The 45,664-nt window shown below is 62.9% G+C and carries 45 protein-coding genes and 3 pseudogenes; 23 read left to right on the top strand and 25 right to left on the bottom strand.

What is annotated here, in order from left to right; genetic code table 11:
- Positions 1-197 precede the first annotated feature (197 nt).
- Both NKJ23_RS30750 and NKJ23_RS30745 read right to left on the bottom strand, forming a co-directional pair.
- Positions 198-1,223, bottom strand: a pseudogene (locus tag NKJ23_RS30750) (ATP-dependent DNA ligase).
- A gap of 3 nt (positions 1,224-1,226) precedes the next feature.
- Positions 1,227-1,394 carry a hypothetical protein gene (locus NKJ23_RS30745; RefSeq protein ID WP_352684435.1) on the bottom strand — a complete coding sequence of 56 codons (168 nt, stop codon included), beginning with the start codon at positions 1,392-1,394 and terminating at the stop codon, positions 1,227-1,229.
- Between the two features lie 226 nt (positions 1,395-1,620).
- On the opposite strand from NKJ23_RS30745, the gene NKJ23_RS30740 reads away from it, so the two are divergent.
- On the top strand, positions 1,621-2,325 hold the full coding sequence (locus NKJ23_RS30740; protein WP_031194456.1) for an MgtC/SapB family protein: 705 nt from the start codon (positions 1,621-1,623) through the stop codon (positions 2,323-2,325).
- A gap of 103 nt (positions 2,326-2,428) precedes the next feature.
- A complete protein-coding gene (locus NKJ23_RS30735) occupies positions 2,429-3,691 on the top strand; it encodes a DUF763 domain-containing protein (RefSeq protein ID WP_352449581.1) in 1,263 nt (420 codons plus the stop codon).
- Between the two features lie 10 nt (positions 3,692-3,701).
- Here the strand turns inward: NKJ23_RS30735 and NKJ23_RS30730 are convergent, their stop codons facing one another.
- From NKJ23_RS30730 to NKJ23_RS30705, 6 genes are all read right to left on the bottom strand, one after another.
- Positions 3,702-4,145: a PPC domain-containing DNA-binding protein gene (locus NKJ23_RS30730; protein WP_023677099.1), complete on the bottom strand. Its 444-nt coding sequence runs from the start codon at positions 4,143-4,145 to the stop codon at positions 3,702-3,704.
- A gap of 16 nt (positions 4,146-4,161) precedes the next feature.
- Positions 4,162-4,320 carry a peptide ABC transporter permease gene (locus tag NKJ23_RS30725; RefSeq protein ID WP_352684433.1) on the bottom strand — a complete coding sequence of 53 codons (159 nt, stop codon included), beginning with the start codon at positions 4,318-4,320 and terminating at the stop codon, positions 4,162-4,164.
- A gap of 201 nt (positions 4,321-4,521) precedes the next feature.
- Positions 4,522-6,237 carry an HAD family hydrolase gene (locus NKJ23_RS30720; RefSeq protein WP_352684431.1) on the bottom strand — a complete coding sequence of 572 codons (1,716 nt, stop codon included), beginning with the start codon at positions 6,235-6,237 and terminating at the stop codon, positions 4,522-4,524.
- A 4-nt stretch (positions 6,238-6,241) separates the two neighbouring features.
- Positions 6,242-7,213 carry an SDR family oxidoreductase gene (locus NKJ23_RS30715; RefSeq protein WP_352684429.1) on the bottom strand — a complete coding sequence of 324 codons (972 nt, stop codon included), beginning with the start codon at positions 7,211-7,213 and terminating at the stop codon, positions 6,242-6,244.
- 62 nt (positions 7,214-7,275) lie between these two features.
- Entirely contained in the window at positions 7,276-8,373 is a 1,098-nt protein-coding gene (locus NKJ23_RS30710) for an FAD-dependent oxidoreductase (protein WP_352684427.1), read from the bottom strand.
- A 9-nt stretch (positions 8,374-8,382) separates the two neighbouring features.
- Positions 8,383-8,706 (bottom strand): hypothetical protein, encoded by a 324-nt coding sequence (locus NKJ23_RS30705; protein ID WP_352684425.1) that lies wholly within the window; start codon positions 8,704-8,706, stop codon positions 8,383-8,385.
- 203 nt (positions 8,707-8,909) lie between these two features.
- Here NKJ23_RS30705 and NKJ23_RS30700 point away from each other — a divergent pair, with 203 nt between their 5' ends.
- From NKJ23_RS30700 to NKJ23_RS30645, 12 genes are read left to right on the top strand one after another with little or no spacing between them, the layout of a single operon-like run.
- On the top strand, positions 8,910-9,566 hold the full coding sequence (locus tag NKJ23_RS30700; RefSeq protein ID WP_352684423.1) for a cytochrome c3 family protein: 657 nt from the start codon (positions 8,910-8,912) through the stop codon (positions 9,564-9,566).
- Complete coding sequence (locus tag NKJ23_RS30695; protein WP_352684421.1) at positions 9,550-12,537, top strand: TAT-variant-translocated molybdopterin oxidoreductase; 2,988 nt, start codon at positions 9,550-9,552, stop codon at positions 12,535-12,537. The genes NKJ23_RS30700 and NKJ23_RS30695 overlap by 17 nt, the downstream gene beginning before the upstream one ends.
- The gene (nrfD, locus tag NKJ23_RS30690; RefSeq protein ID WP_352684419.1) at positions 12,530-13,897 is read left to right on the top strand and encodes an NrfD/PsrC family molybdoenzyme membrane anchor subunit; all 1,368 of its coding nucleotides are present in this window, start codon (positions 12,530-12,532) and stop codon (positions 13,895-13,897) included. The genes NKJ23_RS30695 and nrfD overlap by 8 nt, the downstream gene beginning before the upstream one ends.
- Positions 13,894-14,421: a DUF3341 domain-containing protein gene (locus tag NKJ23_RS30685; RefSeq protein ID WP_352684417.1), complete on the top strand. Its 528-nt coding sequence runs from the start codon at positions 13,894-13,896 to the stop codon at positions 14,419-14,421. The genes nrfD and NKJ23_RS30685 overlap by 4 nt, the downstream gene beginning before the upstream one ends.
- 2 nt (positions 14,422-14,423) lie before the next feature.
- Positions 14,424-14,957: a c-type cytochrome gene (locus NKJ23_RS30680; protein WP_352684437.1), complete on the top strand. Its 534-nt coding sequence runs from the start codon at positions 14,424-14,426 to the stop codon at positions 14,955-14,957.
- On the top strand, positions 14,954-16,102 hold the full coding sequence (locus NKJ23_RS30675; protein ID WP_352684415.1) for a hypothetical protein: 1,149 nt from the start codon (positions 14,954-14,956) through the stop codon (positions 16,100-16,102). Before NKJ23_RS30680 ends, NKJ23_RS30675 begins: the two co-directional genes overlap by 4 nt.
- Entirely contained in the window at positions 16,095-16,547 is a 453-nt protein-coding gene (locus NKJ23_RS30670) for a hypothetical protein (RefSeq protein WP_352684414.1), read from the top strand. The genes NKJ23_RS30675 and NKJ23_RS30670 overlap by 8 nt, the downstream gene beginning before the upstream one ends.
- Positions 16,544-17,293 (top strand): SCO family protein, encoded by a 750-nt coding sequence (locus NKJ23_RS30665; protein ID WP_352684412.1) that lies wholly within the window; start codon positions 16,544-16,546, stop codon positions 17,291-17,293. The genes NKJ23_RS30670 and NKJ23_RS30665 overlap by 4 nt, the downstream gene beginning before the upstream one ends.
- Positions 17,290-18,261 carry a cytochrome c oxidase subunit II gene (coxB, locus tag NKJ23_RS30660; RefSeq protein ID WP_352684410.1) on the top strand — a complete coding sequence of 324 codons (972 nt, stop codon included), beginning with the start codon at positions 17,290-17,292 and terminating at the stop codon, positions 18,259-18,261. Before NKJ23_RS30665 ends, coxB begins: the two co-directional genes overlap by 4 nt.
- Entirely contained in the window at positions 18,258-19,895 is a 1,638-nt protein-coding gene (gene ctaD, locus NKJ23_RS30655; protein WP_352684408.1) for a cytochrome c oxidase subunit I, read from the top strand. Before coxB ends, ctaD begins: the two co-directional genes overlap by 4 nt.
- Positions 19,892-20,530, top strand: coding sequence for a cytochrome c oxidase subunit 3 (locus NKJ23_RS30650; protein WP_352684406.1), 639 nt, complete (start codon positions 19,892-19,894; stop codon positions 20,528-20,530). The genes ctaD and NKJ23_RS30650 overlap by 4 nt, the downstream gene beginning before the upstream one ends.
- A complete protein-coding gene (locus tag NKJ23_RS30645) occupies positions 20,527-20,781 on the top strand; it encodes a cytochrome C oxidase subunit IV family protein (RefSeq protein ID WP_023677081.1) in 255 nt (84 codons plus the stop codon). Before NKJ23_RS30650 ends, NKJ23_RS30645 begins: the two co-directional genes overlap by 4 nt.
- Before the next feature lie 47 nt (positions 20,782-20,828).
- Here the strand turns inward: NKJ23_RS30645 and NKJ23_RS30640 are convergent, their stop codons facing one another.
- The 4 genes from NKJ23_RS30640 to NKJ23_RS30625 all read right to left on the bottom strand — a co-directional run bounded on the left by NKJ23_RS30640 (position 20,829) and on the right by NKJ23_RS30625 (position 23,874).
- Positions 20,829-21,116 (bottom strand): hypothetical protein, encoded by a 288-nt coding sequence (locus NKJ23_RS30640; protein WP_352449563.1) that lies wholly within the window; start codon positions 21,114-21,116, stop codon positions 20,829-20,831.
- 212 nt (positions 21,117-21,328) lie between these two features.
- On the bottom strand, positions 21,329-21,511 hold the full coding sequence (locus NKJ23_RS30635; protein WP_352684404.1) for a hypothetical protein: 183 nt from the start codon (positions 21,509-21,511) through the stop codon (positions 21,329-21,331).
- Between the two features lie 84 nt (positions 21,512-21,595).
- Positions 21,596-22,996, bottom strand: coding sequence for a phospholipase D family protein (locus tag NKJ23_RS30630; RefSeq protein WP_352684402.1), 1,401 nt, complete (start codon positions 22,994-22,996; stop codon positions 21,596-21,598).
- Positions 22,997-23,058: 62 nt separating this feature from the next.
- On the bottom strand, positions 23,059-23,874 hold the full coding sequence (locus NKJ23_RS30625; protein WP_502901015.1) for an endonuclease/exonuclease/phosphatase family protein: 816 nt from the start codon (positions 23,872-23,874) through the stop codon (positions 23,059-23,061).
- 243 nt (positions 23,875-24,117) lie between these two features.
- Here NKJ23_RS30625 and NKJ23_RS30620 point away from each other — a divergent pair, with 243 nt between their 5' ends.
- On the top strand, positions 24,118-25,020 hold the full coding sequence (locus NKJ23_RS30620) for an alpha/beta fold hydrolase (RefSeq protein ID WP_352684399.1): 903 nt from the start codon (positions 24,118-24,120) through the stop codon (positions 25,018-25,020).
- 63 nt (positions 25,021-25,083) lie between these two features.
- Positions 25,084-25,494: a DUF427 domain-containing protein gene (locus NKJ23_RS30615; protein ID WP_502898877.1), complete on the top strand. Its 411-nt coding sequence runs from the start codon at positions 25,084-25,086 to the stop codon at positions 25,492-25,494.
- Positions 25,495-25,525: 31 nt separating this feature from the next.
- Here the strand turns inward: NKJ23_RS30615 and NKJ23_RS30610 are convergent.
- The 4 genes and pseudogenes from NKJ23_RS30610 to ku form a co-directional block, all read right to left on the bottom strand.
- A pseudogene (locus NKJ23_RS30610) lies at positions 25,526-25,943 on the bottom strand (HD domain-containing protein).
- A gap of 128 nt (positions 25,944-26,071) precedes the next feature.
- The gene (locus NKJ23_RS30605) at positions 26,072-26,443 is read right to left on the bottom strand and encodes an avidin/streptavidin family protein (protein WP_352684395.1); all 372 of its coding nucleotides are present in this window, start codon (positions 26,441-26,443) and stop codon (positions 26,072-26,074) included.
- Between the two features lie 75 nt (positions 26,444-26,518).
- Positions 26,519-27,919, bottom strand: a complete 1,401-nt coding sequence (locus tag NKJ23_RS30600; RefSeq protein WP_352684393.1) for a PAS domain-containing HWE histidine kinase family protein — start codon at positions 27,917-27,919, stop codon at positions 26,519-26,521.
- A 93-nt stretch (positions 27,920-28,012) separates the two neighbouring features.
- Positions 28,013-28,846 carry a non-homologous end joining protein Ku gene (gene ku, locus NKJ23_RS30595; protein WP_352684391.1) on the bottom strand — a complete coding sequence of 278 codons (834 nt, stop codon included), beginning with the start codon at positions 28,844-28,846 and terminating at the stop codon, positions 28,013-28,015.
- A gap of 119 nt (positions 28,847-28,965) precedes the next feature.
- Here ku and NKJ23_RS30590 point away from each other — a divergent pair, with 119 nt between their 5' ends.
- Positions 28,966-29,430, top strand: coding sequence for an NUDIX hydrolase (locus tag NKJ23_RS30590; RefSeq protein ID WP_352684389.1), 465 nt, complete (start codon positions 28,966-28,968; stop codon positions 29,428-29,430).
- A 54-nt stretch (positions 29,431-29,484) separates the two neighbouring features.
- Here the strand turns inward: NKJ23_RS30590 and NKJ23_RS30585 are convergent, their stop codons facing one another.
- Positions 29,485-30,087, bottom strand: coding sequence for an alpha-ketoglutarate-dependent dioxygenase AlkB (locus NKJ23_RS30585; RefSeq protein ID WP_352684387.1), 603 nt, complete (start codon positions 30,085-30,087; stop codon positions 29,485-29,487).
- 96 nt (positions 30,088-30,183) lie between these two features.
- Between NKJ23_RS30585 and NKJ23_RS30580 the strand changes: the two genes are divergently transcribed.
- Entirely contained in the window at positions 30,184-30,432 is a 249-nt protein-coding gene (locus NKJ23_RS30580) for a KTSC domain-containing protein (protein ID WP_352684385.1), read from the top strand.
- A 160-nt stretch (positions 30,433-30,592) separates the two neighbouring features.
- Positions 30,593-30,746: pseudogene (locus NKJ23_RS30575) on the top strand (histidine kinase); the annotation flags it as partial.
- Between the two features lie 37 nt (positions 30,747-30,783).
- On the opposite strand, the gene NKJ23_RS30570 reads toward NKJ23_RS30575, so the two are convergent.
- Entirely contained in the window at positions 30,784-32,004 is a 1,221-nt protein-coding gene (locus tag NKJ23_RS30570; protein WP_352684383.1) for an acetate/propionate family kinase, read from the bottom strand.
- Entirely contained in the window at positions 31,962-34,373 is a 2,412-nt protein-coding gene (locus NKJ23_RS30565; protein ID WP_352684381.1) for a phosphoketolase family protein, read from the bottom strand. Before NKJ23_RS30565 ends, NKJ23_RS30570 begins: the two co-directional genes overlap by 43 nt.
- Positions 34,374-34,675: 302 nt before the next feature.
- Between NKJ23_RS30565 and NKJ23_RS30560 the strand changes: the two genes are divergently transcribed.
- Both NKJ23_RS30560 and NKJ23_RS30555 read left to right on the top strand, forming a co-directional pair.
- The gene (locus tag NKJ23_RS30560) at positions 34,676-36,676 is read left to right on the top strand and encodes a protein-L-isoaspartate(D-aspartate) O-methyltransferase (protein ID WP_352684379.1); all 2,001 of its coding nucleotides are present in this window, start codon (positions 34,676-34,678) and stop codon (positions 36,674-36,676) included.
- A gap of 48 nt (positions 36,677-36,724) precedes the next feature.
- A complete protein-coding gene (locus tag NKJ23_RS30555) occupies positions 36,725-36,970 on the top strand; it encodes a hypothetical protein (protein WP_023720508.1) in 246 nt (81 codons plus the stop codon).
- A gap of 112 nt (positions 36,971-37,082) precedes the next feature.
- Here NKJ23_RS30555 and NKJ23_RS30550 read toward each other — a convergent pair whose 3' ends face one another.
- The 4 genes from NKJ23_RS30550 to NKJ23_RS30535 form a co-directional block, all read right to left on the bottom strand.
- Positions 37,083-37,574: a DUF1772 domain-containing protein gene (locus NKJ23_RS30550; protein ID WP_352684377.1), complete on the bottom strand. Its 492-nt coding sequence runs from the start codon at positions 37,572-37,574 to the stop codon at positions 37,083-37,085.
- Between the two features lie 99 nt (positions 37,575-37,673).
- On the bottom strand, positions 37,674-39,212 hold the full coding sequence (locus tag NKJ23_RS30545) for a SpoVR family protein (protein WP_352684375.1): 1,539 nt from the start codon (positions 39,210-39,212) through the stop codon (positions 37,674-37,676).
- Positions 39,212-40,534 carry a YeaH/YhbH family protein gene (locus NKJ23_RS30540; RefSeq protein ID WP_352571846.1) on the bottom strand — a complete coding sequence of 441 codons (1,323 nt, stop codon included), beginning with the start codon at positions 40,532-40,534 and terminating at the stop codon, positions 39,212-39,214. The genes NKJ23_RS30545 and NKJ23_RS30540 overlap by 1 nt, the downstream gene beginning before the upstream one ends.
- Positions 40,535-40,553: 19 nt before the next feature.
- Positions 40,554-42,503 (bottom strand): PrkA family serine protein kinase, encoded by a 1,950-nt coding sequence (locus tag NKJ23_RS30535; RefSeq protein WP_023677059.1) that lies wholly within the window; start codon positions 42,501-42,503, stop codon positions 40,554-40,556.
- A 271-nt stretch (positions 42,504-42,774) separates the two neighbouring features.
- Here NKJ23_RS30535 and NKJ23_RS30530 point away from each other — a divergent pair, with 271 nt between their 5' ends.
- Positions 42,775-42,936: a hypothetical protein gene (locus NKJ23_RS30530; RefSeq protein WP_023677058.1), complete on the top strand. Its 162-nt coding sequence runs from the start codon at positions 42,775-42,777 to the stop codon at positions 42,934-42,936.
- Positions 42,937-42,952: 16 nt separating this feature from the next.
- Here the strand turns inward: NKJ23_RS30530 and ocd are convergent, their stop codons facing one another.
- Positions 42,953-44,020: an ornithine cyclodeaminase gene (ocd, locus tag NKJ23_RS30525; RefSeq protein ID WP_023677057.1), complete on the bottom strand. Its 1,068-nt coding sequence runs from the start codon at positions 44,018-44,020 to the stop codon at positions 42,953-42,955.
- A gap of 3 nt (positions 44,021-44,023) precedes the next feature.
- Positions 44,024-44,944, bottom strand: a complete 921-nt coding sequence (gene rocF, locus NKJ23_RS30520; RefSeq protein ID WP_352588776.1) for an arginase — start codon at positions 44,942-44,944, stop codon at positions 44,024-44,026.
- 130 nt (positions 44,945-45,074) lie between these two features.
- Here rocF and NKJ23_RS30515 point away from each other — a divergent pair, with 130 nt between their 5' ends.
- Complete coding sequence (locus tag NKJ23_RS30515) at positions 45,075-45,512, top strand: Lrp/AsnC family transcriptional regulator (RefSeq protein WP_352588773.1); 438 nt, start codon at positions 45,075-45,077, stop codon at positions 45,510-45,512.
- Positions 45,513-45,664 lie beyond the last annotated feature (152 nt).

Here is a 45,664-nt window from a genome sequence, read left to right as displayed (position 1 = left end):
CTTATGAGGTGGGGCTGCGTCAGTTGTGTAAACTACACCTTCTCAACACCCCTCTTCACCTACCACACCCCCCCCCGCGCCTGGGCATTGGGTGGCGGGGCCTCGGCTAGTGCGGCGAACCAGCGAATTCTGCATTGGTTCCGTCGTCGTCGGCAGAACGGGGCAGCAAGAGCTTGAATCGGTGCCTCGGGACGGACTTACTCGATCTGCTCGAACGTGCATTGCCGGGGCTCCTTGTCCGGCCGCCAGCGCAACAGCTTGGTTCCGTGCCGGAACCGGTCGCCTGTCACATGGTCGAAACGAACCTCGACCACCAGTTCAGGCTTTATCGGCTCCCATTGTCCGCTGCGCTCCGTGCTCCAGCGGCTTGGCCCGCCGGGCGCCTTGCCGGTGAAACCCGGTTAGGCCCGCAGTTTTTCCAGCCGCCTGGTCAGCGCCGCCCGGTCGTCCTTGCCGATGGTCGAGGTGAACCCGACATGGTCCAGCCTGCCTTCGTTGTTGTAGAGGCCGAGCAGCAGGGATCCGACTTCGTTGCTGCCGGCGAGATAGCGAAAGCCGCCGACCACACAATCCGCAGTGCGCAGCCGCTTGACCTTGACCATGGCGCGCTCGCCGGGCCGGTATGGCCCGGCGATCAGTTTTGCAACGACACCGTCGGTCGAGCCATGGCCGGCGCCTTGCAGCCAGCGCTCGGCGGCAGCGGCGTCGTGCGTATATTTGGACAGGTGCAGTTCGGGCCGTGCCGCCGACGCGACAAAGGCCTCGATCGCCTGCCTCCTGGTGGTGAGAGGCTCTTCGATGATGATCCCGCCGCCGGGTTCGGCCAGCATGTCGAACAGGACCAGCATGGCAGGCGTCTCGAGGCTCAACTTGCGGATCCTGCTTTCGGCGGGATGGAGGCGCATTTGCAGGGCCTCGAATGAAGTCGATCCGTCGACCTCGATGATGATCTCGCCGTCGACCACAAACTGTCGCGACCTCACATCGCGCAGCACCGCGACCAGTTCGGGAAAATAGCGGCCAAGCGGCTTGCCCGATTTTGCACGCAGATCGACGGCATCGTCGCCCTTGAACACGAGGCAGCGAAACCCGTCCCATTTCGGTTCGTACTGCCAAAGCCCGTCGCCGCCAGGAATTGCGTCGGCGGCTTTGGCTTCCATCGGACGAAGGTCGAGCGGCAACGGAAATGCGGTCATGGCTGGTCCGCGCCGCCGCTGAGGCATTCGCTACCGCCGTCGGCCATTCCCCTGCGCCCCGCTTTCCCGCCTCGGCACCTTGCGGCCGGTTTGGTCGGGTGAAGACGACCGCGGATCGACCTCGTCGGACCCACCGATCTCCTTGGTGATGCGATAGGCCAGATAAGCGACGGCTCCGGCAAGCAGCAAGCGGACCATGACTGCAAATCCTTCGTTGGCGTGAACCCACCAACCCGCAGGCCGAAGGTTTTGTTCCGCCGCTGCCCATCGCCGGGGTGGATCGTCGGCGGCGCAACCAAAATCCAAGCGCATCGTTTGTTGCTTATCGACGAAAAGAATTTGCGATGAAGACGCTCTTGCCCTTGTTCGCTTTGACCCTGGCGCTATTCTTGGCCAGCAGCGCTTGGCCTGACGGGTGACCGCGATGCTCCTCGTTGTTCCGGTCTGGCAGGACATCGCGGCACGACTGCTTCTGACCGCGCTCGCCGGCCTGTTGATAGGCCTCAACCGCGAGGCGCGCGGGCACGCGGCGGGGCTACGCACCACCGTGCTGGTCGGATTGGCCGCCGCCATCACAATGATCCAGGCCAGTATTCTGCTCGAGACCGTTGGCAAGCACCCGGATTCGTTTGCATCGATGGACGTCTTGCGCTTTCCGCTGGGCGTGTTGACCGGCGTCGGCTTTATCGGCGGTGGCGCCATTCTTCGCCGCGGCAATCTTGTCAGCGGCGTCACCACGGCGGCCACGTTGTGGGTGATGACGGCGATCGGATTGGCTTTCGGTGGTGGCCAATACGGCTTGGGCGCGGCCGGCACGGCGCTGACGCTGGCCACCTTGCTGGTCCTGAAATGGGTGGACCTTCGAATGTCGCGCGAACACCATGCCCAGTTGGCACTGACGTGGAAGGCCGCGGCTCGACAGGAGCTCGATGCGCTCATCGGGCCGCTTGGCTACCAGGCACGCCTCGTCGCAATAGAGAGGCGCCCAGATCTCAAGGACCCTGTGTTCTCGTTCGAGATCAGTTGGAGGCGGCCGGACACTGGCGCACCGCCAATGGATCTGCTGGCATCGGTGGGCGAGCATTGCGAGATCCAGAAGTTTGATCTCCTCAGCGAACCTGCCCGCTAGCTGGCGGCTTGCAACGATCGCGGCCTGAATCAGGCCATAGCTTCTCCACACCCCTTTCGATACCTATCTGTCGAGGCAGGACTCAAGGAGCAAGCAAAAGACCGTGGCACAGCGATCGGGAAGTGCTGATCTTCCACTTCACGGCGGACGCGTGCCGAAATGGCTCGGCGACCGCATGACGCGGCTTGGCGCGGTCATGTGCGAGGCGATCATCCACCATTACGGCCGCGATGAGTTGCTGCGCCGGCTGGCGCATCCGTTCTGGTTCCAGTCCTTTGGCGCCGTAATGGGGATGGACTGGCACTCTTCCGGCATCACCACCAGCGTCGTCGGTGCCTTGAAGCGCGGCCTGTCGCCGCTTTCCGGCGAACTCGGCATCCACGTTTGCGGCGGCCGCGGCGCGCATTCGCGCAAGACCCCGCACGAGCTTGCCCTGATCGGCGAGCGTGTCGGCCTCGACGGGCAAGGCCTCGCGACTGCCAGCCGGCTTGTCGCCAAGGTGGACAGCGCCGCGGTCCAGGACGGTTTCGATCTCTATCTGCACGGCTTTATCGTCACCGACGACGGCAAGTGGGTGGTGGTGCAGCAGGGCATGAACGGCGACAGCAAGGTGGCGCGCCGCTATCACTGGCTGTCCGAAGGCCTGAAGAGCTTTGTCGACCAGCCGCATGCTGCCATCGAGGGCGCCAACCAGGGCGAGATCGTCAACCTGACCGACCGGCGCGCTGAAGCGTCGCGCCAGGGACAACTGGACCTTCTGCACGACCTTGGACCGGATCGCATCGTGAGGGAGCTTGCCGCTTTGGAGCGGGGTTCGGCGCCAGCGCCGGAGCCGGCACAAAAGCTGCTGCCGCATCTGGTGATGCCGGCGCACCACGATGTGCGCGAAAGCGATGTCGTCATGCGCCGCCTGCACGGCAACATCGCGGCGGCGGCCGAGCGCGGCCCGACAGATTTCGCCGGGCTTCTCCTCGTGCCCAATGTCGGCGCGCGCACGGTGCGGGCGCTGGCGCTGGTCGCCGAAGTCGTGCATGGCGCGCCGTGCCGTTTTTCCGATCCAGGCCGTTTCTCGCTGGCGCATGGCGGTAAGGACAGGCACCCGTTTCCCGTGCCGCTGAAGGTCTATGACGAGACGATCGGCGTGCTGAAGTCGGCTGTCCAGAAGGCCAGGCTCGGCCGTGACGAAGAGATCGGCGCGTTGCGGCGGCTGGACGACCAGTCGAGGCAGGTCGAGCGCTATGTCACCGGCCCAAGCCTGAAGGAAATCGTCGCCGGGGAGTTCGAGCAATCGCATCTGCTCGGCGGCCGCAGCGTCTTCGGTTGGGAGGTCGTACCCGAAACGGCCGCAGTCAAATCAACGAAGTGATCGGCTCGGATCAAGCCTCCAAGTCGATCAGGGCGACGCCGAGTTCGGGACGGTGCCTGCGGCGCAGATGGCCAGGCGTCTCCACCAATGTGACCTCGAGCGTCGGCCGCACGATGCCGTCCAGCAGATGACCGCCCCTCGTGGTGCCGTCACTCAATCCAAGGACTGCGTGGACGTGCAGGCTGGGCCTGCCGTCGTCGCCGATGGCAACATCGCCGATCGCGCTCAGCACTTCACACTGTTCCCGGACGGGGATTTTCCGGTAGGTCCTTTCTCCAGGGTCGAACCAGCCGACGGTTGCGCTTTCGAAAGCGCCGAGCGCGGTCAGCGACGCGCCGCCGACGCCACGGTCGACCGCAAATGACGTCAGCTGCGCAAACGCCTCTTCGCCGGGATCAAGCACAACGACGAACGTTCTCTGTCCGGCGCTTTCGGCAACAAGCTGTGATTTCATGATTTCGCTCCAGCCGTCAGGAATTCAAATCCACCACACCAGCAATGCCAGCAAGACGAGACCCACTAGGCCGGCGATGAAAATGATCCGGCGCCCGCGTCCGCAGGATGATCTCGCCCTGCCGCGCCTGTTCCGCTGAAAAGACAGGACCATCCTTGTCCCGGTCGTTGCTCATCCATCATCTCCTTTCGGGCAATTATTCAGCATTGAATAGATCTGGCGCCCGATAGAACACAATCTCGTTTGGCGGATGAGGTTCCACGATGGACCATCGACGGTTGGAACCGACTGGGACTCGGCCGTCTGCCGAGGCGGGACGGAGATCGACCACGAGGTGAACCCAGCCGGCTTGGGACCGGCTGGGCGCCGTTTGCATCTATTCCTTCGGCGCGGTCGCGGGCGCGGTATAGCGGCGGCGCACCGCGTCCAGGACGTGGTTGCGGCTCTCCTGCGCCGAAAGTGTGCCGTCTTTCTCCGCTTCGGCGGTTTCGCGCGCCAGTTCCTTGTCCCTGATCTGGTGGCGAAACCATTCGGAATAGTCGCCGGCGCGCAAATGATGTTCCCAGGTCCTGTCGTCGATGCCCTCGGCGATCTGGGCGAAAATCATCAGATTATGGGCGCGGAGGTTCATCGCATTGTCGGGGCCGCGGAAATAGAAGCTGCCCTTCTCGTCCAGCTGGCCCTCGGCATATTTGCGGCTGTGGCGCTTGAGCGACTGTCGCGGTTCGATCGGCTCGACCATGGCAGGTTTCTTGCGCGCCTGCGGCCGCCAGAACAGCACGCGCTCGTCTTTTGGAGAGTTCAGGTCCTTGTCCTTTGGCGGTTCGGTGCCGGTCTCGTGACAGAACGTCTTGATGACCTTTTTCGCCTTGGGGCCGAGTGCGATGACGGCGGTGACCAGCCGCAATGCCTCGGTTGAGATCGCGTCCGGATGAACCGTGATCAGGATCGTGCCCGGCAATTCCATGGCCAGCACCATTGGCGTGTCGTCGCGCCGCTTCGGCAAGAGGTGATGCGCCTCGTCGATGATCAGCCAGTGTGGTCGTGCCGTGCGGAAGCGAACGCCGCCAAGGCCCGGCAGCAGGTCGGCAAAGAAGTCCGGCCGCTCGTTGACGCGCAGCGCCAGGCCATTGACGACCAGATTGTTGTCCGGCTTCTCCAGGAGATCGAGCAACTGCGTCTTCGTCGGCGCGTTCGAGCCGTCGCCCAGCCGGACGGCGCCTTCGAGGCCGTCATAGTCGCCTTCCGGATCGAAGATGCAGAACTGGAACTTTCTCTCGACGAAGCGCTCCGTCAGTGCGGTCGCCAGGGTCGATTTGCCGATGCCGGAGCTGCCGGCGATCAGCACCGTATCGGTTGGCGACAGATACACCTCCTTGCCATCCTCCGAGCCAAGCAGAATGCCGTCGCGGTTCGACACAAGCTCGCGATCGCGCTCGACCACCTTGGCGATCAGTTCCTCGACGCCTTTTCCGCGCGCGCCGCGTGTCACGAGATCCGCCGTATCCTTGACTGCCGGCAGCGCGTTGTCGACGGCGACGCTGAAGCCGCAGGCGCGCAGGAAGGCGTGGTCGTTTTCGGCGTCGCCGACACCGACGACGTTGTGCGGCGACAATCTGAGGTCCTGAAGCGCGGCTGTCAGCCCGGTCGCCTTGTTGATGCCGCTGGGCAGGATCATCACCGCGCCCTTGTTGAAGATGATTTCCAGCTCCAGCCCCAATTTCTTGATGGCCTCGAGCGCGGTAGCCTGATGCGGTTCCCAGGTTGCGACGATCGAGCGTCCGACCGAAAGCGGTTTGACACCGCGTTTCCTGAGTTTGGCGATGAACTCGGGGGCGGGCGGCGGAGATATCGCCCGCTCCTCCTCGCTGGCCGGCGTGTAGACCAGTGCGCCGTTTTCCGCGACGACCTTGTCGAAGATCGCGACTTCGGGAAAGACGCGCTTGAGGTCGGGCAGCTCGCGCCCGGTGACGAGAATGAGTTTGCGGCCGCTCTTCTTGAAACGCTCGAGCGCCGCAAGCGTCTTTTCGGCGACGATCCCCTCATGCGCCAGCGTGCCGTCATAGTCCGTGGCCAGGGCGATGAAATACATGTCGTCAGTAACCGCCCACGATCGGCAATATCTCGCCGGTGATGTAGCTCGAGCAGTGCGGCGAGGCGAGGAACACATAGGCTGGCGCGATCTCTTCCGGTTGTGCCGGCCGTTTCATCGGCGTGTCCGCGCCAAACCGCGAAACGTCGCCAGCTTCCTTGTCCGACGGATTGAGCGGCGTCCAAACCGGGCCTGGCGCCACGGCGTTGACCCTTATGCCCTTCTCGACAAGGTTGCCCGAGAGCGCGCGGGTGAAGGCATGAATGCCGCCCTTGGTCATGGAGTAATCGACCAGTTGCTTCGAGCCCTCGATGCCGGTCACTGAACCGGTATTGATGATCGCCGAACCGGGTTTCATGTGCGGCACGGCCTCCTGCGCCATGTGGAAATAGCCGTAGAGGTTGGTCTTCAGCGTCGTGTCGAAATGCTCCTCGGTCAGCTCGCTGAAATCGCTGGAGTGGATCTGGAAAGCGGCGTTGTTGACCAGCACGTCGATCCGCCCAAACTCCTGCACGATCTCAGCCACCGCGTTGTGGCAGTGGTTGCGTTCGCTGACGTCGGCCTTGATCAGGATGCAGCGCCGGCCTTCCGCTTCGACGGCCCTTTTGGTATCTTTGGCGTCCCTATCCTCCGAGAGATAGACGATCGCCACATCGGCGCCTTCACGCGCATAGAGCACGGCCACCGCACGGCCGATGCCTGAATCGCCGCCGGTAATGACGGCCACTTTGCCGTCGAGCTTTTTCGATCCGATATAGTACGGCGCATCGTAAAGCGGCGCCGGCTCGATCGCCCATTCATGCCCCGGCTTCGGCTGGTGCTGCTCGGGGAAGGGCGGCTCGGGATATTTGCGGGCACCGGCCTGCATGGCGCCTTTTTGCCTGCCATTGGATTTGGACTTGTCCTTCTCGTCGATCCGGCGCTGGATGTGCCGTTGCTTGGCGGCCTCGCCGGCGATTTCCGATTTCATCTGCATGGTCATCTCCCTGGCTTGAAAACCAACAACGCGTGTCCGCCGAAAAGGTTTATGCGACCACGTCATTCCTTGAGCCTAGCGACACGCTCCAGCAGCGGCCGTTGCAGCAGCGGCAGGTGGCCGACGACGCTGAAGGCCGCGTTCCTGACGCCTTGCATGATGCCGTTGTCCGATTGGGCCAGCGAGAGGATGCGCTCGCTGAGCGTGATCCACCGTTGCCCCACCGGGTGGCGTTCGCTTGTGTAGCCGGCAAGCGTGCCTTCGACGAAACGCCTGGCGAATGACGCGGCGTCCTCGATGCCGAAATTCATGCCGCGCGCGCCCAGCGGCGAATGCACATGCGCGGCATCGCCTCCCAGGAAGGCGCATGCGGTTTGATAACGCGGTGCCTGTCGCACCGGAATATGGAAGCGGTCGGTCCGCAACAACCGCGTGATCCGGTAATTGCCGGGGATGCGGGCCAGCGCATCCTCGGTGTTGGAGACCGCGCGATAGCGCTTCTCGCCGATCGGGATGACGAAACCGACGTCGCCGTTCCTGTGAAGAAATGCGTGGGCGGCCATCGGCTCATAGGGCCAATCGTCGATGTCGGCGTCGGCAATGCTCCATTGCCGCCGATGCCTGTAGCCATCGAAGCCGATGCCCATGGCATCACGCACCGTGCTTTGCGCACCGTCGGCTCCGAAGACAAGGTCGAAACTTGCCTCGTCACGGCCGTCTGGCGCCTCGATCCGCACCTCGGCCCGGCCTTTGTGCTCGGCCATGCCGACAAATGTGCTTCGCCATTCGACGTCGATGCCAAATCCCTTGAGCGTATCGGTCATCAGCGATTCGGTGTCGCGCTGCGGCAGCGACAGCAGGAAATTATGGCGGTGCGGCAGGATCGAGAAATCGATCTCGCCGAGCGCTCGTCCTTCGAAGTAGAAACGGGCTCGGCGAGTTTTCAATCCTTCGGCGAGCAACCGGGCAGCGACTTTGGACGGTTCAAGGATGTCGAGGCTGTGCGAACTGATGCCGACCGCCTTGGCGAGCGGCGTCGGGCCTTCCTTGCGGTCGATGATGCGAGGTGCAATGCCGCGCCTTGCCAGTTCGAGTGCCGTCGTCAGCCCGGTCGGGCCGGCGCCGACGATCAGGATGGAAGCGTCCCGCGAAGCCGTCATCGTCCGGCGTCAGCTTTTTGGCAGTGCGTAGGCAATGATGTCGTCGCCGATCCTGGTCTCCATGAAATGGTGGCCGCCGGGTGCAAGGGTCGCCAGCCAGATCAGGACGTAAAGCCATACACCGGCGGCATTGCCGGCAAGCAGCAGGCTGCCGGCGGCCAGCAGGGCGATCCCGGCGGGCAGATAGTACCAGGATCCGCCCAGCGCGATCAGCCAGGCACCGCCCCCTCCGATCGGCAGGCCGAGGATCGTCAGCAGCGCGCCGACGAACATCGTCCACCAGAAGGCAACGCCGGACCGGCGGCGAATGGGATGGGGGTGGGGGATGGTCATGATGCTTATCCGGGTGAAACAGAACGTGACCTCATCCGAACGTATGGAGGGTTCGATGGTTTCCGGTCAGCCCGACCTGATGGGCCAGGGCGGGGTAACCATTCTGTGATCTCCGCTGCCCCAGCCGGAACTTACCCACGCAGCCGCAGTTAGGGGGTTTTGGGGGGTGAATACGGTTTGCTGGATGCGAAATCGGCGAGGGAATGCCGCAGGTCTTTTCAAGGAGCGCCAACGGCATTTCACGCTTCGCTCTGTGGGGCGCGTGTTTCATGGTGATCTTTGCGGCTCTCGGCGGCACCGCCATCCTGCGTTCGGACTTCGTCACCGGCGTTGGCCGGCCGTTGGCGCAACCAGTGCCGTTCAGCCACAGGCACCATGTCGGCGAGCTCGGCCTCGATTGCCGTTATTGCCATAGCGGCGTCGAGACCGCGTCATCGGCGGGTCTGCCGGCGACCGAGGTGTGCATGACCTGCCATTCGCAGCTGTTCACCAACGCGGACATGCTGGCGCCGATACGGGCAAGCCTTGCTTCCGGGCAGCCATTGCAGTGGCAGCGGGTGAACAGTGTCCCCGACTTCGTCTATTTCAATCATTCGATCCATATCGCTAAAGGCGTCGCCTGCGAGACGTGCCATGGCGAGGTCGACGACATGCCGCTGATGCGGCGGGCGCACGCACTATCGATGGAATGGTGCCTGGCATGCCATCGCGATCCCCAGCCTAATTTGCGTCCGCCGCAGGACGTGTTCCTGATGCACTGGAAGTCACCGGCCGGCATCGCCGAAATCCGCCGGTCACTCATCAGCCTTCTCGATATCCACCCCGAGACCATGACCGACTGTTATGTCTGCCACCGCTGACAAACCGATCGCGGCTCCAGACATGGCCGGCCTGCGCGAACGGCTTTCGCCCGGCCCGGAGCTGTGGCGAAGCCTCGACGAGCTCGCCGATACGCCGGAATTCCGCCGCTTCGTCGATGCCGAATTTCCCTCGATCGCCGAGCGCATCCCGTGGCTCGACCGGCGCACGCTGCTGAAGCTGATGGGTGCATCGCTGACGCTGGCCGGGCTTGCCGCCTGCAGCCGGGCCGAAGACATCCTGCCTTATATCCGCCAGCCGGAAAACATCGTTCCCGGCAAGCCGCTTTATTACGCGACCACGCTTTCGAGCGATGGCTACGGTATCGGTGCGGTGGTCGAAAGCCATGAGGGCCGGCCGACCAAGGTGGAAGGCAATCCCGACCATCCGGCCTCGCGCGGTGCGACGGACGCCATCATGCAGGCGGCGGTGCTGTCGCTTTTCGACCCCGATCGCTCGCGCATGCCGCTGAAACGCGGCGAACCGGCGGCCTATGGCGACTTCCTTGCCGACATGGCCGAGCTCACCTCGCGGCTGGCCGGCTCAGGCGGTGCCGGCGCGGCGCTGCTGATCGAGGCGACGACCTCGCCCACCATGAAGGCGCAGCTTGAGGCGCTGCGCGCGCGCTACCCCAGGCTGAGGCTGTTCCGGCATGATCCCCTGGCAACGCCGTCCGGCGCCGAAGCCACGCAGACCCTTTTCGGCAGGGCGCTTGCACCGGTCTACCGGTTCGATCGCGCCGACGCGATTGTCAGTCTCGACGCGGATTTCCTGGGCGAGGGCCCCGGCCGTCTCGCCTACGCCCGTGACTTTGTCGCGCGGCGTCGCGTGCGCCGGGCGGACGATACGATGAGCCGGGTCTATGCGGTGGAATCGACGCCGACGATCACCGGCGCTGCCGCCGATCACCGCAGGCCGGTGCGGCCGAGCGAGGTCGAAGCCGTCGCCGCGGCGCTGAGCGCGGTGCTTGGCGGCGAAGCGGCGCCAAGCGCCTTGGCACTGGACCCGGCCTGGTTGGCTGCCACTGCGGACGACCTGAAGGCGGCCGGCCGCTCGGCGCTGATCGTGCCGGGCGCCCATCAAACACCGTTCGTCCATGCCGCGGCTCTTGCCATGAATGCGCGGCTTGGTGCGCTTGGCAACACCGTGGAACTGATCGAGCCGCCCGACGCGATGCCCATCGAGGGCGACCTCGCTGCACTTTGCCAGGCGATCGTCGCGCGAGATATCGACACCGTTGTCATACTCGGCGCCAATCCTCTCCACACCGCACCTGCGGGGTTCGATGTCCGCGACGTGTTTTCGCAGCTGAAGCTTCTTGTCCACTGGGGTCTCTACCGCGACGAAACCGCCTTCGTCGCACACTGGCATGTCCCTGCTGCGCATGATCTCGAGAGTTGGAGTGACCTGCGCGCCCATGACGGAACCGCGTCGATCGTGCAGCCGCTGATCAGGCCGCTTTACCAGGGGCGGGCGGTGCATGAAATCCTGGCCGTGCTTGGCGGTGAATTAGCTGTTTCTGCGCTGCCGCTCGTCCGCCGGACATGGGCACAAACGACTTGGGCGCAACCAATGGACGATCCCGCGTGGCGAAAGGCGCTTCGCGACGGCTTTGTATCCGGCAGTGCCAGCGCTCCAGTCGATGTTGCGATGCCGGCGGATTTGCGCGGCCTGAACCCGCGCGTCGAAGCGGCCAAAGGCGTCGAAATCCGTTTCGTCGCCGATCCCTGGCTGCGCGACGGACGCAATGCCAACTCGTCCTGGCTGCAGGAATTGCCGCGGCCACTGAGCAAGATCGTCTGGGGCAATGCAGCGCTGATGTCGCCAGCGACGGCGGGGCGGCTTCAGGTGGAAAACGCCCGGGTCGTCAATATCGCCTCGAACGGCACGGACATCGATGCGCCGGTCTGGATCATGCCTGGCCATCCCGACGAGACCGTGACACTTGCTCTGGGCTTCGGCCGGAAGCTCGGTTCGGTGGCAGCACTCGCCGACGGCCACGACGCGTACAGGCTGCGAAGCGTCGAGGCTCCCTGGATCGTCTATGGCGCCACGGTCGCGCCGCGGGACGGCAGTGCGCGGGTCATCACCACGCAACACCATCAGGCGATGGAGGGCAGGGCGATCGTTCGCCATGCCTCGCTCGAGGCCTTCCGCAAAAATCCACACTTCGTGCGCGACGGCGCCCCGCCCGCGCCAAGCGGATCGCTCTATCCCGACTGGCAATACAGCCAGGAAGCCTGGGGCATGTCGATCGACCAGTCGGCATGCATCGGCTGCATGGCTTGCGTTTCTGCCTGCCAGGCGGAAAACAACATCGCCACCGTCGGGCCGGACGAGTCGGAACTCGGCCATGAGATGCATTGGCTGCGGATCGACCGCTACTACTCCGGCCCGCTCGACGATCCCGACGTCTTTTTCCAGCCGGTGCCTTGCATGCATTGCGAGAAGGCGCCGTGCGAGGTCGTCTGTCCGGTCAACGCCACCACCCACACCCATGACGGGCTGAACGCGCAGGTCTACAACCGCTGCATCGGCACGCGCTACTGCTCGCAGAACTGCCCCTACAAGGTGCGGCGCTTCAACTTCCTGGACTTCCAGGAATTCGACAAGGATGCGGCCGGACCGGAACAGGCCGCGCACAATCCAGACGTCAGCGTCCGTTCGCGCGGTGTGATGGAAAAATGCACCTACTGCGTCCAGCGCATTTCCGAAAAACGCATCAAGGCGCAGATCGAAAACCGCCACATCGCCGACGGCGAAGTGGTGACCGCCTGTCAGCAGGCCTGCCCGACACAGGCGATCGTTTTCGGGGACCTCAACAGCAAGGGCGCCGCTGTCGTGCAGGAAAAAGCAGCGCCGCAACACTACGCCTTGCTCGAGGACCTCAACACGCGACCCCGCACCACCTATCTCGGCAAGATCAGGAATATCAACGGCCGTCTCTCGCAAGGCGGGAAAGCCGATGGCTGAGGCTATTGCTGGAAAACCGGGCGCACTGCCCGTTCTGCGCGGCCGGCACGACCTTCCGGAGATCAGCGGCCGTATCAGTGCGATCGTCCTCGACGGCAGGCTGCCGCGCTATTTCTGGACCGCGTTTTTCGCCTGCTTCGTCTTCGTCCTCATCTTTCTCTATTCGATTACCTATCTGATCTCGGTCGGCGTTGGCGCCTATGGCGTCAACATTCCGGTTGTCTGGGGCACGATGATTGGCAATTTCGTCTGGTGGATTGGCATCGGCCATGCCGGCACGCTGATCTCGGCGGTGCTTCTGCTTCTGCGCCAACCATGGCGCGCCTCGATCAACCGCTTTGCCGAGGCGATGACGCTGTTTGCCGTGGCGATGGCGGGGCTTTTCCCGATCCTGCATCTCGGCCGCCCGTGGTTCTTCTACTGGCTGCTGCCGCTACCCAACACGCATATGCATTGGCCGCAATGGCGCAGCCCACTGGTCTGGGATTTCGCGGCGATCGCCACCTATGCCAGCGTTTCGCTGATGTTCTGGTATATGGGCCTGCTGCCCGATCTCGCCGTCCTGCGCGACCGGGCGAAATCGCGCCCGGCGCAGCTGTTCTACGGGATACTGGCGCTCGGCTGGCGCGGTTCGGCCTTTCAGTGGGCGCGCTACCAGACGGTCTATTTCCTGATGGCGGCACTGGCCACGCCGCTGGTCGTCTCGGTGCATTCGATCGTCGCGCTCGACTTCACCTTCGCCATCACGCTGGGCTTCCATTCGACTATCTTTCCTCCCTATTTCGTTGCCGGCGCGCTGCTGTCCGGCTTCGCCATGGTGCTTACCATCGCCATCCCGCTGCGCTGGGCGTTTTCGGTCCAGGATCTGATCACGCTGCGGCACATGGACAATGCCGCCAAGCTGATGATCGCCGCCGGCATGATCGTCATCTACGGCTATGCCTCCGAGGCTTTCTTCGCCTGGTATTCGGGCGAAACCTATGAGCGCACGATGATGTGGCAGCGCGCCTTCGGACCTTATGCGCCGCTGTTCTGGACCATGCTCGCCTGCAACGGCGCTGTTTTGCAATTGCTCTGGTTCCGGCGGGTGCGCCTCAACATGGCGGTGCTGTTCGCCATTGCCCTGATCATCAATGTCGGCATGTGGATCGAGCGCTACGTCATCGTCGTCACCGGGCCAAGCCGCGATTACCTGCCGTCGTCCTGGGGCGAACAATCACTGAGGTGGCTCGACTTCGGCATCCTGTTCGGCTCGATCGGCACCTTCTTCGCATTGGTCTTCCTGTTCATCCGCGTCCTGCCGGCCATCACCATTTTCGAGGTCGAGGAGCTGGCCGGGGAGAGGGGCGGCGCAAGATGAGCCTTTACGGCGTCATTGCGGCTTTCGCCGACCCCGAAGCGCTGACCGAGGCGGTCCGCACCATGCGGGCGCGCGGCTACCGGCGCATGGACGCGTTCTCGCCGTTCCATGTGCATGGGCTGGCCGACATGCTCGGCATGCGCAAGACGCGCTTGCCATGGGCCATCCTTGGCGGTGCCGTCGCCGGCGCGGTGTTTGTCTATGGCCTGATCCTCTATTCGGTCGCGATCGATTTTCCGCTCAATGTCGGCGGCCGGCCGCTGCATTCCTGGCCGGCCTTTCTCGTCATCGCCTTCGAGGCCGCGATACTTGGCGCTGCGCTGGCCGCATTCTTCGGCATGCTGGCCGCCAATCGCCTGCCCGAATATTACCACCCGGTCTTCAACGCCACGAGCTTCACCTATGCGCGCGGCGGCAAGTTCTATCTGCTCGTCGAGGCCGCCGATCCGAAGTTCCGCAAGGGCGTGACCAAGGGCCAGCTGACACGGCTCGGCGCCGAAACCGTCGAGGAGGTGGAGGCGTGAACATGCGCACGATCCTGCTGTCGGCAGCCTTGCTGGTCGCCGGCTGCCGGCAGGACATGGAGGACCAGCCGCGCTACGATCCGCTCGAAAGCAGCAACCAGTTCGCCGACCGCATGTCGGCGCGGGCGCCGGTCGAGGACACGGTCGCACGCGATGCCGATCTTTCGCCGGTACCCGACACGTTTCCCTATCCGGTCACGATGACGCTGCTGCGGCGAGGCCAGCAGCGCTTCGACATTTTCTGCTCGCCTTGCCACGGCCGCGCCGGCGACGGCCACGGCATGATCGTCGAGCGGGGCTTTCCAGCGCCGCCCACCTATCATCAGGACGCGCTGCGCAAGGCGAGCGACAGGCATTTCTACGACGTCATCAGCAACGGCTATGGCGCCATGTATTCCTACGCGGCGCGTGTCCCGCCTGCCGACCGCTGGGCGATCGTCGCCTATATCCGCGCCCTGCAATATTCGCGCGATGCACCAATTGCCGAGCTGCCGGAAAGCCTCCGCGCCGAGCTCAATGCGGAGCCGGATCGATGATGCGGGCGATGATGCGGCTTGCCGCCGAACGTTTGATTTTGCCGGCGCTTGCCGTGGCCGCCGTCGGACTTGTGCTTTGCGCCACGGGATTGGCCTTCGACTTCAGAGCCATGTTGGCCGGCTGGCTGCCTGCGGCGCTCTTCCTGCTCGGCCTACCGCTCGGCGCGCTGACCATCCTGATGGTGCATGGGCTGACCGGCGGCCGCTGGGGCGAGGCAATCCGCCAGCCGCTGCGCGCTCTCGTCGCGACGCTGCCGCTGGCGCTGCTTCTGCTGCTGCCGGTTCTGCTCAGGCTCGACCTGGTCTTTCCCTGGGCGAGTGCCGACGCGGCTGCATTGCCCGAGACGGTGCGCCAGAAATTCTCTTATCTGAACGTTCCGTTCTTTTTGCTGCGCTTTGCCGCCTGCGCCGCGATCTGGCTGCTGCTGGCGTGGCGCGTGCTTGACTGGACAACGACCGATAGCGGCCGTGGCAGCGCCGGCCGCGGCAAGGGCTATGCCGCTGGATTGATTGCGCATGGGCTGGCTGTGACGATTTTTGCCATCGACTGGATGCTCTCGCTCGAGCCGGAGTTCTCCTCGACCATCTATGCGTTGCTGGAAGCGTCGGCCGAAGTCGTCGGCGCTTACGCTCTGGCAATGACGGTACTGTGTGTTAACCGCTCGATCGAGGTCATGGCGGGCGGCGAGGAGGATGTCGCGCTCAGCGAGGATTTGGCCAATATGTTGTTCGGCTTCGTGCTGCTGTGGACCTACCTGTCGTTCATGCAATGGCTGGTGACCTGGGGCGGCGACCTGCCAAACGAGATCCGTTGGTACCTCATCCGCAGCAGCAATGGCTGGCAGTATCTGCTCTGGCTGCTGATTGCGCTGCAATTCGCGATCCCCTTTGCCGGGCTGCTCAGCCGGGATCTGAAGCGCAGCCATGCCGGCCTGCTGTCGATCTGCGGCATCGTGCTGGCTGGCCACTACGTCGATGTCCTTTGGCGGATCAGACCGCCGTTGGCGGACGGTAATGTGATCGCATTCTGGTACGATCTTGCCGCGCTGGCAGGAGCTGGCGGCCTCTGGCTTGCGCTGCTGCTTTTCGTGCTTGGCCGGCCGGACCGGATCGCCCTCTGGTGCCGGAGGCCGGTCCATGGCTAGGGCAGCCCGCCATCCCGAAACGCGCGACGTCTGGCCGGGCGCGCTGCTTGCCTTCGCGGCCGGCCTGCTGCTGCTCCTGGCCGCAACAGTCATAGTCCTCGGGCTCGTCTTCGACACCAGGCCGTTCAGGCCGCTGCCGAGGCCATCATCGGTCGACAACCGGGCCAGTCCAGCCTTGCAGCGCTTTCCGGAAGACGACCTCGCTGCCTTCCGCAAGGCGGAGGAGCAGGAGCTGAACAAGGTCGGCTGGGTCGACCGCACCGCCGGCATTGCCCGCATTCCGATCGAGGACGCCATGTGGGCGATCGTCAGCCATGGTTTGCCGAACTGGGGGCAGCCGGCGCAGGCCGCCGGCGCCGACTGCCGATTGGTCGAGGCCGAGATACCACGCGCGCCACAGGCCGCTCGCTGCCGGACCGCGCCAGGCCAGGGAGGCCGGCCGTGAAGGCCTGGCTAACCGCTTTTTCCCTTCTCGCGGCACTGCCGGCCATGGCCTTCGCACGCCCGGTCTTCGATCCCGAGATCGGCGCGCAGCTCAGCCTCGACCGGGTGTTTCGCGATGCGTCCGGCGAGCAGCGCACGATCGGCCAAATGCTTGCCGGCCGGCCGGCGCTGCTGATTTTCGGCTACGACAAATGCCCGAACCTTTGTGGTGTGACCCAACAGGCGGTCGCCTCGGATTTGAAAAAGACCTCGCTCGACCCCGACACCTATCGCGCTTTGTTCGTCTCGATCGATGCCGCCGATACGCCCGAAGATGCGGGCGATGCGCAAGCCACGGTCGCCGCGGCGGCCGACGCGAGGAACCTGTCGGCGTGGCGGTTCCTGACCAGTGCCGACGGCGGCGGCGGCGCCCTTGCCGCGGAAGCGGGCATCAGTTTCGACACCCGCGCCCGGATCGACCAATTCGCCCATCCGATCGCGGTCATCGCGCTGACGCCAAAAGGCCGGATAGCGCAGGTGCTGCCGGCGCTGAGCTTCACGCCGCGCGATCTTGAACTTGCCCTTGTCGAGGCATCTTCCGGCAGGCTCGGCTCGATCGCCGATCATCTCTTCCTGCTCTGCGCTGGCTTCGATGCGTCCACGGGGCGATATACGCCGGCGATCTGGGCTGCGTTGAAGCTCGCCAGCATCGTGATGGTGGTGGGGTTGGCGACGGCCATACTGCTGGCGCGCGGGAGGCGGGCGTGAGCTTCGGCATCCGGTTTTTCCCGCAGGAAGCCTCGTCCATCGCAGGCAGCGTCGATGCCTTGTTCTACACATTGCTGGCTTTCGCAGTCGCGCTCGGCCTGTTCCTGACCGTTCTCGTTGTCGGCTACGCCGTCAAATATCGTATCGGCTCCGCAGCCGACCGTACCGGGGCGCGTGCCCGCAGCCTGCCGCTGGAGATGACGTGGACCATTGCCAGCCTGGTGATGGCCTTCATCTTCTTCGGCTGGGGCGCAGTCCTTTTTGTCCGGCGCGACCGTCCGCCACCGGACGCCGTCGAGATCGCCGGCCTCGGCAAGCAATGGATGTGGGAATTCCGCCATCCCGGCGGCCAGCGCGAGATCAACGAGCTGCACGTGCCGGTCGGCAAGGCGGTGGTGGTGTCGCTGGCATCACAGGACGTCATCCACTCCTTCTACGTGCCAGCCTTTCGGGTCAAGCAGGATGCCGTTCCCGGACGCACGGCCAATGTCTGGTTCATCGCCACGCAGCCGGGGCGTTATCACCTGTTCTGCGCCGAATATTGCGGCACGCAGCATTCCGAGATGGGCGGCTGGGTGACGGTGCTGGCGCCGGAGCAATATGCATCATGGCTCGGCAGTCAAGGTGAAGGCGAAAGCCTTGCCACGAGCGGCGGGAAACTGTTCCGCGCGCTCGGCTGCTCCGGCTGTCACGGCAATTTCAGCAAGGTGCGGGCGCCCGGCCTCGATGGGGTTTTCGGCCAGCCGGTGGCGTTGGCCAACCGGCAGACGGTCATCGCCGACGAACGCTATCTGCGCGATTCGATCCTTGTCCCGAACAAGGAAATCGCCGCCGGCTACCAGCCGGTGATGCCGAGCCTCGACGGTCTCGTTGACGAAGCCGAACTGCAGATGCTGATGGCCTATCTCAAATCCCTATCGCTCCAATCTCCCTCGTTCCCGGCGGCAAAAAACGAGGCGCCGCAATGAGCAGCGATTTGGCGTCGGCAAGCTATCTCGCAGAAGGTGCCGGGCCGCGCTCCTGGCTGCTGACAACAGACCACAAACGGGTGGCGTGGCTCTATTTCGTCTCGCTGACGGCCTTCTTCTTCCTCGGCGGAACCTTTGCCGTGCTGATGCGCATCGAGCTTGCGACGCCGGCCGGCGACCTGGTCTCCGACGATGTCTACAACCGGCTGTTTTCGCTGCACGGCATCATCATGGTGTGGTTCTTCCTGGTGCCGTCGATCCCGGCAACGCTCGGCAATTTCCTGCTGCCGCTGATGATCGGCGCGCGCGACCTCGCCTTTCCCCGGCTCAACCTGGCAAGCTGGTACGTCTTCATGTTCGGCAGCCTGTTCGCGCTCGCCTCGGTGGTTTTGGGCGGCGTCGACACCGGCTGGACCTTCTACACGCCGCTGTCGACGCTCTATGCTAACGGGTTTGTCTCGACCGCGGCATTCGGCGTTTTCATCGTCGGCTTTTCGACGATCATGACCGGCATCAATTTCATCGTCACCGTCCACACCTTGCGAGCGCCTGGCCTCACCTGGTTCCGGCTGCCGATCTTCGTCTGGACCCTGTACGCCACCAGCCTGGTGATGGTGCTGGCGACGCCGGTGCTTGCAGCATCGCTGATCCTCATCGTGCTGGAGCGCGTCTTCGGCATCGGCATCTTCAATCCCGACCTCGGCGGCGATCCGCTGCTGTTCCAGCATCTGTTCTGGTTCTACTCGCACCCCGCCGTCTACATCATGATCCTGCCAGGCATGGGAGTGGTCTCGGAAGTGCTGCCTTGCTTTAGCCGCCGGCCTCTGTTCGGCTACAAGGCCGTCGCCCTGGCTTCGATGGCGATCGCCGTCTTCGGCTTTCTCGTCTGGGGCCACCACATGTTCGTCAGCGGGCAGTCGGCCTATGCCGGCGTGGTGTTTTCGTTCCTGTCCTTCTGCGTCGCGATCCCATCGGCGATAAAGGTCTTCAACTGGAGCCTGACGCTGCGCAAGGGCGAAATCAGCTTCGAGACGCCGATGCTTTATGCGCTGTTCTTCCTGGCATTGTTCACCTTCGGCGGGCTGGCCGGCCTTTTCCTTGCCGCGCTCGCCATCGACGTCCACGTTCACGACACCTATTTCGTCGTCGCCCATTTCCACTACATCATGGTAGGCGGCATGGTGACCGCCTACATGGCAGGGCTGCATTTCTGGTGGCCGAAACTCACCGGCCGAATGTATTCGGAGGTTTGGGGCCGTATAGCCGCGGCTGTGACCTTCATCGGCTTCAACCTGACCTTTTTTCCGCAATATGTGCTCGGCTTTCTGGGCATGCCGCGGCGCTACCATACCTATCCGCCGGAATTCGCTTTCTGGCACATTCTGTCATCGGCAGGCGCCGTGGTGCTGGCGATCGGCTATCTGATGCCGCTCCTCTACTTGGCATGGTCGCTGTTTCGAGGCGCGCAGGCGCCGGCCAATCCGTGGCGAGCGACCGGGTTGGAATGGCAAACAAGCTCGCCGCCGCCAGCGCATAATTTCGATCGCATGCCGACCGTCACCAGACCAGCCTACGACTATCCGATGAAAGGCCTGACCGAGAAACGGCCGGACCCGGTGGAGGATCTGGTTTGAAGTCACCGACGACAAGCATCGCCTTCGACCGGCCGGCTCGCGAAACGGCAGCCGACAGCTTTGCCATGTGGGTGTTCATCGGCTCCGAGGTGATGCTGTTCGGCGCCATCCTGCTCGTCTTCATGTTTGCCAGGTTGAGTTACGGCGACGCCTTCGCCGGCGCGGCGAAGCGTCTGTCGCTGCCATTGGGCACCGCCAACACCGTCGTCCTGATCACCAGCAGTTTCGCCATGGCACTCGCCCACATGTACACGACCGCGCGGCGATGGCGCGCCGCCGGATGGGCACTGGCTGCGACGGCGCTGCTCGGCGTCGTCTTCCTGGCGATCAAGGCGACGGAGTACGTCAGGGAATTCGGCGAAGGGCTGGCGCCGGTGCTCGGCGCACCTTTCATCTATAAGGGCCCGGATCCTGTTCATGCCGAATTCTTCTTCGGCCTCTATTTCGCGATGACGTCACTGCACGCCTTGCATCTGATTTGCGGCGTAATCGTCATCGGCGGCATCCTTGCGCTGTGGCCACGCACGATCGAGGCCAGCCGGTTCCGGCGCGTGCAGGCAATCGGCCTCTATTGGCATTTCGTCGATGTCGTCTGGGTCTTCCTGTTCCCCGTCCTCTATCTGATCAACAGATGAGCGAGTTCCGCAAACTCACGCTTGCTTATATCGGGCTTTTAGCCTTGCTGGCCCTGACCGTCGGCTCGTCCTTCCTCGCGCTCGGCGGCTTCAATTCGGCACTCAATCTGGTGATCGCCGCGGCCAAGACCGCCGTCATCGCCATCCTGTTCATGCATCTGGCCAGCGACGGCGTCCTGCCACGTCTTGCGGTCGCTGCTGCCGGGTTTTGGCTGATGATCCTGTTCGGGCTGACGCTGATCGGACAATAGGCCGAAGCGGCGCACCTCGTGATGCCTTGCCTGCGCTCGGACCGGCCTCATACGGCCCGCTTTTGCCCGGCCGCCAGCGTAGAAATCTTTTGGCCGTGGCCATTGAGTTGCCGGGCCTCGTCCTCGGCTGCGTCTTCGAGCTTGGCGACGAGCAGATCCTTGAGGTCGCCAACCTCTTCCTCGATGTCTTCGATGGGTACACCGGCATCGGCCGCCTCTTCCTTGCATTCCCTGGCGAGGATTTCCGCCTCCCTTTCAAGCTTGATCGGAGGCGGCGGCACATGAACGTTTTCGTGGATCCAGTCCTGCAAGAATTCTATCGCACTGTCACTCATGGCGCGCACCTATAGCGGCAACCCTGTAGTGCACATTAACGTACGTGCTGCAAAATGGATGCTTGGCAACGCCGGATTTCGAATAGCGATACTTGACGATAGCGTGATCGCCCTAGGGGCTAGAGCTTCTGCAGCCAAATCGGATTATCGGCGTCGCGGAAATGCGGCTAGCCAGACAGTTGGAGCGAGATCTAATTTGAAAGCATCCCGCCCTAAGACGTGTTGCGCCGCCGCGCCGGTGTTGCTCGATTCGGATCGCTTGTCGGCCGACCATCGTCATCGGCAGCAGCCGGTCGTGTCGGCCGCTCAGCGGCGCGGTCGACGCGCATTTTGCGTTTATGCGCCACCCAGAACGGCAAGAGCTCGGCAAGAAAACTGTATATCGTGGTCTTCATCGGCATGCTCCGGACAACGGTTACAACTCGTGGTCCCGCATTTCCGTTCCGCCAAAGAGTTGCGTTCCGACAAATCCGTCGCTTCTATAATTGCGATTCGATCGGCAGGCAGCCAACCAACGCTGCAACGATGCGCCGATAGAGACTGGCCTCCGGTTCACGCGAATATTGACGCATCTCGCCATCCGCCATGCCGAGCCAGCGCAAGGCGCCTTTGTCCAGGACCAGCTGGTAGCTCGTCTGCGGTGACTTTTCGTGCTCGAACAGCCGGCGCAACTCCATCACCAGATTGGCATCGTGGAAAAGCACGCCCATTTCCGCATTCAACGACACCGAACGCGGATCGAAATTGAAGGAACCGACAAACCCCAGCGTGTCGTCGACCGTAAAGGCCTTGGTATGGAGGCTGGCTCCCTTTGAGCCGAAAACGGAGATGTTGGCCTGGCGGTTGAAGGGTTGCAATTCGAAAAGCTGGATACCTTTTTTAAGCAGCTTGCGGCGGTATTTGGCATAGGCGCCGTGCACGGCGGCGACGTCCGTCGCGGCGAGCGAGTTGGTGAGGATTGCAACCTCGGCGCCACGATCCACCAGCTTCGACAGGATGGCCAACCCGGTGCGGCCGGGGATGAAATAGGGCGAGACAATTTCGAGGCGCTGCCTGGTCGCCGCGATAGCGGGAAGCAGCTCTTTGGTCAGCCAGTTCCTGCGCCGCTTGCCGCGCACCTTTTCCGGCGGATCGGAAATGACGCGAACGCCTTTCGTCCAGCAGACGTCGCTGTGCGCTGCAATGAACTCCGTGATCGTGCGCCAGGCACTGAGGCTGTTCAAAAGCTGGCCGTCCATCGACGCATCGAGATTGTCGAGGAAATCGGCGCGCGAGCCCACCGCAGCCGGGTTGAGCAGCTGGATTGGCTTTGCCGCCTCGCAATTCCAGAACGCCTCGAAGATCTGCATCGTCTGCCCTACGGCAGGACCGAGAAGCAACAGGTCGAGATCACGGAAATTTGTCTCCGCGGCGTCGAAATAGGCATCACCGATGTTTCTTCCTCCGACGATGGCCAGGCTCTCGTCGGCGATCCAGGCCTTGTTGTGCATGCGGCGGGTCATCGCAAACAGCCGGGCGACCATCTCCAGCGAGCGAAAGATGCTGCCGTTCCTCATGCCGCTGGGGTTGAACAGCCTCAGCTCGATGTTCTTGTAGCTGTTGAGCGCCAGGTAAGCGGCGTCGCTGTTGCGCGGATTGATATCGTCCAGCAGCATGCGGACGCGGACGCCGCGCTCCGCCGCCTTGACGACCTCCTGCATCAGCAGCCGGCCGCTATGGTCGTCGTGCCAGAGATAGTACATCAGGTCGAGGCTGCTGGTGGCACTGCGCGCGGCAAGGATTCGTGCGGCAAACGCGTCATAATTGTCGGCGATCAGCAGCAGCCCGCTATCGCCGGCCGCGATCTTGTCCCGGGCAACCCGCGAAATGGCCGTATCCATGAAATACACCGGCAAATATCAGCGAAGCAAACGATCTGAATCTGACTAACAACCCTCCAGGTTCATTCTGGTTGCAGTCGCGGCTGCCTTATCGCGTCCAGGTTCAGGCGGGCCTTGATGGGCAGATGGTCGGAGGCGCGCTGCGCCAGCGGCGTTTTGTGCACCTCGATGCTGGAAATCAGGTGCGGCGGCCTGGCCAGGATGCGGTCGAGCGCAAACAGCGGAAAGCGCGACGGAAAGCTCGGCAGAACCGCATCGATCGGACCGAAATGCGGCAGCAGGGCCAGCAGCGAAGACCTGTTGCGGACCCGCCATTCGTTGAGGTCGCCGAGCAGGATTGTTGGCCGCAGAACCGGGTGCGTGGCTTCGACAAGTGCGTTGGCTTGCTGCGAGCGCGAGCGCCGCAGCAAGCCGAAATGCGCGGCTATGATCCTAAGCGAGACGCCCTTCAGCTCCAGGTCCGCGATGACCGCGCCGCGCGGCTCCAGGCCGGGCAGCCGGATCTGGTTCACGCTTTCGACCACGCCGCGGCGTGCCAGGATCAGATTTCCATGCCAGCCATGGCTGCGGCGGTTTTCCGGGATATGTGTGGGGACGAGATCGCTGTCGCGCTCGAGCGCCGCGAGATCCAGCAATCCCTGCCTGCTTCCGGTCCTTTCGTCGGCCTCCTGCAAAGCGATGATGTCGGCGTCGATTTCCTTGACCACGGCCGCGACCCGCTCTGGATCGAACCTGCCGTCGGTGCCGACGCATTTATGCACATTGTAGGATGCGACCGTAGTGCATGAAATTTCATTGCCGGGTGCAGCAAACCGCGGCACTTCCCTTCGCAGCGCAGCGCCAAGCGACCTTGGGAGGGTAGGCGATCGATCCAGCATGTGGTCCATTTGCTGTTGAGTCGGCGAGTGGCGGCCATTGCGATTATGGCGCGTGCGGAGGTCTGAAACAACGACGACCTTGGAAAACCGTTCCCGTCGGTCTTCTTCCACCGCGAGCAGCGGTGAGGTTTCACTGGAAGTCCGCCTCTGTCATGGAACAATCGCTGCCGCGCGCGGTTCAGCAAACTTGCGCCGAAAACGATCTGACGCCATGCGGCGTGATCGAAACGGGATGGCCGGATCATGGAAACACCCGCCTTCTGCACCACGCCGTTGCTGCGCATCGCGTACATCGCCGGTGGCCCTGGAGCCGGCGCGCCCGTCCTGCTTCTCCACGGCTGGCCGGACGACGCAACCACCTTCACGCGCATTGCGCCTGTCCTGCATCGTGCTGGCTTCCGCACCTTTGCGCCGTGGCTGCGTGGGTTCGGCAAAACCACCTTCCTGTCGGACGAGACCATGCGATCCGGTGAAATTGCCGCCATGGCTCAGGACGTGATCGATTTCGCCGACGCACTTGGCCTCGGCCGTTTTGCGGTCGTCGGCCACGATTGGGGCGCTCGGATCGCTTACCTGCTCGCCTCGGTATTTCCCGAACGGATACGGTGCTGCTCGGCATTGTCGCTTGCCTGGCAGCCGGGCGAACTCGCAACGCCGCCGCTGGGCCAGGTCAGGGCATTCTGGTACCAATGGTTCATGGCAACGGATCGCGGCGCCGAGATCGTTCGCCAGCAAGGCAAGGCGTTCGCGCATTTTCAATGGGAAAGCTGGAGCCCGCCCGGCTGGTTCGAGGAAGAGCTTTTTGACAGCGTTGCCGCTTCCTTCGAAAATCCCGATTGGGCCGACGTGACGTTGCACTCCTACAGGGTTCGCTGGGGCGAAGCCGATCCCGATCCGCGCTACGCCGATCTTGCCCGGCGCCAGATTTCCGCCAAGTCCATTCCCGCGCCTACTCTGACGATCCACGGCGATGCCGACCGCGTTGTGCTGCCGCAATCGTCCGAGGGCAAGGAACGATACTTCACGGGCCATTACGAGCGCCAGCTTCTGGCTGGCATCGGCCACTTTCCGACGCGCGAAGCACCCGAGCGCGTTGCCGATCACCTTGTCGGGTTCCTCGACAGTTTCGGAAGAGGAGAAGCGTAGAACTGGAACCCTAACCGGCGATAGTACGTTTCGGGAAGGCAGCGCAGTCAACGGAGAAGTCGAATGCAGTCCTTAGCCGCAGATTCCGCCCCCCGCCCAGGCCCGCTCAGGATTGTCCCGTTCGATGGAACCGTGACCGTCCGGTTCTCCGATGCCATTATTGCGTCGAGCGAGCGGGCAAAGCTGCTCTATGAAGACGGCCATGATCCTGTTTTCTACATACCCTTCGAGGACATCTATTTCGACCTCTTGGAGAAGACGAACACGACGAGCCACAGCCCGCTGAAGGGCACGGCAAGCTATTGGCGGGTTCATGCGGTCGGTTCGTCGGCAGAAGACTTCATGTGGGCCTACGAGACGCCCGACACCCCGGCATTGGCGATCGCCCGCCACGGTGCGTTCGATCCCGGCAGGGCGCGGATCGACGCCGATCCCGCGGAAGACAAGCGGCACACGCCGCACGTCACCGAGTAGACCTACATCGGCGACAGCCGCCAGCTGTCCGTCAACTCGCGAACTCTTCCCTGAGAATGCGCAGGCCGTCTTCGTATTTCGCTGTCGAGGCACCGATCTGCCGTGCCTGCCATAGATTGTCGGCGAGATCGGCGCGCTTGACCGGCAATGCCAGCGGGTTGGCCGCAGCCCTGCGAACGAACGCGGGATCGCCCTCGTTCGGCCGCCGCGTCATGGCAGCGACGGCCGATACGATGGATGGCCCGAACCCGGCCCGCCTCAAGCCGGTCGCGGTTCCAGCCGTCGCCTTTTTCGATGACGTCGTGAAGATAGGCGATGGCTTTCTGGTCGAGCGTTTCGACGGCATCGACGACCCGGCGGCAATGTTCGATATAAGGCCGCCCTGTCTTGTCCGTCTGCCCGGCATGAGCCTGTTCGGCGATTTTCGCTGCGCGATAAAGCACGCTCATTGGGTCGACCCCGTAACGAACAGCGCATGTCCTGGCTAACGCGCCATCGTCAGCGCGAGTTCCGATGCACCGCGGGAACCCTGCTGCCTCACTTGCGAGCTGAATGCCGCGGCGGCGGGCCCGACACGTCAGGAGACGCGTTCAAAACTGTCGAGGCTGGTTCCAAAGGCGCGCCAGGCGGGGAGTTTCCTGGCTCGGGCCGGGGCACCTTCCTTTTCCGCCGACAAAGCAGCATCCGCAACGGTGTGCCACAGCATCTCCAGCTTCCCGTTCCTGCGGATGCCGGTATAGCTCACCGCCGCGGCTCCGACCCGCCCTTCGGCCGCGCAGGTGAATCCGATGACGTCTCCATGGCAGGCTCCGAACAGCGGCACGGTCATGCCGAAGAAGGCGCTGTCCTCTAGCGCCGTCCTGAAGGTTCCGCTGATCCGTCCGCCCTCTTCGGTGGTCAGTTCGACCACCGACCCGTACTGATTCCGCCAGGTGCCCAGCCAACTCATCGCTGCTCCTCCTGATTGCTACCAAAGGGATTGCGTTGCCACACGGCCGCCAAGCCGCGGCCGGTGTAGCGGCCTTCAATCAGCCGCGATGCCAGCCATCGACATCTGAACGAAGCGCAGCGGCGCTTCCAGCGTCCAGGTGATGCCGTGCCTGGCGAATTCCAGGCGGCCGGTGCCGCTGAGCGCCTGCGGCGTGACGCGTTTGAGCACAACCGTTCCGAAACCGCGTCGCGTGTTTTCATCCACCAATGGCCCGTCCAGTTCCCGCCAGACAAGGCGGAAGCCGTCGCTGCCATCGGCGGCTGGCGTCACGGTCCATTCGACTTCGACCCGTCCGTCATGGTGCGACAGCGCTCCGTGTTTTACCGAATTGGTGGCCAGCTCGTGAAAGGCAATGCCGAGATATTGCACCGCGTTCGGCTGCAGCATGATCGTCGGCCCGCTCATCGACAGACGGGCCTGTGTCGCGAAGGCCTTGGTCTGTGCATGGATCAATTCGCCGATGGTCGCGCCACGCCATTCCGCATCGACCAGGAGGTCGTGCGATTCCGAAAGGGCCATGATGCGTTCCCGGACCCGTGAAAGGAAGGCCTCTGGCGTACCCGCCAGCTTGCTGGTCTCGCGGATCATCGAGACGATCACCGAATACTGGTTTTTAACGCGATGGTTGACTTCGCGCATGAGTGTGCGGATGCGCCGTTCGCTTTCCTTGTGGGGGCTGATGTCGCGCGCGATCTTGGAGGCGCCGATGATACGCCCGATGCCGTCGCGTATCGGCGAGATGGTGAGCGAAACCGGAACCAGGGTGCCGTCCTTGCGCTGCCGGATAGTCTCGTATGAGGGAATCCGTTCGCCGGCGCGAATGCGGCTGATGATCATGGCTTCCTCATCCAGATGGTCGGGCGGGATGAGGATCGTCACCGGGCGCCCGATCGCCTCGGCGGGCGTATAGCCGAACAGGCGTTGTGCCGCGTCGTTCCAGCTGGTGATAATGCCGTTCAGGTCTTTGGACACGATGGCGTCCATCGAGGATTCGACGATGGCGGCGAGCCTTATGCCGGCGTCGTCGGCCAGCGTCTGCACGCGCAGGTCGAGCAGGGTGTTGATGGCGCCGACAACCTCGCCGGCTTCATTGCGAAGCAGGACCGGATGCGCACTGAACGGGATGAGTTGGCCGTCCGGCCGCTCGGCGATGGCTCGGCCCCCACGAACGTCCCGCTCCTCGAGCAACGCAACGGCCATTGGACACTCGTCATGCGCCATCGGCCGCCCGTCGAGGTGGCGAAGCTTCCATGACCCGCACCAGCGATCCTGGCCGATAACCGGACGATATCCCCAGAGATCGGCAGCGGGTTCGTTGAAGAAGGTGATGTAGCCTTGTTTGTCGGTGGTGTAGACGGCCACAGGCAACGCCTGCATCAGATCGGCGGAGGAAACTTGCGGGATCCCGCCAGTCCTTAGTTCAACGACGTCCACCAGTCCCCCGCTCCGCTTGGCTTGCCGACGGATTGCTACGTCATCTAAATGCGCGCGAGCGTTTTCGGTTCCGTTCGATCCGCTTTCGGACATTCAGGCTGATTTGCGTTTTGGGGCCGTTCTCGGCTTTTTGCTGGGAGCCTTGCCGCCTTCCTGCGCCAGGCTTTTGCGCAGAACATCGGCGAGATTGATGACGTTCGTCTTGGGCTCAGGTGCCGGCTTGGGCGGTTTCTTGCCCTTGCGCTTGGCCTCGATCATTGCAACCAGCGCCTTTTCATAAGTATCGTCGAACTTCGACGGGTCGAATTTGGCGGGCTTCTTGTCGATCAGCAATTGCGCGATTTCCAGCATCTCGGGATCGACCTTGCGAGCCTTCAGCCCTTCGAACACCGCGTCCGCCGCGACCACTTCATTGTGGTTGCGTAATTCCGTCATTACCATGCCCTTGCCCAGCGGCTGGATCAGCACCTCTCGGCCTCGCTGGTACAGCACGACGCAGGAGCGGGCTCCCACTTTCTTCCTGGCCATGGCGTCCCGGATCACCGCGAAAGCCTCCGTGGAGGGCGCGTCGGCCGGAACGAGATAGTAGGGTTTTTCGAGGTAGCGTGCGTCGATTTCGGCGGCAGGCACGAACTCGCCGATCTCGAGCGTATGCTGCGATACCATCTTCAGTTTCTTGATTTCGTCCGGCTCTATATGGATGAACTCACCCTTTTCGACCTCATAGCCTTTTACCTGCTCGGCCGCCTCGACCGTGTCGCCAGTCTCCTCGTCTAGATAGGCGCTCTTGACCGGGAGACCGTCCTCGCGGTTCAGGATCCTGAAATGCACTTTCTCGGCCTCGCTGACGGCACCCATGATCTTGACGCCACAGGAAACCGATCCGACTTTCATAAAGCCCTTCCAGGCAGCTCGCGGCGTCGCCATGTCGATCACTCATTTGTCGAACGGACGGAACGGCTGCGCGCGGAAATCGTTCCGCCATGGCAGGCTGTTCCATATGCCGGCCCGGACGTTTGTTTCATTTTCGTCAGGGGAATAGCGGAATGGCCCAACGCAGCGCAGGATTGCTCATCTTTCGCCGAAGGGAAGGACATCTCCAGGTCTTGCTGGTGCATCCGGGCGGACCATTCTGGGCGAAGAAGGACGACGGCGCATGGTCGATCCCGAAGGGCTTGGTCGACGAGAACGAGGACGAGCTGGCGGCGGCAAAACGCGAGGCCGAAGAGGAACTCGGTCTTGCCATCGACGGGGATTTCGAAAGCCTTGGCAGCTACAGGCAGCCGGGCGGCAAGCTCGTCATCGCATGGTGCGTCGAGACGGATTTCGACAGCGACGCCATCAGCAGCAACACCTTCGTCATGGAATGGCCGCCAAGGTCCGGCTCGATGAAGGAATTTGCCGAAGTCGACAAAGCGGGCTGGTTCTCCCTGCCTGAAGCCAACCTCAAGATCCTGAAAGGCCAGCGCGCCATGTTGGCGGACTTTGCCGGCCGGCATGGCGACGGATGAATTTGTTTCAGCCCAGTTCTTAGGGCAGTGCTCGGGCTTCCTCACCGCTCTGCTTTAAGCGCGTTGCGGCCGCAGCGTGCGCAACGTGATCGAATAGCGGTGCTCCGCAACCGGCGGAATGCTGTGCTCCCATTCGTTGCGCGCAGCACCCGTCATCAGATAGGCCGATCTTGGCTCGACGGTGACCGTCTTGCGGTCCCATCGCGTGCCGCTTTTCCGCCGCAGGCGAAAGCTGCAGGCGGCCAGCAGGGAAACCCCGGCGACGGCCTCGAAATGAGGCTTGTCGCGGTGCCAGCCGATACCGGCGCCCGGCCGGTACTCGTTGATCAGCACCTGCACGAAGGTCTCGGCGGGCAGGCGGGCGAAGGCTGCAACCTTTTCCCTGAGCGGCAGCAGAAAGCCGGGTATCGGCGGTGCCTCGACGACTTCGCGCCGGTCGTAATCATAACGCAGCCCGAAGCCGACCACCCGCCGGTTTGCCAGATGGCCGTGAAAGTCGAAGGCCTGAAAAGGCAGGCTTGCGAGCTGGCTCGCCAACGCTGCTTGTTCGTCCGGCGTGATCAGTTCGGGCCGGTAGCGGAATCCTTCCGGCAGGTCGTCGGCGGCGGCAAAGAGATCGCCCTGGCGGGCTGCAGCCGATGTCTTGGGCGATGGCATCAACCGTATTTGGTGAAGCCGGCCCGTAGCGGCAAGGCTGCTTCGGCAGCAAGGAACCTCGCTCTCCGTGCAGGGTTATTCACATGACGATATGGAATGGAGCACTGCCGAGCATTGGACCTGTTGAGAATGCCTTCAACTGCGATCAGAAGCATCGATTACCAGCCGGCGACGAGGGTACTCTCCGTATGGTTCGTCCCGAGCGGAAACCGCTATGATTACGAGGACGTGCCGCCGCAGGTCCACGCCGCGTTCCGCAAATCCTCATCAAAAGGCCGGTTCTTCAACGAGCACATTCGCGACCGGTATAGATACCACCTGATCCAGCAGAGCCACTCCAGCTGAACTTTCAGACGCTTCTCATTCATCAACTCGGCTGTCCGCCAATCCTGGCCGCACGGCGCAATGAGCGGACTTCGCAGTTGGCGAGTGACCTGATATTGATCATCGTCCCACCCAAAACATCGAAAGCTTGGAATGTCCGCCGAAGCCGAAAAAACCGAGCGAAGGCGAGACCTGGCCGAAACCCGGCAAGCTCGGAGCACTGATCGCTCAATCGCTGACCGAAAATGCCAAAGCCCGGTTCGAGGTGGATTCTGCCCGGCAAAGGAACGCGGGTGACCATCGTGTTCAACAGATCGGCCGCCCTCGCGACGTAGCCGGTCGAGCAAGCGCCGCCATTCGAGGCCATCCGCCTCAGCCGGGCCCCTCCATCACCTTGCGCGTGTGGCGGGCGATCACACCTTCTTCGTCGGTCGCCACGACGCGGACTTCCACCTTGCTCTCCGCCTGGCTCATCAGCGCGGCATGAGAGCTGTTGGCGGCCTCGTCGATCGCCACGCCGAGCCAGTCAAGCCTGTCGCAAATCGCTTTACGGGCCGTGGCCGAGTGCTCGCCGATGCCGGCGGTGAACACCAGGCATTCGAGGCCACCCAGCGTGTTGGCGAGGGCGGCAACTTCCCTGGCGGCGCGGAAGGCGAAAAGCTCCACCGCTTCGCGAGCCCGGCGGTCGTCGCTGGCCTCCAGCGTGCGCATGTCGCCGGAAATACCAGACACGCCGAGCAGCCCGGATTCCTCATAGAGCATGTCTTGCAGCGCCTCTCCCGAAAGGCCTCTTTCCAGCAGGAGGTACAAAAGCACGCCCGGATCGATGGCGCCGCAGCGCGTGCCCATGACCAGGCCGTCAAGCGCCGAAAACCCCATCGTCGTATCGACGCTGCGCCCGTCGCGCATGGCGCACAGGCTCGCCCCATTGCCGAGATGGGCGACGATGGTTCTTTTTGCCGCCAGATCGGGCGATATCTGCTCGAGTCGGCCCGCGACATATTCGTAGGAAAGCCCGTGAAAGCCGTAGCGGTGGATGCCGTCTGCCTCATAGTGGCGCGGCAGCGCGAAACGGCTGACCAGAGGCTCGATGGTCCGATGGAAGGCGGTGTCAAAGCATCCGACCTGCGGCAGGTCGGGCCGCAACGCGGCAAGCGCCCGGATCGGCGCGAGGCTGCGCGGCTGGTGCAGTGGCGCAAGCGGCGTCAGCCTGTCGAGGGCCTCGACAATTGTCGGCGTCAGGCGGACAGGTTCGACGAAGTCGCGCCCGCCATGGACGATGCGATGGCCGGCGGCGATGAGTTTCCTTCCGCCAAGTTCGTTCTCGATCCATTGCAGCGTCTGGCCGATGGCTAAATCGGGCGATGCGTCTGCTGCAAGTGGCCGATCGCACTGCACCGCCCCATCGGCGGCCTTTGCGGTCAGCCTTGGCGCATCGCCCAAATCCAGCGAACCGCGCGAGGCAAGATCCAGCTCAGCGGACACTCCAAGATCGTAAAGCCCGAACTTGATGCTCGACGAGCCGGCATTCAGCGCGAGGATCGAGCGCATCAATCGCCGGCCCTCGTTGCCGTGTCTTGCGGCCAGCTCCATTTCTGGATCTCGGGCATGTCCTCGCCATGTTCGCGGACATAGGCCGTATGCTCAGCCAATTTCCCGTGCAACGCCGCGGCAAGATCCTTCGCCCGCTCGGCCAGCCCCGGCACGCGCGCGATCGCGGCGAGCGCCAGATGATAGCGGTCGAGCTGGTTGAGCACCACCATATCGAACGGCGTCGTCGTCGTGCCTTCCTCGCGAAAGCCGTGCACATGCATGTTGTCGTGGTTGGCGCGCCGGTAGGTCAGACGGTGAATGAGATAGGGATAGCCGTGATAGGCGAAGATGACCGGCTTGGCCTTGGTGAACAGCGCGTCGAACCTGTCATCGGCAAAGCCATGCGGATGCTCGGAATTCGACTGCAAAATCATCAGGTCGACGACATTGACGACGCGGATATTCAGGTCCGGAATGCCCGAGCGCAGGATATCGGCTGCAGCCAGCGTCTCAAGCGTCGGCACGTCGCCGGCGCAGGCCAGGACCACATCCGGATCTTCGCCCTTGGCAACCGTCCCGGCCCATTCCCAAATGCCGGCGCCGGCCTGGCAGTGCGCTTCCGCGTCCTCGGCGGACAGCCATTGCGGCGCCGGCTGCTTGCCGGCGACGATGACGTTGATGCGGTTGTAGGTTTTCAGGCAATGGTCGGTGATCCACAGCAGCGTGTTGGCGTCGGGCGGGAAATAGAGCCTTACCGTGTCGGCCTTCTTGTTGGCGACGAAATCGGCAAAGCCCGGGTCCTGATGGCTGAAGCCGTTGTGGTCCTGCCGCCAGACATGCGAGGTCAGCAGGTAATTGAGTGAGGCGATCGGCTTGCGCCAGGCAAGCTCGCCGGAGGTCTTCAGCCATTTGGCGTGCTGGTTGACCATGGAATCGACGATGTGGACGAACGCCTCGTAGCACGAGAACAGGCCGTGGCGGCCGGTCAGCAGATAGCCCTCCAGCCAGCCTTGGCAAAGATGCTCGCTGAGCACTTCCATGACGCGGCCGTCACGGGAAAGATGGACGTCGTAAGGCTCGATCCGCTCCATCCAGATCCGATCCGTGACCTCGAACACGTCGTCGAGGCGGTTGGAGGACGTCTCGTCGGGTCCCATCAGCCGGAAATTCCTGGCCTCGGCGTTCAAGCGGATCACATCGCGAAGATAGCTCCCCACGGTCCGCGTCGCCTCCCCGACAGTGCCGCCCGGACGCGGTACGTCGAGCGCCAGGCGTTTCCAGTCGGGAAGCACGAGGTCTTGTTTCAGCAGGCCGCCATTGGCGTAGGGGATTGCGCCCATGCGTCTTGACCCTGTGGGTGCCAGCGCCGCGAGCTCCGCCAGGAGATGCCCGCCTTCGTCGAACAGCGTCTTCGGTTCGTAGCTGCGCATCCAGTCTTCGAGGATCTGCCGGTGCGCCGCGTCGCCACGTGCGTTCGACACCGGCACTTGATGCGAACGCCAGAAATCCTCCACCTTCTTGCCGTCGACCTCTTTCGGCCCGGTCCAGCCCTTTGGGCTGCGCAGCACGATCATCGGCCACAGCGGCCGCTCTCCCTTCCAGCCCGCGGCTCGTGCGGGCTCCTGGATGGAGTGGATCCGGTCGAGCACGGTATCGAGCGTGCGGGCCATCTCGCGATGCATCGCGGCAGGTTCATGACCTTCCACGAAAAAGGTTTCGTAGCCATAGCCGAGGAACAGGCTGCGCAATGCCTCGTCTTCCATGCGGCCGAGGATCGTCGGGCTGGCGATCTTGTAGCCGTTGAGATGCAGGATCGGCAGGACGGCACCGTCGGATGCAGGGTTCAGGAACTTGTTGGAATGCCAAGCCGCGGCGAGCGGGCCGGTCTCGGCTTCGCCGTCGCCGACGACGCAGGCAACCACAAGGTTCGGATTGTCGAAGGCGGCGCCGAAGGCATGGACCAGCGCATAGCCGAGCTCGCCGCCTTCGTGGATCGAGCCGGGCGTCTCCGGAGCCACGTGGCTCGGCACTCCGCCGGGAAACGAGAACTGCCGGAACAGCTTGCGCAGGCCGTCTTCGTCCCCGCCGACCTCGGGATAGATTTCGCTGTAGGTGCCCTCGAGCCAGGTGTTCGCGACCATTGCCGGGCCGCCGTGACCCGGACCGCAGATGAACAGGACATCGAGACCACGTTCACGGATAATCCGGTTTAAATGCACATAGATGAAATTGAGGCCGGGCGTCGTGCCCCAATGGCCGAGCAGCCGCGGCTTGATGTGCTCGGGCCGCAAGGGCTCGCGCAAGAGCGGATTGTCGAGCAGGTAGATCTGGCCAACCGAGATGTAGTTCGCGGCGCGCCAGTAGCGGTCCATCAGATCGACCTGGTCAACGCCGGTTGTTTGCGCAGTGGTGCGAGCCTCGTCGTTCATGGACATGCCTCCGGAATACCCTCGTCCGTCGTTATCTGGAGTGGCGCCGCGTCGGAGAAAGGATTTGCCTCGAAATAAGTTTGGGCGGCGTGGCTAGCGCCCGCTTGCCGATCCTGCAACCCGCCTCGCCACACAAAAGCGGGTCGGTCTTTTGGGGAACCTCGGGGCTTGCTAACGGTTAGGGAGATGCACCGCATTGCTTGAATCCAAAGGGACTGCCGAGGCCCTGAGATACGAGCCGGCCGAGGTGGCGTTGAGCAGCTTGGGCGATTGTATCGGAGGCCCATAGGAGGAGCAAAAAGATGCTCGATCTCTCCCATGCCCGCAACCAAATGGTCGACATCCACTTGAGCCGCCGTGGCATTCGCGACCGCAATGTCCTTCAGGCGATGCGCGAGGTCCCGCGCGAGGCTTTCGTCGATCCTGGCTTTGAAGAATTCGCCTATGAGGACGGGCCGCTGCCGATCGCCGAAGGTCAGACGATATCGCAGCCCTACATCGTTGCGTTCATGATCGAAATGGCCGAGGTCGGAGCCGGCGACCACGTCCTCGAGGTTGGCACCGGCTCGGGCTATGCGGCTGCCGTAATGAGCCGGATCGTCGAACGCGTCTACACGATCGAGCGCCACGCCGCGTTGGCTGAAACGGCAAGGCAACGGTTCAAAAAGCTTGGCTACGACAATATCGAAGTCCGCACCGGCGACGGCACCAAAGGCTGGCCCGAGGCGGCACCCTTCGATGCGATCCTGGTTGCGGCCGCCGGACCCGGCGCACCGCTCGCTCTGCAAGAACAGCTCGACGTCGCTGGCCGGCTTGTCATCCCGGTCGGCGATGAATTCGACTCGCAGCGCCTGCTCAAGGTCACCCGTACCGGCGCAGCAACTTACACCGAGGAGGATTTCGGCGGCGTGCGGTTTGTTCCGCTGATCGGCGAGCAAGGCTGGGGCGAGCCAGGCAGCGACAGCCAAATAGCGGCCGATCTTCCGCACCGGCATCAGCGCAGGAGCAGCCTGCCGCAGATGATAGCGGCCGCCGCCGAACCGCTTCCGGATTTCGACGATCCGGCCTTCGGTGCGCTGTTCGACCGGTTTGCCGACCGCCGCGTCGTCTTGCTCGGCGAAGCCAGTCACGGCACGTCGGAGTTCTACCGTGCGCGCGCCGCGATCACTCGCAGGCTGATCGAGAAGCATGGCTTCACCATCGTCGCGGTCGAGGCCGACTGGCCCGATGCCGCGGCGATCGACCGCTACGTCCGCCATCGACCGCCGCGGCCGGGCGCCGCGCCGCCCTTCCAGCGCTTTCCCACCTGGATGTGGCGCAACACCGACGTCGCGGCGTTCGTCGACTGGATGCGAGTGCGTAATGAGCGGATCAGCATATCCTCCCGGCGGGCCGGATTCTATGGTCTAGACATCTACAATATGGGCGGATCGATTGCGGCGGTCCTGCAATATCTCGACCGGGTCGATCCGCAGGCGGCGAGGATCGCGCGCGAACGCTATGGGTGCCTGACGCCGTGGCAGAATGACCCGGCCACCTATGGCCGCGTCGCACTCACCTCCGGTTACCAGAAATGCGAGAAGGCCGTGCTCGAGCAATGCCGGGAACTGCTTTCCAGAGAGCTCGACTACGCGCAGCAGGACGGCATCGATTTCCTCGACGCGAGCCAGAATGCCCGTCTGGTCGCCTCCGCCGAGCGCTATTACCGCACCATGTATTACGGCGGCGCGCAATCCTGGAACCTGCGCGACACCCATATGTTCGAAACGCTGGAGCACCTGCTGCAGGCCCGCGGCCCGAACGCCAAGGCGGTGGTGTGGGCACATAATTCCCACATCGGCGATGCCCGCTACACCGAGATGGGGATCGTCAGGGACGAAGTGAACATCGGCCAGCTCTGCCGCCAGCGTTTTGGCGACGAGGTTGCCTTGATCGGGCTCAGTACGCATTCCGGGACGGTGGCCGCCGCCACCGACTGGGACGGCGACATGGAAGTGAAACCGGTTCGGCCTTCCCACAACGACAGCTATGAGCGGCTTTGCCACGACAGCGGCGTCTCGCCTTTCCTGCTCGATTTCGAGCGCGACGACACGCTGCGCGAACGGCTTCTGGAGCGCCGGCTGGAGCGCTTTATCGGCGTCATCTACCGGCCCGAGACCGAGCTGCGCAGCCACTATGCGGACGCCTCGCTCGCCCGCCAGTTCGATGCTTTCGTCTGGTTCGATGAAACCAGTGCCGTGACGCCGCTTGGGCCGGAACATGCGGGGACAGGCCTTCCCGAGACCTATCCTTTCGGGCTGTAGCGAATCTGGACCCTGGGAAAGCGGAAAATCAAAAGAAGGAGGTCACCGATGGCCGGAAAAAAGACTCATGAGCAGCAATTGCGCATTATCGAAGAGCGCGAGAACACGAAAAACGCCGGCAAGGATTTCGACGCCGAAGCGGATTTGAAAAAGACCAGGCAAGAGCGCGAGGCGTTCCGGCGCGGTGCCGAGCTCAGATCGGACCCGAAGGACATTGCCGATCCCGACGACCGCAACATCATCCGCGGCGAGCACCAGGAAAGCGCCCACAACAAGCATCGCGCCGACCGCTGAAACGGCAGGATCGCTTGACGTTAAGATAGTACGCCGGTTCCGTTCCCTGATCTGACGGATGCAGCGTTCGTGGCGGCAAGTTGGCGGACGAGGGCCGTCTTGATCCCTGGCGCTATTCAGCAAAAAATGTCGCGGCGACAGCAATTGAGACGAGGCTCAGCATCGCCAGGCCTGCCCTGGCGACATGCGAAGCCTCCCAGACGTTGCGCAAGTCTCTCCAGTCGCCGGTCTGCTTTCGAAAGAACATTGAAAAAAACGTCGCGGCTGATTGCGGCATGGCAACGTCTTGCACCCAGAAATTATTGACGGGATGCGTGATCAACCAATAGGTCGCATGTTCCGCCAGCAGGAAGGCAAGCGCCGCCAAGGTCCACCAGAATCGAGCGCTTGGATAAGGCGTCAGGTAGAGCAGGATGGCGAGGGCAATGATGCCGCCGATCTCGGCAAAGCCGCCGATCGTGAAGCCGGGATAATAGATCGCCTGCACTGATTTGTAGGTGGCCTCCTTGAGGCGCAACTTGCCGGGCAATTCCAGTGCGTGCGCGAGCGAGAGCGCCATCGAGACGGCGACCAGAAGAAGGGTGGCGATCATCAATGCGCGCATGCTCCTGCTCCCGACCATGTCAAGGTGCGCGCGTAGATGGGGTGGTTGGTGATCCGGAAAAGGCAACGACACCCGACTTCGCCGGCAAGTCCGGTTCGGTCATTCCCCGATCTGGCTGGTCGACCGTTCGTGGACTGTGGCGCCGGTCTGTGAGTCGACCGCAGCCATGCTGACCTCGTAGCCCCAGAGCTTGCGGATATGGCGCAGCGTGGCGTCGCGGCTGCCGCCTTCCAGCACTATGCCGTCCTTGACCTTATGCTGCAGGCGCAGATGCCGATCGCCGAGCAGGTCAACGTCCACCACCTGGATGTCCGGCCGGCTGGCGCCGATGTCGTAGCTGTGGGCGAGTGCGGCGCGGATGCTCTCGTAGCCGCGCTCATTGTGTATCGAGGCGACTTCGTAGTGCGGATCGTTGGCCGCATCGGCAAGCACAAAGAACCGCCATTTCCGGATCAGGGTAGGGCTCAGATACTGGCGGATGAAGGACTCGTCGCGATGGTTGGCCCAGGCGTCCAGCAGGGTCTGGCGCCAGTCGCCATTGCCGGCGATATCGGGAAACCAGTCGCGGTCCTCGGCGGTCGGCGCGGTCGAGATGCGCTGGATGTCCTGCATCATGTCGAGGCCCAGCGCGTAAGGGTTGATGCCGGAAAAGCGCGGATCGTCGAAGCCCGGCTGGAAGATCACGTTCGAATGGTTGCGCAGCACTTCCAGCATGGCGCCTTCGCCGATCAGGCCGCGGTCGAACAAAAGGTTCATCAGCGTGTAATGCACGAAGGTGGCGCAGCCCTCGTTCATCACCTGCGTTTGGCGCTGCGGATAGAAATACTGCGCGATGACGCGGACAATCCGGATGACCTCACGCTGCCAGGGTTCCAGGATCAGGCTGTTCTTTTCCAGGAAATAAAGCAGGTTTTCCTCGGGCAGCTTGAGCGATTTCTTGCGCTCCGCCATTGTATCCGTCTCGCGGGGCTTGGTGCCTTCCTTCGAAGGCGGCAGCGTGCGCCATAGGTCATTGTAGGAACGCTCCTCGTATTCCAGGCGCTCGCGAACGCCCTCGCGCTGCTTTTCCGACGACAGTTTCGGCGGCCGGTGATATCTGAACACGCCCTGTTCCATCAGCGCATGTGCGGCGTCGAGGATCTCTTCCACCGCATCGACGCCATGCCGCTCCTCGCAGCGGGCAATGTAACCCTTGGCGAAGTCCAGATAACTGAGGATGGCGCTGGCATCCGTCCACTGCTGGAACAGATAATTATTTTTGAAGAAATGGTTATGGCCGAGTGCCGCGTGCGCCGTCACCAGGGCCTGCAGGGCCATGGTGTTTTCTTCCATCAGATAGACGATGCAGGGATTGGAATTGATGACGAGCTCATAGGCGAGCCCCCGTCCGCCTTTGCGATAGAGCAATTCCTGGTAGAGGTAGTGCTTGCCGAACGACCAGTGCCGGTACATCAGCGGCATGCCGACAGAGGAATAGGCGTCGAGCATCTGTTCTGAGGAGATGATCTCCATCTGCACCGGATAGACGTCGAGGTGGAGCTCTTCGGTGGCGACCGCCTCGATGGTCTCGTAGGCACGCGACAGCGTCCTGAAATCCCAGTCGGAACCGGAAAACAGCAACCCGGATTTGCTCGCCATCAGCCCCCTCTTTCAGCGCTCTTTTGATAACCCGGCTGTCTGGCGAAGAGCTGGCGGAAAACCGGGTAGATGTCGGCCGCCGTGGCGATGCGGCTCATCTGGAAGTTCGACCACCTCAGCTTGACCGCACTGTAGGCACGCCAAAGCGACGTGCCGTTGTCGGTGGCGCCGAAGATGTGGCTCTCACGCTCGTCGAGGATCTCGACATAGGCAAAATACTGGCAAAGCCGCATGATCTGTTCGTCGAGCAAGGCGATGCAGCGCTCGGAATCGGTGACGAAATTGTCGCCGTCCGAGGCCTGGGCGACATAGATGTTCCATTCGCGGCTGGGATAGCGTTGCTCGACGATGCGGTGCATCTCCTCGAGCGCCGTGGAAACCACCGTGCCGCCGCTCTGAGTGTTGTAGAAGAAGGTTTCCTCGTCCACCTCCTGCGCCTCGTGCGTGTGGCGAATGAAGACGACCTCGGTGCGGTCATAGCGCCGTTTCAGGAACAGGTGCAGCAGCACGAAGAAGCGCTTGGCCAGATCTTTCTCGCGTTCGCCCATCGAACCGGACACGTCCATCAGGCAGAACATCACCGCATTGGCGTTCGGCACCGGCTGGGCGTCGAAGCGGTTGAAGCGGATATCGACCGGATCGACAAAGGCGATCCGCTTGCGGCGGCGCTCCAGCCGCTCAAGCTCTTCCTGCAGCGCCACGATGCGCTGCCGCATCTCGGCGTTTTGCGGCTTCGCCTCCAGCGTCGCGATCTCCTGCGCGACAGCGTCGACCGCCTCCTGCTTGGGACGCCTGAGCGCTATGCGGCGGCCATGGCTGTTGCGCATCGTGCGCCCGACATTGATGTTGGTCGGCGAGCCGGTCGCGGCGAAGCCGGCCCGGCGCGGCTTGAAGGCGAGGATCTCCTTGAGGTTGAGCTTGACCATATCAGGTAGTTCGAGGTCTTCGAAAAAGAGGTCGAGCACCTCCTCGCGCGACAGCACGAAACGGAAATCGTCCTCCGATTCGGTTCTCCCCGGGGCGGATCCCATGCCGCCGCCCTGGCCGGGTTTAGGCAGCCGGTCGCCCGGGGCAAAATGCTTGTTGCCGGGCAGGACGTGCTGGCGGCTGCCGCTGTTCCGGGCATCCTTGAAGCTCGGCTCGCCGGTGCCTCGCGCCGGCATCGAAACGGCATGCTCGGCGTCCACGTCGGCGATCTTGCCGGTGCGGATCTGATCGCGGATGGTGCGCTTCAACTCTTCGCGCGCCCGCCGCAGGAAACGCTGCCGGTTGCCGAGGCTTTTGTCCTTCGGGTTCAGTCGGCGATCGATGAAGATCGGCATATGTTACCCCGGGCTGGCTTCAACCCGCCTTGTTCACCCGCATGTACCAGTCCACCAGCCGGCGGACCTGGCGCTCGGTGTAACCGCGCTGGATCATCCGCTGCACGAATTCGGTATGCCGCTTCTCCGTCACGCTGTCCTGCTTGGAGCCGAAGCTGATCACCGGCAGCAGATCTTCGACCTGCCCGAACATCCGCTTCTCGATGACTTCGCGCAGCTTTTCGTAGCTTGTCCATGATGGGTTGCGGCCGTGGTTTCTGGCCCGCGCGCGCAGCGTGAACTTCACCACTTCGTTGCGGAAGTCCTTGGGATTGGCGATGCCGGCCGGCTTTTCGACCTGCGACAGTTCGTTGTCCAGAACCTCGCGATTGAGGATCTGGCCGGTATCGGTATCCTTGTAGTCCTGATCCTCGATCCAGGCATCGGCATAGGCGATGTAGCGGTCGAACAGGTTCTGGCCGTATTCGCTATAGGATTCCAGATAAGCCTTCTGGATCTCGTGGCCGATGAACTCGGCATAACGGGTCGCCAGCTCCGACTTTATGAAATCGAGATAGTCCGCCTCTGTTTCCTTCGGGAACTGCTCGCGCTTGATCGCCTCTTCCAGGATGTACATCAGATGCACCGGATCGGCGGCCACCTCTTCGGTGTCGTAGTTGAAGGTCTGCGACAGGATCTTGAAGGCGAAGCGGGTGCTGACGCCGGTCATGCCTTCATCGACACCGGCGGCGTTTCGGTACTCCTGGACCGACTTCGCCTTGGGATCGGTTTCCTTGAGGTTCTCGCCGTCATAGACGCGCATCTTGGTGTAGAGCGGCGAATTGTCGTGTTCGGCCAGGCGGGTCGAAACGGTGAACCGGCTGAGGATATCGAGCACTTCCGGAGCGCAGGGGCTGGAGGCCAATTCGCTTTCGCGCAACAGCTTCTCGTAGATCTGCCGCTCTTCGGTGACCCGCAGGCAATACGGCACCTTGACCACCAGGATACGGTCGAGGAACGCCTCGTTGTTCTTGTTGTTCTTGAACTGCAGCCATTCCGATTCGTTGGAATGGGCAACGATGATGCCCTGATAGGGGAAAGCGCCGAAATTCTCGGTGCCGTTGTAGCTGCCTTCCTGGGTCGCGGTCAGCAGCGGATGCAGCACCTTGATCGGCGCCTTGAACATCTCGACGAATTCGAGCAGTCCTTGCGTGGTCCGGTTCAGGCCGCCGCTATAGGAATAGGCATCCGGATCCGACTGGCTGAAGTTTTCCAGCTGCCTGATGTCGACCTTGCCGACCAGGGCCGAAACGTCCTGGTTGTTCTCATCGCCCGGCTCGGTCTTGGCGATGCCGATCTGGCGAAGCCTGGACGGCATCAGCTTGACGACGCTGAATTTGGAGATGTCGCCGGACAATTCGTCGAGGCGCTTGGCCGCCCAGGGCGAGATCAGGCCGTTCAGTCGCCGCCGGGCGATGCCGTATTTGTCCTCCAAAAGGTCGCCCATGCGGTCGGGGTCGAACAGCCCGAGCGGCGATTCGAACACCGGGCTGACCTGGCCGCCGACCTTCAGCGTATAGATCGGACGCTGCTCCATCAGCCTTTTCAGCTGCTCCGCAAGCGAGGACTTGCCGCCGCCGACCGGGCCGAGGAGATAGAGTATCTGCTTGCGTTCCTCGAGCCCTTGCGAGGCATAGCGGAAATAACCGGCGATACGCTCGATCGTATCCTCCATGCCGTAAAAGTCGGCGAAGGTCGGATAGATCTTGATCGTCCGGTTCGAAAAAATACGGCCAAGCCGCTCGTCCTTGCTGGTATCGACAAAGGTCGGCTCGCCAATCGCCTCGACCATCCGCTCGGGCGCCGAGGCGTACATCGACTTGTCCTCGCGGCAGGCAAGCAGATATTGCTGGAGGCTTATCTCCTCCTGCGCCGCATTCTTGTAAACCTCGGAAAACAGATCGAAGACGTCGGATTGATTCTCACGCATGGTATTCCTCGCCCCGGAGCCGGTGTGGCTGCACGTTTGTCTCTTGAACAACCAAATGTCGGAAAGCCCTTGTGGTTCCCTTCACTTCGCAGAGAGTGCCTGTGACCGAATGATAAGACTCTAGATAAGGGCATCCTGAGTGCAGACAAGGCGTGGAACGCCCCGCTCGAAGCATTAAATCCTGAATCGCGCCACGCCGTGCGGGCGACCTCCGATAAGACGGAGGAACGGTTCTGGTCCTTCCCGGTTGTGAAGGAAAGGAGACGGTTCGATGTTTGAGACTAGTTTGTGGTTGCTCGTTGTTGCAGGCGGTCCACTGCTGCTGGCAATCCTGATCGCCTACGCCCTGCTCACGCAGCGCCGTCGCGGCCCGGCGGAGCGCAGGGAAAGCGACCGCGCCACCGAGCGCCTGTACCAGGAAAAGAAGGACTGACCGACAGGATCGCAGCTCAGCTGCCGGCAACCGCCAGCCCGGCCACTTTTTCGGCGCGCAGCAGCATGCCGAACAGGTCACGCGGTTCATCGGGATCGGCCAGAAGGTCTAGTTCCTCGTAAAGGCCGGTCCGCTGAAGCTGATCGCGGACGTAGCGCAGCGCGGAAAAATCCTCGATCGCAAAGCCGACGGAATCAAACAGCGTGATCTGTCCGGCGTCCGTCCGGCCTGCTGCCTTTCCTGTCATCACCTGCCACAATTCGGTGATCGGATGGTCCGCATCGAGCTGCTGGCTCTCGCCTTCGATGCGCGTCTGCGGCGGATACTCGACGAAAATATTCGAGCGCAGCAGAATGTCGCGATGCAGCTCGGTCTTGCCCGGGCAGTCGCCGCCGACCGCGTTGATGTGCACGCCGGACCCGACCATGTTGTCGGTCAGGATTGTTGCCGACCGCTTGTCGGCGGTCACCGTGGTGATGATCTCTGCACCTTCGACGGCCTCCTGCGCCGACGCGCAGAGCTTGATGTCGAAACCCATGCCGGCAAGGTTCTTCATGCATTTGGTCGAGGCCGCCGGGTCGATATCGTAGAGGCGCAGCCTGTCGACGCCAAGCAGCGCCTTGAACGCAATCGCCTGGAATTCCGATTGCGCGCCATTGCCGATGATCGCCATGCACCGGGCGGCCTCGGGAGCGAGGTATTTCGCCGCGACGGCCGAGCTTGCGGCGGTTCTGAGCGCCGTCAGGATGGTCATTTCCGAAAGCAGCATCGGATAGCCGTTGCCGACATCGGCAAGCACGCCGAAAGCGGTCACGGTCTGGCGGCCGTCACGCGTGTTCTTCGGATGCCCGTTGACGTATTTGAAGCCGTAAAGCTGCCCGTCGCTGGTCGGCATCAGCTCGATGACGCCGTCAATGCTGTGCGAGGCGACGCGCGGCGTCTTGTCGAACAGCTCCCAACGCGTGAAATCCTCTTCGATATAGGCGGCAAGCTCGACCAGAAAGCGCTCGATGCCGATGGCAAGCACCAGCTTCATCATGCGGTCGACGCTGACGAAGGGAACGATGTTCAAATTGACCGTCATGGCTCAGAACCCCCTCGTTGGGCGATCCATGATCCGCCGGCCCATCAAGCTTGCGGTCAGGTCGACCAAAAGCGTGGCGGTGCGGCCGCGTTCGTCGAGAAAAGGGTTGAGCTCGACCAGATCGAGACTGGTGACGAGGCCGCTGTCATGCAGCATTTCCATCGCCAGATGCGCCTCGCGGAAGGTGGCGCCGCCTGGGACGGTGGTGCCGACCGCCGGGGCGATCGACGGGTCGAGAAAATCGACGTCGAGGCTGACGTGGAGCATGCCGTTGGCGGCGCTCACCCGTTCGAGAAAGGCGCGAAGCAGTTGCGCGATGCCGTGCTCGTCGATCGAACGCATGTCGTGGACCGTCACGCCGGCTCTGCGCAATGCATCCCTTTCCGCCAGGTCCACGCTGCGGATCCCCAGCGCGCATATGCGAGCCGGCTCCACCTGCGCTGCAAGGCGGGGGAAATAGCCCTCGAAGCCGGGCTGCCCGCTGGCATAAGCCAGCGGCACACCATGCAAATTGCCGCTGGTCGTCGTGTCGAGCGTATGAAAATCGGGGTGCGCATCGAGCCACAGCACGAAGAGCGGCCGGCCGGCATTCGCCGCCCGGCGGGCAATGCCGGCGAGCGTGCCGGCCGAAATGCTGTGGTCGCCGCCGAGAAAGATCGGCATCGCATCGGCGCTCGCGGCATAGGCGGTTTCGCTGATTGCCGCCGTCCAGGCGGCGATTTCCGGCAGCGCCTTCACCGCCGCATTGCCGTGTACGACAGGGCGCATATCGGCAGGGACAATCGTTCCGAGGTCGGTCAGCGTATGGCCAAGCTCGGTCAGCGCGCCGGCCAGGCCGGCCGTGCGCAGCGCACTCGGCCCCATCTCGCAGCCCATCCTACCCGAGCCGGCCTGGATCGGTGCCCCAACGATTGTGCAATGCATTTGTCATACCCCACCGAATTACGATGCCTTTATTGAAGCGGGCATCGCTGGCAGAATGAACATGTCAAATTGGCAAATTTGTCGAAGTGCCTTACCATTGTGGCATCATCTACTTCCGTTGTGAGCAATCATGGACCAGCTCGACGAGCAGATCATCACCTCTTTGCGGCACGACGCCCGGCGCAGCATTTCCGATCTTGCCGTCAGCCTGGGTGTCTCCCGGGCAACGGTAAGGTCCCGGATCGAGCGACTTGAAAGGGACGGCGTCATCGTCGGCTACACCGTCATTCTGCGCGCCGACGCGGTCGATCAGCGCGTGCGTGGCATCATGATGATCGAGATCGAAGGCCACGCCGCCGATCGCGTCATTCGGGCGCTGGGCGGCTTCTCCGAGGTCTCGACCATCCACACCACCAATGGCCGCTGGGATCTGGTGATAGAACTCGGAACCCAGACCCTGAGCGAGTTCGATGCGGTGCTGAGACGTATCCGCCTGATCCCCGGAATTACCGGCAGCGAAACAAGCCTGCTCCTGGCAACGCCACGCACCACCAAGGCTCGGCTGTGACTTCGAGGAACTGCGCTTGACCTGCAGCGGTAACGAAATCCGCCAAGGAACCTTCAATTGTCGCCGCGGTTAGAGTATCCGTGTTGGTCAAGGGAGAGATGGTGTCCAGGTCCGATTGTCCCTGAGTAGTGCGTTTGCGAGGATGATGAGCT

Source organism: Mesorhizobium sp. M0184 (assembly GCF_040322215.1).
In the GTDB taxonomy this organism is placed as follows: domain Bacteria; phylum Pseudomonadota; class Alphaproteobacteria; order Rhizobiales; family Rhizobiaceae; genus Mesorhizobium.
The sequence above is the reverse complement of the archived record's forward strand: the minus strand, read 5'-3'. Positions and strand labels throughout refer to the sequence as shown.

Excerpts from the sequence above, each read along its gene's own strand:
- NKJ23_RS30745 (WP_352684435.1), bottom strand. The coding sequence starts at position 1,394 with ATGGTCCGCTTGCTGCTTGCCGGAGCCGTCGCTTATCTGGCCTATCGC.
- NKJ23_RS30740 (WP_031194456.1), top strand. The coding sequence starts at position 1,621 with ATGCTCCTCGTTGTTCCGGTCTGGCAGGACATCGCGGCACGACTGCTT.
- NKJ23_RS30730 (WP_023677099.1), bottom strand. The coding sequence starts at position 4,145 with ATGAAATCACAGCTTGTTGCCGAAAGCGCCGGACAGAGAACGTTCGTC.
- NKJ23_RS30725 (WP_352684433.1), bottom strand. The coding sequence starts at position 4,320 with ATGAGCAACGACCGGGACAAGGATGGTCCTGTCTTTTCAGCGGAACAG.
- NKJ23_RS30720 (WP_352684431.1), bottom strand. The coding sequence starts at position 6,237 with ATGTATTTCATCGCCCTGGCCACGGACTATGACGGCACGCTGGCGCAT.
- NKJ23_RS30715 (WP_352684429.1), bottom strand. The coding sequence starts at position 7,213 with ATGCAGATGAAATCGGAAATCGCCGGCGAGGCCGCCAAGCAACGGCAC.
- NKJ23_RS30710 (WP_352684427.1), bottom strand. The coding sequence starts at position 8,373 with ATGACGGCTTCGCGGGACGCTTCCATCCTGATCGTCGGCGCCGGCCCG.
- NKJ23_RS30705 (WP_352684425.1), bottom strand. The coding sequence starts at position 8,706 with ATGACCATCCCCCACCCCCATCCCATTCGCCGCCGGTCCGGCGTTGCC.
- NKJ23_RS30700 (WP_352684423.1), top strand. The coding sequence starts at position 8,910 with ATGCCGCAGGTCTTTTCAAGGAGCGCCAACGGCATTTCACGCTTCGCT.
- NKJ23_RS30695 (WP_352684421.1), top strand. The coding sequence starts at position 9,550 with ATGTCTGCCACCGCTGACAAACCGATCGCGGCTCCAGACATGGCCGGC.
- nrfD (WP_352684419.1), top strand. The coding sequence starts at position 12,530 with ATGGCTGAGGCTATTGCTGGAAAACCGGGCGCACTGCCCGTTCTGCGC.
- NKJ23_RS30685 (WP_352684417.1), top strand. The coding sequence starts at position 13,894 with ATGAGCCTTTACGGCGTCATTGCGGCTTTCGCCGACCCCGAAGCGCTG.
- NKJ23_RS30680 (WP_352684437.1), top strand. The coding sequence starts at position 14,424 with ATGCGCACGATCCTGCTGTCGGCAGCCTTGCTGGTCGCCGGCTGCCGG.
- NKJ23_RS30675 (WP_352684415.1), top strand. The coding sequence starts at position 14,954 with ATGATGCGGGCGATGATGCGGCTTGCCGCCGAACGTTTGATTTTGCCG.
- NKJ23_RS30670 (WP_352684414.1), top strand. The coding sequence starts at position 16,095 with ATGGCTAGGGCAGCCCGCCATCCCGAAACGCGCGACGTCTGGCCGGGC.
- ctaD (WP_352684408.1), top strand. The coding sequence starts at position 18,258 with ATGAGCAGCGATTTGGCGTCGGCAAGCTATCTCGCAGAAGGTGCCGGG.
- NKJ23_RS30645 (WP_023677081.1), top strand. The coding sequence starts at position 20,527 with ATGAGCGAGTTCCGCAAACTCACGCTTGCTTATATCGGGCTTTTAGCC.
- NKJ23_RS30640 (WP_352449563.1), bottom strand. The coding sequence starts at position 21,116 with ATGAGTGACAGTGCGATAGAATTCTTGCAGGACTGGATCCACGAAAAC.
- NKJ23_RS30635 (WP_352684404.1), bottom strand. The coding sequence starts at position 21,511 with ATGAAGACCACGATATACAGTTTTCTTGCCGAGCTCTTGCCGTTCTGG.
- NKJ23_RS30630 (WP_352684402.1), bottom strand. The coding sequence starts at position 22,996 with ATGGATACGGCCATTTCGCGGGTTGCCCGGGACAAGATCGCGGCCGGC.
- NKJ23_RS30625 (WP_502901015.1), bottom strand. The coding sequence starts at position 23,874 with ATGCTGGATCGATCGCCTACCCTCCCAAGGTCGCTTGGCGCTGCGCTG.
- NKJ23_RS30620 (WP_352684399.1), top strand. The coding sequence starts at position 24,118 with ATGGAAACACCCGCCTTCTGCACCACGCCGTTGCTGCGCATCGCGTAC.
- NKJ23_RS30615 (WP_502898877.1), top strand. The coding sequence starts at position 25,084 with ATGCAGTCCTTAGCCGCAGATTCCGCCCCCCGCCCAGGCCCGCTCAGG.
- NKJ23_RS30605 (WP_352684395.1), bottom strand. The coding sequence starts at position 26,443 with ATGAGTTGGCTGGGCACCTGGCGGAATCAGTACGGGTCGGTGGTCGAA.
- ku (WP_352684391.1), bottom strand. The coding sequence starts at position 28,846 with ATGGCGACGCCGCGAGCTGCCTGGAAGGGCTTTATGAAAGTCGGATCG.
- NKJ23_RS30590 (WP_352684389.1), top strand. The coding sequence starts at position 28,966 with ATGGCCCAACGCAGCGCAGGATTGCTCATCTTTCGCCGAAGGGAAGGA.
- NKJ23_RS30585 (WP_352684387.1), bottom strand. The coding sequence starts at position 30,087 with ATGCCATCGCCCAAGACATCGGCTGCAGCCCGCCAGGGCGATCTCTTT.
- NKJ23_RS30580 (WP_352684385.1), top strand. The coding sequence starts at position 30,184 with ATGGAGCACTGCCGAGCATTGGACCTGTTGAGAATGCCTTCAACTGCG.
- NKJ23_RS30570 (WP_352684383.1), bottom strand. The coding sequence starts at position 32,004 with ATGGAGCTGGCCGCAAGACACGGCAACGAGGGCCGGCGATTGATGCGC.
- NKJ23_RS30565 (WP_352684381.1), bottom strand. The coding sequence starts at position 34,373 with ATGAACGACGAGGCTCGCACCACTGCGCAAACAACCGGCGTTGACCAG.
- NKJ23_RS30560 (WP_352684379.1), top strand. The coding sequence starts at position 34,676 with ATGCTCGATCTCTCCCATGCCCGCAACCAAATGGTCGACATCCACTTG.
- NKJ23_RS30555 (WP_023720508.1), top strand. The coding sequence starts at position 36,725 with ATGGCCGGAAAAAAGACTCATGAGCAGCAATTGCGCATTATCGAAGAG.
- NKJ23_RS30550 (WP_352684377.1), bottom strand. The coding sequence starts at position 37,574 with ATGCGCGCATTGATGATCGCCACCCTTCTTCTGGTCGCCGTCTCGATG.
- NKJ23_RS30545 (WP_352684375.1), bottom strand. The coding sequence starts at position 39,212 with ATGGCGAGCAAATCCGGGTTGCTGTTTTCCGGTTCCGACTGGGATTTC.
- NKJ23_RS30540 (WP_352571846.1), bottom strand. The coding sequence starts at position 40,534 with ATGCCGATCTTCATCGATCGCCGACTGAACCCGAAGGACAAAAGCCTC.
- NKJ23_RS30535 (WP_023677059.1), bottom strand. The coding sequence starts at position 42,503 with ATGCGTGAGAATCAATCCGACGTCTTCGATCTGTTTTCCGAGGTTTAC.
- NKJ23_RS30530 (WP_023677058.1), top strand. The coding sequence starts at position 42,775 with ATGTTTGAGACTAGTTTGTGGTTGCTCGTTGTTGCAGGCGGTCCACTG.
- ocd (WP_023677057.1), bottom strand. The coding sequence starts at position 44,020 with ATGACGGTCAATTTGAACATCGTTCCCTTCGTCAGCGTCGACCGCATG.
- rocF (WP_352588776.1), bottom strand. The coding sequence starts at position 44,944 with ATGCATTGCACAATCGTTGGGGCACCGATCCAGGCCGGCTCGGGTAGG.
- NKJ23_RS30515 (WP_352588773.1), top strand. The coding sequence starts at position 45,075 with ATGGACCAGCTCGACGAGCAGATCATCACCTCTTTGCGGCACGACGCC.